Consider the following 55,606-nt stretch of genomic DNA (forward strand, 5'->3'; position numbering starts at 1 on the left):
ATGCAGCACACTCCGTCCAATGAAGGTCACGACGAGGGGCCACTACGAGGTCAGCGCGCGCGATCACGCGGCCAACCGTCAACTCATCGAGTTCAAATGAAAGACCGCTTCGAGCGCTTGCTGAAGCGGCGTATGATCCGGCGCGGTCTGCATGATGTCGGCCATGTAATCCCACCATTTGCGCATCACGTCGACTTGCGGCAACTGGTCCATCGTGTGATGCCGGGTCCGCGTCAGCACGGCGAAAAGATAGTTTGACTCCGGGTCGAAGAAAATCCGGTACTCCCGCACACCCGCGTTATGCAAGGCATCGACCAGTTCGGGCCAGATGTTCGCGTGACGTCGTTCGTATTCCTCGCGCATCCCGGGGTTGAGCACCATGCGCAAAGCGATTGTCTCCATTGCGGTCTGTCTCCCGTCGTATTGCGGCGCTTCCCTCGCACAGCGTGGAAGCGTTCTGATGCGACTATAATTCCTGCGTCGATAGCATCTCAATCCGTTGTTGGGATTGGGCGATCCACAAACCGAATCGCATCCGAGCCATGAGCCAACACGCTGCCGCCGTCGCACTCGTCAACCGGCTCAAGTTCAAGCATCTTGCGCTGCTCGTCGCGCTCGACGACACGCGCAATCTCCATCACGCCGCCGAAGCCGTCAACGTCGCGCAGCCAAGCGCGAGCCGCATGCTCGGCGACATCGAAGAAGCGTTCGGCTTCCTGCTGTTCGAGCGCAACGCGCGCGGTATGGCGCCCACACCGCTCGGCGTCGTCACGCTGGCCTACGCGCGGCGCGCGCTCGCCGAGCTGACACGCTTCGCCGAAGACCTCGACGTCAAACGACGCGGCGGTCACGGGCAACTGACCGTGGGCGCGATCATGGGCGCCGCACCCGACTTGCTGGCCATGTCGGTGGCCGCGCTGAAAACCGAAAGCCCGTTGCTCAACGTGCGCATCCTGGGGGAAACCAGTGACCAGGTCGTCCAGTTGTTGCACCGCCGCGAAGTGGATCTGGCGCTCGGCCGCCTGACGAGTCCGCTGCAACACAATGACTTCAGTTTCGAACCGCTCGCGCGCGAGACCCTGCTGCTGGTTGTGCGCTCGGTGCATCCGCTCGCGCAGCGAGCCCGCATTACGTTGCCCGAGCTGATCGACTGGCCGTGGGTCGCGCAACCCATCACGAGTCCCGCGCGCGTGCTGTTCGAGGAAGAGCTGGCGCGCGAGGGACTCGCGACGCCGGTAAACCTCACCGAATGCGCGTCGATCTTCGCGACGCTGCAATTGCTGGAGAACTACGATGCGGTCGCGATGCTGCCGGAGTCGGTGGTGCGCGATCACGTGCGCGGCAAGCTGCTGGTCGCGTTGCCGCTCGAGATCGGCAAGAGCCTGTCCGGCTTTGGCATTCTCACGCGCAAGCAGGAGGGGCTCGCGCAACCCGCGCTGCGTTTCATCGAGTTGCTGCGCGGGTTTTCGCGCAAACTCGCGCGAGACGACGCCGTGCCCGGCGCTTCGCCCGCGCCCGATACGCTCGTCGCGCAGGCTCCGGTGAATTGACATCGGCCTCGGCATCGCGCGTTATTGCAGATTGACGAACAGGCCGCCGTCCACCAGCAACGCGGCGCCTGTCACATAGCGCGCGCGCTCCGACGCGAGGAACACCACGCAGTCCGCAACGTCTTCCGGACGGCCCAGGCGGCCAAGCGGAATGCGCTTCTCGAAGTAAGCTTTCTTCGTTTCGTCGGCGAGGTCTCGTGCGTTCAGATCCGTCGCAATCGTGCCGGGCATCACCGAATTGCAGCGAATCCCGTACGGCCCCAATGCGATCGCGCACGACTGCATCAGCGAATGCACGCCAGCCTTGGTCGGCGTGTAGTGTGTCTGCATGCCGCCGCCCACCAATGCGCTGATCGAACTCGTGGCGACGATCGCACCGCCCGTGCCCTGCTGCTTCATCTGCTGCGCGGCGGCTTGCGTGACGTAGAACGCACCGTTCAGGTTGACCGCCACCGTCGACTCGAACACGTCCGGCGGCATGTCGAGGAACGCGTGGAACGGACAGATGCCGGCGTTGCTGGCGAGCACGTCGACTTTGCCGAACGCTTCGACGGTGCGGCGCACGAGTTCCTGTCCCGTGTCGCGTGCCGCGACGTTGCCTTCCACTGCGATGGCGCGCCGCCCGAGCGCTTCGATTTCGCCGACGACTTCGTCGACAGCGGAGCGGCGTCCATACGATGCGTCGTTATCGCCCCAGTAGTTGATCGCCACGTTCGCGCCTTCGGCGGCGCAGGCTACGGCTATCGCACGGCCGATACCGCGCGAGCCGCCTGTGACGATTACGACCTTGTCCTTGAGCAGCACGTCATCTTCTCCTTTGCTGGGTCATCGATCCGATCAACGCGGATACGGTCGCACCAACGCGCACTCCGGATTCAACCGCACCCCGAAACCCGGCGTGTCGGGCACCTTCATGCGTCCGTTGACCGGCACGGGCTCATCGAGCAGAAGCGGCGTGAACATCGGCACGACTTCGTCGGCCTTGGGCGCCATCATCAGGAACTCGGAGAACGGCGAGTTGTGCCGCGTCAGGACGAAGTGATAGCTATACACCGACGACCCATGCGGCACCACCATCACATTGTGTGCATCGGCGAGCGCGGAAATCTTGATGAGCTCCGTCATGCCGCCGCACCAGCCCACGTCGGGCTGGATCAGATCGCAGCATTGCATTTCGAGCAGCATGCGAAAACCCCAGCGCGTCGCCTCGTGCTCACCGGTGGACACCATCATGCCGCGTGGGACATTGCGGCGCAGTTCGGCGTAACCCCAGTAGTCGTCGGGCGACAGGCATTCTTCGATCCATTTCAGCCCGTATTCGTGCGCCCCTTGTGCGAGCCGCGTCGCGTACGATACATCGAGGCTCATCCAGCAGTCGTACATCAGCCAGAACTCGTCACCCACGCGCCCGCGCATCTCAGCGAGCTTCGCCAGGTTCTGCCGCAAGCCCGCTTCGCCTTCCGCGGGACCATGCAGCAACGGCAGCTTGCCGCCGATGAAGCCCATCTCTTTGGCGAGATCGGGCCGCGCGCCGGTCGCATAAAACACCAGTTCATCGCGCACCGGGCCGCCGAGTAACTGGTACACCGGCTCCTCGCGCACTTTCGCGAGCAGATCCCACAGCGCGAGGTCGACACCCGAGATCGTGTTAAGCACGACGCCTTTGCGTCCGTAGTACAGCGTCGCGAAGTACATCTGATCCCACATTTTTTCGATGTCGGTGACGCACTGCCCTTCGAGAAAGCGCGCGAGATGTTTCTCGACGATGAACGCGCCGATTTCGCCGCCCGTGGTCACTGCGAAGCCGACGGTGCCGTCGCTCGCTTCGATCTCCACGACCAGCGTGCCGAGCACGTTGATGCCGAACGACTGGCGGCTCTGGCGATACTCCGGATAGCGCGCCATCGGGGTGGCGACGTGATCGTCGATCCAGTGTCCGTCGGGCTGATCGTGATAATCCGCGCCGCCGCCGCGAACGATGAAGGCACGCACGTGCCGGATAGTAGGCATGGCCATGAAAGGAGCTCCGTTAGGGCCGCGTCGAACGTGCTGCCGACAGCGCGCGGCACCTCTGCGCTCGTGTGCCGCGGTGTTGTGAAGGTGTTTGCCTGGGTACCGCACGGATCGCATCAGGCGTTCAGTAAGTCGCGCGACCGCCTGAGAGATCGAACACCGAACCGGTGCTGAACGCGCAATCCTCGGACGACAGCCACAGGATCAGCGACGCCGCTTCTTCGGGCAGCAGGAAGCGGTTCATCGGAATCTTCGAGAGCATGTAATCGATGTGCTGTTGCGACATCGAATCGAAGATTTCGGTTTTGGCTGCGGCCGGCGTGACCGCGTTGACCAGAATGTTCTTCGTCGCCAGTTCCTTGCCGAGCGACTTGGTCAAGCCGATCAGACCCGCCTTCGACGCACTGTAGTGCGATGCATTCGGGTTGCCTTCTTTGCCGGCGACCGAGGCGATATTGACGATTCGTCCGTAGCCCTGCTTGAGCATTTGCGGCACGACCGCGCGACAGGTGAGATACGGGCCGATCAGGTTCACGTCGATCACGCGGCGCCACACGTCCGGCTGCAGTTCCCATGTCGCGCCATTGCCGCCGGTGATGCCCGCGCAATTGATCAGCACGTCCAGCGCGCCGTGTTCGGCAACGGTTTGCGCCACGGCCTGGGCGACAGCGGCTTCCTCGGTCAACTCGACGGTGATCGCGGTGACCTTGCCCAGTTCGCCGAGTTCGCTCCGGCTGCGCGCGAGGCGTTGGCCGTCGACGTCCCACAACGCAACCGACGCACCCGAGTTCAGCGCCCGCTGCGCGACCGCGTAGCCGATGCCACGCGCGCCGCCGGTAATGGCGACGACGCGCCCCTCCAGATCGAGTTTATTCATCGCTGTGCTCCTGTGGGCCGCCCTTTGGGGCATGCCGATTGTTGTCGTTGCGCTGCTGTCCGTGCGGATCTTTGTGCAAATATACGGGCGGCGCGATGCGTCAACAATTCGAGTATTAGAGACGGCGATAACAAAAGCGGATCGGGGTGAGGGAGTCCTTGGGGGCGCTGATTCTACGTCGGTCGAATCTGCTACGTCTGCTGGAAACGCACAGACTTACCTGGTTTATCGGATCTTGATGACCACCTTACTCTTTGTACGGACGGTTCCGACCTACGCCAAAGCCTCTCGCGTCGCTTGGAACGGGAAGACGAGCAAGGCGGACTGCGTCGGCGCACGCGGCTAATTGCAGTACTCAAGAGTGGCTGATTTCATGCCGAGGTCGTCGTCAAGCGCGTCTTTTTAGGGAAAACCGGTTGCGCTTGAAGCAGAAGCCTTCTCTGCGCAGGGCGACCGACAGGGTTTCCAGCGCGCACGGCATAGGCTCGCCATGCACGGCTTCGATGCGCTTCGCAATTTGTCCGAGCGTCATGGACTGCATGCGGGCAACCTCCGTTGCCGTGGCCAGCATCGATTCGGACAACGCACGAGGACGACCGCCACCATGGCCGGAAAGCAGACCACACAAGCCTTGATCCTTCCATAGTCGACACCAGTTGTAGATCGACTGCGCGCTGACATCCAGCGCGTCAGCCGCCTTCGGAGCACTCAATCCGTTGGCCAGCCGCAGGAGTCCTGCCGCACGCGTGCGGATGTCTCGATGTCGATGATTCACCGACATTTCCTGCAAGGTATGCCTCTCTGTTTCGCTCAGTTCGATCATGCACTTCATCATTTCGCCCGGACTCCTTAATAGTTGGTACTTCAGAAGGACCAATCCGCTTGCGTCGATCTCATCGCGGCGCCCCTCTCGCGCCTTTGTACTCCTGCGCGAAACAGTCATTGCATTTGCCCGTTACGATAAAGACGTCCTTGTCTTCGTAGGGCGGCTGGCGATGGCAGGCCGAGCAGCGCCATTCCAGTTGCACGCATAGAGCGCGCCATTGGCCCCTGACCTCGAGCTGTCTTTTTGCCGCTTTCTCCATGACCTGCCTCCAGTGAGGCTGCGCACCGTCAGGGGCGGAGCCAGAACTGTGAACCGGTAAAGCGCGCGACGTGCTTGCCGCGAGTTCCTGGGCAAAAATTCACGATGTCGACTGGCGATCACGCGACGCAATTTCATTCGCAAGCCCCGCGAGGACCGCGGTAATGGCGGCACCACAAAGGACCATTTCGCCGCTGACGTACCAGACGCGCCATCCCTGTTCCTGCGCGACGTAACGTACTGCCTGCTCGTAGATTCTCTGGCTATCCCGGTCCAACTGCACCGCGATCTTCTGATCCGGCCACGCGAAGTCGAAGCGCACTTCGCCGGCCGGCTTTCTCATACTGAGCGCCAGCACATATTCAAACTCGGGTTCGGGTAGCTTCGCCGCATGCACCTGCGACATGAACATCTGATGCTTTTCGCTAATCGTGCTCATTCCCGCCTCCGTCGTCGTAGGTGTGACATCACAACCTATATGTACGCCGCCCAGCGTGCAGTTCGTCCCCGATGGTCGGCCCGGAATCGGTGAGCTCGGCGCGGGCACCGTCGGCCTGCTGCCAACGGACGGCGATCGCCGTCGTGACGGTGACTGTCGCGCTCTGCAACGAACGCTCGGCACAGAATCGACGGCTTCATGATTGGCTCCGCAGATCGCTCAATAAGGTCTCCGAAACAGGTATCGGACTTTTGTCCTACTGGATCGCCCTACCTGGCCTCGGGTTTTCGATAGACTGGCTCTCTTTCCGTAAGGATTCAGGAGCCAGTTAACTCGCTAGGCAAAGTCACAAGTGCCGCGTGTAAGCGACTTTTTAGTTAGTGTTCCTAAATGCGATATCCCAATTCGAATGCCGTCTTAAGGGTTGAGTCCAGGTCTTCGAGCGCGCACGTTACAAGTGGGTAGATCGCCCGCATCGCCGGTCAAGCCATTGGCCTTTTTGGTGGCGCGGCCGCATAGGCGGCCGACCTGTTGCGAGGGAACGAACTCCCGGCTCTCCTTATGCTTACGGGCTCAGCAACTCGTAATGTACCTTTCGATAGCACCCTGTGACTGTACGAGGAAAGGATAAGAATTATTAAGACGGAATAAAGCCCCCTGTCAGGGGGGGGGGCGCGAGATCGTTCGGCGGGGGGGTGGTGGACACTGCCGTTTCCGTCGGCCTTTCCCGTTTCAACGGTGCCGAGGTATGCAGCGGAAGCCGCTCTGCTGAGCCGCGATCCAGTCCGGAGAAACTGGGGGAAAAAGCGGCGCGGCGGATGACGACGACTCCGGTTGTAAGATTTTGTATATCCGAACAGGCATCCCGATGCGCCCCGTGCGCGTGGCGTCAATCCGTTCGTTTTGCGCGCTGTGCAAGGAGATGTCCGTCGGGCCGTCGACGCTCCTACATCAAGCGCCAGTCGTTGAATCGGCCTTTATCAGACGGTCCCTGTCGGCGCATGTGAAAGTCGAACCTATCGAACGCGGATATCCGCTAGATACGTTTGGCTTCGCGGATGCTCCGCAGATTAGATGCAATCAACATTGATTGGTTGAACGAATCGATCACCCCGACCACCGAAACTAACGCAGTACCTTCTGCAAAGAGATAAAGGAATTGAGCACCGGAGGAATAATCTGTCGAGTCCCCTGCGGCACGATGACGGAACGCAGTGTCTGGAAGTGGGACAAACCCAGCGAACGGGACGCGGCAGTCTGGCTCGCGAACCGTTCTCCAGTTCTTCGCGTACGTCGTCGAAGAATGCCCTGGCGCTTGGCAGCGGGAAGTTATCGCAATTGACTTTGGTCCAGTCCGTATCTCCCAGCTTGTCGACAGCGACATCGATCTCGTCCAGCACGGCCGGAGGAAACACTTTGACCCATCGAGGGTTCGTCTGCATTGCGACACCATTCCACACACAGGCACCCTGCAGATAATCGCCTAAAGACATTGGCTCTCCAAAGAAACTGGGACTGGGACTCTCATCCAATTCGCGAGAACAAACCGCGAGCGCGCCAACCGGCGAGGTCTCCAGGGACCCGGCATCTGACGCGTTGTCCGGTTGTATATACAAGATCTTGACGATACCCGTGTTCTTTAGTCCATCAAGGAATTATCGCAAGGTTGCGGGCAAACACCTAGACGAGGTCGACAACAAGGGCCGGTGTGCGCCGGGCGGACGGCCGGGCCGTTCGGTTTGCGTCGGCTTCGTGGCCGAACTGCGCCCTCAACGGGAATGTACCGACTCATGCGCGCGCTTGTATATACAGACTGACCCGCTCGAAAGTTTCCGCAGCGGCTATCGACAACACGGCCGGGCCGGCGATTCGCGCACTCGTTGACCCCGTACAGTCCAAAACGACCTGCCATCGGCAGAGGTCAATTGCTGCACTGCCACCTGTGTTTGCGGTGACTTCGTATAACCTTCTATCAGCAAGCAATCATCTCCTGACTATTGCCGGGTACACCGCGCCGGTAAGCTGCCGATCACGGTGCGAACGGCAGCATCGTCAACGGAGCGGCACTCCGCTGTCAACGCGCCAGGCGATCCGGACCAAGACAAGCATGAACACCTCGCCAGACCATTCGCCCGACGTCGTCGACTACCTGCTGCGCCGACGCTTTCTCGTGACGCGCCGATGGCTTCGCGCAGTCCGGGAACAGATGGACATTGCTCCATCCGGCCGCGAAGGTACACGCCAACTCGTCAACCAGCTGCCCCACCTCTTCGACGAACTTTGTGCAATGCTTCGCGCCGGTTCGGACAGTGCTAACACGCGCGCCGACCGCGATGCGCGGGACCACGCGCTGGAACGCTGGCGCCAGGGTTACCGGCCCGATGAGCTCTACCTGGAATTCGACCTGCTGCAACAATGCGTGCACACGTGCATCCGCGAGTTCTATCTGGACACGTCGCTGCGTGCCACGCAGACTGCCGTGCATGAGACAGTCGAGCGGTTCTTCAGCCGGGTCATTCACGGTGCTATCCGCCAGTTACAAACGCAGCAGGATCGCCGGCTGCGCGACGCTTTGAAAGAGCGCGACCGCGCCGCAGCGGCGCATGAAAGCAGCCAACTGCGTGTGCGCATCGCGGCTGCCGCGGCGGGGCTGGGCATCTTCGAATGGAACATTCGGGAAAAGACTGCCGTCTGGGAAAACGAGCGCATGTACACGCTAACTGGGCAGCCCTTCGAAAATGGGCCGCTGAACGAGCAGCAGTTTTTCGGCGACGTGGTGCACCCGCAGGACGCCGCAGCTCTCAAGGACGCTTTCGAGGCGGCGAGCCGGTCGATGGAGCCTTTTCGTGCGGTCTTCCGGATTCGCAAGGTGCTCACGCGCGAGGAACGCACTGTGCAAGTGTCTGGAACGTTCCTGCCCGATACATCGGGATCGGCCACTGTCCTGGTCGCCATGATGGCCGACGTCACCACCCGTATTCGCGCCGAGGAAGCATTGAAGGATGCCGATCGCCAGAAGGATGTGTTCCTCGCGACGCTGGCGCACGAGCTCAGAAATCCGCTTGCGCCGATTCGCAACGCGGCACACCTGCTGCGGCAAAGCGGTGGCTCAGCCGAACGGCTGAACTGGATACAAGGCGTGCTGGAGCGGCAGTCGGCGCATTTATCGAGGCTGATCGACGATCTGCTCGATCTCTCGCGCATTGCAACCGGCAAGATCACGCTGCGCATCGAGGTCTTCGACATCCACATGGCCATCGACCGTGCCATAGAAATCAACGCGCCTGCGGCAGCGCAACGCGGCCATCGCATAGAAGTCGTCGACCCGGTGCCGCAGGGGCTTTTCGTTCGCGGCGATCTTACCCGGTTGACGCAAGTGGTAGCCAACCTGCTGGACAACGCCATCAAGTACACGCCCAACGGCGGTCATATCAGGCTGCATGTCACGGGCGACGACATGTGGGTCACAGTCTCCGTGGTGGACAACGGCATGGGTGTGGAGCCGGACGCCCTGCCCTTGCTGTTCGAAATCTTCGCCCAGGCGCCGGCTGAGCACAGCGCTAAGGCCGGACTTGGCATTGGCCTGTCGATTGCGCGCTCGCTCGTCACGATGCATGACGGCTCGATCGTTGCAACCAGCGACGGCCCGGGAAAAGGGTGCTGCTTCACGGTCCGGCTGCCGCTTTGCGATGCCGCGCATGTTGCCATCGAGCAGGCGGCACCGCGTACTGGCAGTGCCGGCAGGCCGCTTCGTATTCTGGTGGTGGACGACAATAGCGATGCAGCGCTGTCGCTCGCCATGATCCTCGATCAGCACGAAGTCCGCATCGCCGACACCGGTGGCAAAGCGCTCGACATGGCGCGCGAATTTCACCCTGAGGCCGTGATTCTCGATATCGGCCTGCCGGACATGACCGGCTACGAGGTCGCGCGGCGGCTTCAGCAAACCGGCGCGGCGCAATGCCCTTGCCTCATCGCACTGACCGGCTACGGCCAACCGGACGATCGCAAGCGAACCCTCGAAGCCGGTTTCGATCACCACCTCGTCAAACCCGCCAGGCCCGAACAGATCCTCACCCTGCTTCAGGACGTGCAATCGGCAACGGAGCGCGTCCGACAGCAGTCACCCCGTTGACGCCACTCGGCGATGCATTCGATCTGTTAGCACTACCGGTTATTCGACAAAGCTTGCGCGGGAAATCGCATAGTCGCAAGGCTGACGATCGGATCGCGCGAATGCCCTACTTTCAGAACCGGCTACGGTTCAAGCTTCACCTGGATCCAGCCCGGCTCGCGGCGGTCGAAAGCGCGGTAGGCCGCCAGCGCGTCGGTAATCGGTTCTCGTTGCGTGAGCACGGCTAGCGGATCGAACGAACCGTTACGCACCAGTTCGACAAGACGTGGCGTGATGGCGCGGTGATTGCAGTTGCCCATGCGCACGATGAGATTGCGGTTCATGGCCTCGCCGATCGGAAACACCCGGTCCGTTGGCGGATAAACGCCGATGATCGACAGCGTGCCCGCCTTGGCCACGGCCCGCACAGCCCAGGACAACACCTGCGACGGCCCGCTGCCCGGCTGCCAGTTCTCGCCGTCGGGGTTGGTTCTTGGCGCAACCTGCTTGACTAATCAGCACGCGGTCGCCGTTGCGAAGATTGCGTACTGACCGCCCTACCTCCTCGATGATCCCGACGCCTTCGTGGCCGAGTATCGTGCCCGGCACCATGCCGCCCAGCGTGCCGCGCACCATGTGAAGATCCGTGCCACAGATTGCGCTCGATGTCAGACGCACCAGCGCATCGGTCGGCTCTTTCATTTCGGGCTCCGGAACGTCATCGAGACGAATGTCGCCTATACCGTGAAATACCACTGCTTTCATCATCACCTCCTGCAGTTCGCGACGGTCGAGCGCGCTCAGCACGTCTTACAAGAACGCCCGCGCTTGTAGAAAGTACGATGTGTCCAGCACCGCAACGCCTGCTGCTGGGCCGGCAAAGAACGCAGCATCGCGCGTTCCACGGCCACGTGTTCTGCGCGACCGGTTGCGCGCGTTTGATCTCGATGACACGAGCACTATGCAAGCGCTCGCGCAGCAGGCCGATGCACATGTCGCCGCTGTGGTATAGCGCTTGCTCGGCTCAGCGTAGATTGTCGCCCTGAGAGGAAGCACGATGCCCACCCCTCCCCCTAATGATCCCGGCCCGTTTGACGGCGACAGCGTCAGCTCCGCCGGTTCGCCTGGCGGTTCTCCTGCCGGTTCCGGCGATGGAACCGTATTGTCGGGAACGGGCCAGCCCTCGCATTCCAAACCATTCGAACAGGCCCGGTCCGCGCCGTCGCCACGACCTCAAGAGGAGCCCGCCTCAACGCACGGAATGCGTATCACGTACCGCGGTGTTCTTCTCTCGGTGACTGCGAAGCGGAATGCGCGAGGCGCGTGGATACCGGAGATTGCCGCTCTCTTCGACGGCCGGCCGATGGATCTGCCCAACGTGCAACCCGTGACGCCGGAATGGCTCACCGAGGACGAAGCGCTACGCGCCGGCATCGAGCATGGCCGCTACCTGGTCGACCGGAGCTTGCCCAATCCGGCACAACGGGAGAAGCAGAGATGAGCAAGCTGACCGACATTTTGCGTCGCGCGATCGTGTCGGGCGGCGCGGCGGGCGGCGCGGCCGCCGTCACGGCGGCGGCCCGTGCGCCGCGTGACGGCAGTTCTCCTTATGCGCCGATCAACGCGGTCACGCATTGCTTGTGGCCCAGACAAGCGTTCAGCGAGACCGGCCCAAGCGCCCGTTTCACGCTAACAGGTCTTGCCATCCATCAGATGTCGGCTATTTTCTGGGGTCTGCTGTTCGAAGCATGGCTCGCGCGTAGAGCGCCGGCCGACAGCGTCGACAGCAAGCCGAGCGTCGCGGCCGTCGTGACCATTGCAGGAGCCACCAGCGCGATTGCCTATGCGGTCGACTATCACCTCGTGCCCAAGCGGCTCACGCCGGGCTTCGAGGCACATCTTTCGAATCGCTCGATGTTCTATGTTTATGCTGCCTTGGCAACCGGTTTTGCCGCAATCGCACTGAGCCGGCGCTGAACGCTCAGCCGCGCGCAGACTTGATTGTCTGAATGCGACGGCTAGCAACGAACATCGAGCACGCTTAGCGGCCTGTGCTCAGTTCCTGCTGTCGCCGCGCTCGCGCGTCTTCCTCGAGGCGTGTGTCTTCGAGTTCCTGCAGCACGCTATCGAGGTCCACGGGTCGCGTGTCGGCTTCGACGCGGCCCGTCAATTCCGCATCGACGTGCAGCAGCCCTGCTTCGAAGAGCGTCCAGATTTCCGTGCCATAACTCGCGGTGAGCAGTTGCGGCGCAAACCGTCCGAAGTAGGCCGCCAGGTTGTCCACGTCCCGCTTGAGCATCGCGGCGGCTTCGTTGTTGCCGGCCGCGTCGACGGCCTGTGGCAGATCGATGATGACCGGCCCGTCCGCTGCCAGCAGGATGTTGTATTCCGACAGGTCGCCGTGAATCAACCCTGCGCACAGCATGCGGACCACCTGGTTGAGCAGCAGCGCATGCAGTTCTAGGGCGCGCGCCTCGGTCAGATCGACGTCGTTCAACCGCGGGGCGACGTCGCCTGCTTCGTCCACCACCAGTTCCATCAGCAATACGCCGTCGGTACAGATATAGGGTTGCGGCACGCGCACACCTGCGCCGGCAAGCCGGAACAGCGCGTCGACTTCGGCGTTCTGCCATGACGCTTCCTGCATCTGACGGCCATAGCGCGTGCCTTTTTCCATGGCCCGCGCCTGGCGGCTGTTCTTGACCTTGCGACCGTCCCGATACGACGCGGCTTGCCGAAAACTGCGCTGCTTCGCGTCCTTGTAGACCTTCGCGCAACGCGTGGAGTCGCCGCTGCGCACCACATAGACGGTGGCCTCCTTGCCGCTCATCAACTGGCCGATGACTTCGTCGATGAGTCCTTCTTCGAGAAGCGGTGCAAGTCGTTTCGGTATTTTCATACGACCACCGCCCGGCGCGCCTGGAACGCGCATTTCACACGCGCGGTGTCTAAGCGGCGCGTCGGAGTCTGCGCGACCGGGGAAACGCTGAATCGGGCAGCCGGTACTGCCGGCCGTGAGCTTGCTGGGTGGGAGAAGGATCGGGTCATGCCGGATTATACGGGTGGCCGGCCGAGGGCCGATGCAAACGTCCCCGGAAGACCGCGCAGATGCATCGCACCGCACTTTGAGACAGCCCGCCAAACACCCCGACTTGCAGTTGCATCATGGCTCAGCTCTGCAGCGAGCCCAGTCGTCAGCCGCCCCTACTAAGGCAGAGGTCAACGCGTGAGCAAGTGCAGCACGGTCTTCAACACGCCGGCGACGGCCGCGACCGCGATCACCCCAAGCGCCCACAAGCCGGCGAACCATGCGAGACGCCGCCACATTTCAGTGATACCCCTCGCCCGGGCGCATCTTCCCTCTGAACACCGAGTACGCGTAAATCGTGTAGCCCAGAATCAGCGGAATGGTGATGCCGGCGCCGACCAGCAGGAAGACGAGGCTCGCATGAGGCGCCGCCGCTTCGCGAAACGAGATCGCGGGCGGTACGAGATACGGATAGATGCTGATCAGCAGGCCGAGGTAGCACAGCACAAAAATGCCGTATGCGAATAGCAGCGGTAGCAGATGGCGCCGCGCCGAGAGGCTGCGCCAGAAGCCTACCGCGAGCAGCACCAGAAGCACCGGCACGAGTGCGGTGAATGCGAGGCCCGGCCAGCGGAACCAGCGCTGCGCGAGCGAGCCTTGCAGCATCGGCGTCCAAAGCGTCACCACCACGATCAATGCGAGCACGGCGACCGCCATGGTTCTCGCGTGGCGGCGGCAGCGTTCATGCAGCGCGCCTTCGGTGCGCAAGATCAGCCAGCAGGAGCCTAGCAGCGCGTAGCCGGCGATCACCGCAATGCCGCACAGCACGGTGAAGCCGGTAAGCCAGTCCCACCAGCCACCCGCATACGAAGCGCCCTCGATGTGGATGCCTTGCAGCAAGCCGCCCAGAATGAGCCCCTGGCACAGCGCGGCCACGCTCGAGCCGCAAAAGAAGGCGACATCCCACCAGGCGCGTCCTTTGCCGATCGCGCGGAAACGGAATTCGAAGGCCACGCCGCGAAAGACCAGCGCAAGCAACATCGCGATGATCGGCGGATACAGCGCGGGCATGATGATGGCGTACGCGAGCGGAAACACCGCGAACAGTCCGCCGCCGCCGAGCACGAGCCATGTTTCATTGCCATCCCACACGGGCGCGATCGAGTTCACCATGACGTCGCGGTCCACACCGTTGTGCTCGACAGCGAACAGAATGCCTACACCCAGATCGAATCCGTCGAGCAGCACATAAGCGAGCACGGCAAACGCGAGGATCGCCGCCCACACGAGCGGCAAGTCGAACGTGAAGAAATTCATGACGAGCTCTCCTCGTTCCCGGAGCGCGATGTGCTCGGCTGTGAGGTGCGCGAGCCGGATTGCAATTGCGCGGGCCCCGGCGTGATGCCCGCGCTTCGCTGCGGCTTGTCCTTTGACGGGCCAGGCGTATCGAGCGTGGGTGGCGTGGCCATCAGCCTCAGCACGAACACCATCGCGGCGCCGAACACGATCAGATACACGACACCGAACGCAGCAAGCGAGGTCGCGACCCCGGGCGCGGCGATCGGCGACACGCTGTCCGCCGTGCGCAAATGCCCGTAGACGGTGAACGGTTGCCTTCCGACTTCCGTGACTATCCAGCCGCACAGCAATGCGATCAGGCCGACCGGTGCCATCGCGACCATGAGCCGGTGCATCCATCGGGCCCGATAGAGCGTGCCGCGTGCCCGGAGCACAGCGCTTGCGAATCCGGTCAGCGCCATCAGCACGCCGAGCCCGACCATGACGCGAAACGCCCAGAAAATCACCGGCGAAAACGGCCTGTCGGCGGGCGGAAAGTCCTTGAGACCCTGGATCGAACCGTTCCATGTATGCGTGAGAATCAGCGCGCCCAGGTGCGGAATCTCAATGGCGTGGTCGGTTCTCTCGGTTCGCATATTGGGCATGCCGAACAGGATGAGCGGCTGGCCCGGTCTCGACTCCCAATCGCCTTCGAGCGCGGCAATCTTCGCAGGTTGATGCTTGAGCGTGTTCACGCCGTGCGCGTCGCCGGCGACAATCTGGATCGGCGCGACGATGCACGCCATCCAGAGCGCCATCGAGGCCATCAGTCGCGCCGGCTGGTTGGCGGGATCGCGCAGCAGATGCCAGCCGCCGACCCCGCCCACGATGAACGCTACGCTCAGATAGGCGGCGAGCACCATATGCACGAGGCGGAAAGGAAACGATGGATTGAAAATAATGCTGGCCCAGTCGGCCGGGAAGAACCGGCCGTCGACCATCGTAAAACCTTGCGGCGTTTGCATCCACGAGTTGGCCGCGAGAATCCAGAACGCACTCATCAAGGTGCCGGTCATGACGAGCACGGTGGCGAGAAAGTGCAACTTCGGCCCGACGCGGTTCATGCCGAACAGCATGACGCCGAGAAAGCCCGATTCCAGAAAGAACGCCGTAAGTACTTCGTAGCCCATCAAGGGCCCGATGATCGGCCCCGCGCGATAGGAGAATTGCGCCCAGTTGGTGCCGAACTGGTACGACATGACGAGGCCGGAAACCACGCCCACGCCGAACACCACGGCGAAAATGGTCAGCCAATACCGGAACGTGGCGAGGTAGACCGGCTTTTTGGTCATGAGCCACGCGCCTTCCAGCACCGCGAGGTAGCTTGCCAGCCCGATCGACATCGCCGGAAAGATGATGTGAAAGGCAATGGTGAAGCCGAACTGCGCTCTGGCGAGCATTAGCGCATCAACCGCGATCGACATTGCGGCACCTCCAGGAGTTGGCGGAACCTGCGCGGGCAAGCATCCAGCGGGCGCCCGTTTCGGCAATGCTAAATAATGCGGCGAAACTACAGCGAAATTACAGCGAAGCTACGATGAAGCTACGGCCAAGCGGCTGCCAACTTTCGCGGCAGGCTTGCATCGTAATACGCCCAAACCGCGGAAGTAGCAATCGCGTTTCCCGCGGCCGCCAAAAGACCACGAAAGGCGAGTTGGCGCTTTCCGACCTTGATGCGAAAAGCAATGTGTGCGCGTGTCGCCCTTCGCAGGTACGCGCGTTGCGGCGCTCAAGCCCGAGGCAACGGTTATCGCGGCAATCCCGTAGCGGTATTCATCCACGCGGCCCGATCGGTACAAAAGCGCAATGCGCTTTGAAAGCGCAATGCGCTTTGGGGGGCCTTTGACGAGGGGAAGCACATGAATTCTCATTCCGGTTCGGACCAACGGGGCGCCCGGCGCCTGCCGCAACGGATGCCGCAGCCCGATTCCATCGCACGCGGACTGGGCTGGTTCAGCATTGCGCTCGGACTCGCGCAGATCGTCGCACCCCGCACGATGGCGCGCGCCGCGGGGGTGAGCACTGGAGCGGGCGTGATGCGCCTTTACGGACTGCGCGAGCTGGCGTGCGGCATCGGTGTGCTGGCATTGCGCAATCCCCGGCCATTCCTGTGGGCGAGGGTCGGCGGCGACGCGCTCGATCTGGGCACGCTCGCGTTGTCGCCCAGGCGCGATGCACGCGCCCGCGCGCGAGCGAAGCGGGGCGCCGTCAACGTCGCATGCATCGCGGCGCTCGACGTGTATGCCGCGAACTCGGCGACAGGCACGCCCAGTACCTCGCCTGTCGACTACAGCGACCGCTCCGGCTTCGCGCGATCGCCCGCCGACATGCGCGGCGCAGCGCTCGCGGACTTCGAGATGCCGCGAGACATGCGCATGCCCGATGCACTCGCGCCTTACACGCGGCAATAAACGCCCGTGCGACGCTGCTGCGTTTTGATCTGCGCCAGCCGCTAGCGCCTTACCGGCATCATGATCGTTCATCACTTGAACTGCATCTCGACCTGTCCGCTGGGCGGCCGGCTCATGGACGGGCACACCGGTAGCTTGTTGCAACGCGGGGTATTGACGTGCCACTGCCTGCTCGTCGAAACGAATGAGGGGCTGGTGCTGGTCGACACGGGCTTCGGACTTCGTGACGTCGCCAATCCGCGCTCGCGCATCAGTCGTTTCTTTCTCACCTTGGTGAGCCCCGATCTGCGGGAGGAAATGACTGCGATCCGGCAGATTCAAAGGCTCGGGTTCGATCCACGCGATGTCCGCCACATCGTGTTGAGCCATCTGGACTTCGACCATGCCGGTGGTCTCGACGACTTCCCGCACGCGACGATGCACCTCATGCGCATGGAACGCGACTACGCGTTCGAGCAGAGAACCTGGATGGACCGTCAACGGTTTCGTCCACAGCAGTGGTCGACTTCCGGCAACTGGCGGGTCTATCTGGCGGATGTCGGCGAGACGTGGCATGGTTTCGAGCGCGTTCAGCAACTCGACGGATTGCCGCCCGATCTGCTGATCATCCCATTGCGAGGCCATACCTTCGGGCATGTCGGCATTGCCGTGGACTCAGACCGGCACGGCTGGCTCTTCAATGCCGCCGACGCCTATTTCTACCACGCTGAAATGCACAGACAAGCGCATTGCACGCCGGGATTGCGTTTTTACCAGTGGATGCTCGAGAAGGACCGCACTGCGCGCCTGCAGAACCAGGCGAGACTTCGCGAGCTTGCATTGAGCAACAGCGCGGTCACCGTGTTTTGCAGTCACGACGTCGTTGAGTTCGAACGACTGTCGCAGCGACAGGCTCATCTTCCTGCGCAGGCGCCGGTGCGAGCGTAAGGTTGCGCGCGCAGCATTCGCCGATGGCGACTGCCGCAGGGGTCAAGCTGACGCCGCTCTCTGAACGCTCGCGATGGGCCGCACGAAGACGTCGACGGCGCGTGCGCAAGCGCACGACGCGCGGCTTACGCCCGCGCGCCGCCATTCTGTACGGCACGGCGCGCTCTCATGCGGCGTGCTCCTCGATGCATCGGCTTGCCGTCCACCGCTCGACCATGAAAGGCACCATCAGACCTGCGCCGAAGGCGACGTAGACCGCGGCGATGTACGCGGCGCTCAGATGGTATTCGAAGCCGGGCGTGAAACGCTTGGGCACGACAATGTAATCGCCGACGGCGGCGGCGACCGTCGTCGCCGCGGCGAGCGCGACCCGATGCGTGCGCTCGCGACTGCTCTTTTGACGCATGTCGTCATCCGTTCTCCCGTTATCGCGGACGTCGGTAGCGGCTGCGCCGGTCGCCGTCGAGACATCGCTGGCCGGGGCGCAGTTCGCGGCGCCGTCGCCGCGTTCCAGCGCCCGCCTGAGCGCCGCCAGCGCCAATGCATTGAACGCCGCCCAGGCAATCGACATGGTCTGATGTATCAGCAGCCCCGCGATCAGATGCCGCGCCTTCGGGCGCGCCGTGCGGCGCGCTTCTTGCGGCCAGAGCCAGTGGCTCACCGCGCTGACGGGCGCGCTCGCGCGCTTGCCGTGCAGCTTGCCGCACAGCGCAAGGGCCGCCGTCGACAGCAGCCCGGCTGCCACGCCGGATGCAAGGATGTCTTGTTTGGCTTTTATTCGGATGGTCATGGTCATCTTCCTCACAGGTGCAACCGGGCTCATCGGATCGGCCGTGGCGCGCAGGTTCCTCGCTCTGGGCCACACGGTCATATGCGGCGTACGCAATCCGGGTGCCGCGCGCGAACGGTTGCCGGGTTGCCGGGTCGTGCCGCTCGACTTTGCGCGCCTCGCGGATGCCGCGAGCAGTGCGCCGCCCCTCGACGGCGTCGATGCGCTGGTCAACGCGGTCGGCATTTTCGGCGATGCGTCGGGTCACGATTTCCAGCGGCTCCATACGGATGCCCCGGTGCATCTGTTTCGCGCCGCCGTGCACGCGGGCGTGCGACGCATCGTGCAGATCTCGGCGCTCGGCGCGGACGAGCACGCGCGCAGTGCCTACCACCTGACCAAGCGTGCGGCGGACGACGCGTTGCTCGCGTTGCCCGTCTCTTCGCTGATCCTGCAACCGTCGCTGGTGTTTGCGCCGCAAGGCCGCAGCACCCGCTTTCTGACGATGTGGGCGACGCTGCCGGTGGTGCCGCTGCCCGGCGCCGGCGACCAGCAGGTTCAGCCGGTCCATCTGGACGATCTCGTGGACGTGATCGCGACGGCGGCGGTGATGCGTCTTACCGAGGGCGCGCACGGCGGCGAACGCGTGGCTGTCGTCGGTCCTGAAGCGCTGACGTTGCGCGCGTATCTGGCGCTGCTGCGCCGGCTTGCCGGCGGTACCCCGCCGCTGTTTCTGCCCGTGCCTCGCGCATGCGTGCAATTCGCAGCACGGCTGGGCGAACACATGCCGGGCTCGCTGATCAGCACCGATGCAATCGACATGCTGGAGCGCGGCAACGTCGCGCCCGCCGATCAGGTGACGCGCTGGCTCGGCCGCGCGCCGCGTGCGCTGTCCAGCCTGCCGCCGGAGCGCGAGCAGTTCGGCGCTTCGGCACGGCTCGAATGGCTGCTGCCGCTGTTGCGCGTGTCGATTGCCGCGGTGTGGATCTGGACGGCGATCGTATCCGCTGGACTCTATCCGGTGCCAGCCAGCTATGCGCTGCTCGCGCGTGTCGGCGCCCCGTCCGGCTGGCGGCCGGCGTTGCTCTATAGTGCCGCGCTGTTCGACCTCGTGCTTGGCGTGCTGTCGCTGTGGTGGCCGGTGCGCTTAGGGCCGCGCGCGCGACTGTGGGCTTTCCAGATCGCGCTGATCGCGTTGTACACGCTGCTGATCAGTTGGCGCCTGCCCGAGTTCTGGCTGCACCCGTACGGGCCGCTGTCGAAAAACCTGCCGATGATCGCCGCCCTGATCTGCCTCATCGAGCTCGACTGGCGGGGCAAGCCGTGACATATCTCGTGATCAAGTGGCTTCACGTGCTGTCGTCGACGATCCTGTTCGGCACGGGCATCGGCTCGGCGTTCTACATGCTGACGACGAGTCTCGGCAACGACACGCGCACCGTCGCGCGTGTGGCTCGTCGCGTGGTGCTCGCCGACTGGCTGTTCACGACGCCCACGGCCATCGCGCAGCCGCTGACGGGCTTTGCGATGATCAAGCTGATGGCGATGCCCATCGCGAGTCCGTGGCTTGCGTGGTCGATTGCGCTCTATGCGGTGGCGATTGCGTGCTGGTTGCCGGTGGTGTGGCTACAGGTCCGGCTCGCCGCGATAGCCCGACTGTGCGACGAGGCGCACGCGCCGCTGGGCGCTGCGTACTGGCGCCTGTTCGGATGGTGGATCGCGCTTGGAGTCGTCGCCTTCTTCGCATTCGTGGCGATCTTCTGGTTCATGGTCACGAAGATCGTATGAGCCGTGCATTGCATTGGCTTGTCGATCCTGCAACTTCTGTTTCCTTGCGTGCGTTGCTTGCTACGCGCCAGTTACTTGTCAAGCGTCGTTGCGCTTGCCGTGCTCGAACCGTAGCATGGGTACGGTCGGGCCGCCTCTTTTTTGCGCGGGGCACGCTGCCCCCGCCGCTGCTGTACTGCACAAAACTTGATCCACGACCGCCTCGGTAGTAACCCCGATGCAAGAAAGTACCAATACGCGGTCGTATTATCAGTAGTGAAGTGTTCGCAACGACGCTATGTTGCTCTAATGGCGATGCGCCGCCTGGCGCAGACGAAGTTCGCGAAGCGAGTTGGACTCAGGAGGGACGGCTGATGCACACCGTTCGTGCTGTCGTGGCCGGCAAGCAAGCTCGCCGCGCCTACACCGGCCTGCCGGATCTGGAACGGCCGCGCCTCGATGGCGCGGGTGAATGCCTGAGCGCGTCAGCCAGGTTTGGCTGCTATCTGCTATCGGGCCGCCCGCAACAACCTCTCGAATCTCAATCGCCAATTGCTGTTGTTCAAGCAACACTTCTCTTTCCGACGGCGCACCTGCCGGCAACCGATGATTGCACCGCAAAGGTATGCGCGGGCGCCGCACACGCGTTGCAAACTTTCCGCCAGAGCGAGGTGGTGCGCGAAGCTGGACCCGCCTTTGCTCATTCTGGAGACCGTGCAAAGAAGCCTCAACCGCAGCCCGACCACGGCCCTCACGCGCCGCGGTTTTTCTAATAAACGGAGACACTCGATGACCCGACTTTCGAACCAATTCATCGGCGCGAGCGCGCTGAGCCTGAGCCTGTTGACCGGCACGCAGGCATTTGCCGCGCCCAGTGGCACGGTCGCCTTTCTGATGCCCGATCAGGCGTCGACCCGCTACGAACAGCACGATTTCCCCGGTTTCAAAGCGGCCATGGGCAAGCTCTGCCCCGCCTGCAAGGTGCTCTACCAGAACGCCAACGCGGACGTCGCGACCCAGCAGCAGCAGTTCAACTCGGTCATCGCGCAAGGCGCCAAGGTGATCGTCCTCGACCCGGTGGACTCGACGGCCGCCGCGTCGCTGGTCCATATGGCGCAGGGCCAGGGGATCAAGGTCATTGCCTACGACCGGCCCGTACCCTCGACGCCGGCCAACTACTACGTGTCGTTCGATAACGAAGGCATCGGCAAGGCCATCGCACAGTCGCTCGTCGAGCATATGAAAGCCACGAGCGTGCCGACCAGCAAGGGCGGCGTGCTGGAAGTCAACGGTTCGCCGACCGATGCGGCCGCGGGACTGATCAAGAAGGGGATTCACGCCGGCCTGCAAGGCAGCGGCTACAAGACGCTAGCCGAATACGACACGCCGGACTGGGCGCCGCCGAAAGCCCAGCAATGGGTCAGCGGCCAGGTCACGCGTTTCGGCCCGCAGATCGTCGGCGTGGTGGCGGCTAACGACGGCACGGCCGGCGGGGCGATCGCGGCTTTCAAGGCAGCCGGTGTCAATCCGGTGCCGCCCGTGACCGGCAACGACGCAACGCTCGCGGGACTGCAGTTGATCATTGCGGGTGACCAGTACAACACGATTCTGAAGCCGAGCGAGATCGTCGCGGCGGCAGCCGCGAAGGTGGCCGTCGGCTTCCTGTCCGGCGAGGCCCCGAAGGGCGAAACGACGCTCTTCAACACGCCGACTCAACTCTTCAAGCCCGCGGTCATCACGGCGACGAACCTCAAGGCGGAGGTTGTCGACAAGGGCTTCGCGAGCGGCAAGGAATTGTGCACCGGCCGCTATGCCGATGGATGCAAGAAGCTCGGGATTACTGAATGATCCGGTTCGAGCGCCGGACGGGCCGCGGCGCGCGCCGGGCCCGGCCACTTTTATGAGGTATCCGTCTCATGGCTGACAACCTTACTTCACGCTCCAGCAACGGCGAACTGGTGCTGAGTCTGCGCGGCGTGTCAAAGCACTTCGGAGCGGTGTCGGCCCTGACGGACATCGAACTCGACGTGCATGCCGGCGAAGTCGTCGCGCTGGTGGGCGACAACGGCGCCGGTAAATCGACCTTGGTCAAGGTGCTGGCCGGCGTGCATCAGCCCAGCACCGGCACCATCACTTTCGGCGGGCGGGAGGTCACCTTGCCCAATCCCGGCGCGGCGCTCGATCTCGGCATCGCCACGGTGTTCCAGGACCTCGCGCTCTGCGAAAACCTCGACGTCGTCGCGAACATCTATCTGGGGCGCGAGCTGAATCCGCTGCGCCTCGACGAGGTCGCCATGGAGGTGAAGGCGTGGACGCTCCTCAATGAGCTGTCGGCCCGCATTCCGAGCGTGCGCGACGTGGTGGCGTCGCTCTCGGGCGGGCAACGGCAGACCGTGGCGATCGCCCGCTCGCTGCTGCTGGACCCGAAGCTGATCATGCTCGACGAACCGACGGCGGCGCTCGGCGTGGCGCAGACTGCCGAGGTGCTGAACCTGATCGAGCGGGTGCGCGATCGGGGCCATGCAGTCATCATGATCAGCCACAACATGGAAGACGTTCGCGCGGTGGCGGACCGGATCGTGGTGCTGCGGCTCGGCCGCAACAACGGCGTTTTCTATCCTGACTCCTCGAATCAGGAACTGGTGGCCGCGATCACCGGCGCCACCGAGAACGCCGTTTCGCGCCGCGCCGGCCGGCGCCAGGCCGAACAGGGCGCGCAGACCCAGGAACCATCATGAACGATGAAAAGCAAGCGGCACCGCAGCGTCAACCCAACGGCGCGCCGCAGCCGTCCACGCTGCTCGACCGCAGCGACGTCCGGGTCAAGCATGCCACCGGCATCGGCGGCACGGTGTCGGCCTTCGTCGAACGGGTGCGCTCGGGCGATCTGGGATCGCTGCCGGTCGTTGCGGGGCTGATCATCATCTGGACCGTGTTCACCACCCTGAACCCGGTGTTCCTGTCGGCCGACAACCTGGTGAACCTGCTGTTCGACTGCTCGACGGTCGGCGTCATATCGCTTGGTATCGTCTGCGTACTGATGGTGGGGCAAATCGATCTGTCGGTCGGCTCGATGAGCGGCTTCGCCTCGGCTCTCGTCGGCACGCTCTGGGTCAATCACGGCTGGCCGGTGCTGCTCGCCATCGTTGCCGCGATCGCCGTCGGCGCGCTGGTCGGGGCGCTGTACGCAGTGCTGCTCAACCGGCTCGGCATGCCCAGCTTCGTCGCGACGCTGGCTGGCCTTCTCGCGATTCTCGGAATGCAGTTGTATGTGCTCGGCGCCACCGGATCCATCAATCTCCCGTACGGGTCGGCGATGGTGAATCTCGGGCAGCTCATCATCATCCCCGCAATCGTTTCGCACCTGCTCGCACTGATTCCAGGTGCCGTGATTCTGGTGGTCGGTCTTCGCACACGGGAGCGGCGCCGCGCGTCCAATCTGTCCGCGCAGTCCGTGGGCGGTCTGCTGGTACGCGCCGTCGCCATCACGATCCTGCTGGAAGTCGTGGTTGCTTACCTCAACCAGGGGCGCGGCGTCCCGCTGATGTTCGGCGTCTTCCTGGGCCTCGCGGTCGCGATGGACTACGCGCTCAAGAGGACCCGCTGGGGCCGCTCGATGCACGCGGTAGGCGGTAATCACGAGGCCGCGAGGCGGGCTGGCATCCGGGTCGACGCGATCTACACCAGTGCTTTCGTGCTGTGTGCAAGTCTTGCCGCACTCGGCGGCGTGCTCACGGCGGCGCGGCTCGCATCGGCCAGCCAGCAGGCCGGCAGCGGCGACGTGAACCTGAACGCGATCGCCGCAGCGGTGATCGGCGGCACCAGCCTGTTCGGCGGCCGCGGCAGTGCGTATTCGGCTGTTCTGGGCATCATCGTGATCCAGTCGATCGCCAGCGGCCTGACGTTGCTGAACCTGTCGTCCTCGCTACGTTTCATGATCACCGGCGCAGTGCTGGCCATCGCGGTGATCGTCGACTCGCTCGCCCGCCAATCGCGCGTGTCGCATGGTCGCGCGTAAATCCAGCAATGCAGGAGAACACCAGATGACTGAATCGATACAGGGAAAGGTTGCAGCGATCACCGGTGCGGCTTCGGGCATTGGTCTGGAGTGCGCGCGCACGCTCATCGCACAAGGCGTACGCGTCGTTCTGATCGACCGGGCGAAAGACAGGCTCGCGCAACTGTGCGCGCAACTGGGTCCCAACGCGTTGCCGCTGGTCGTGGATCTGCTGCAGCCGGCGGAAGTCTCGACGCTGCTGCCACGCATTCTGGACCTCGCGGGCGGCCTCGATATCTTCCATGCGAACGCCGGCGCCTACGTCGGCGGCGAGGTGGTCGACGGCAATCCGGACGAGTGGGACCGCGTGCTGAACCTGAACATCAATGCCGCGTTCCGCTCGGTCCACGCCGTGCTGCCGCATATGGTCGCGCAGAAGTCGGGCGACATCATTTTTACCAGCTCCATCGCCGGGATCGTGCCGGTTGTGTGGGAGCCGATTTATACCGCGTCCAAGTTCGCGGTGCAGGCCTTCGTCCACACGACCCGGCGCCAGCTCGCCAAGCATGGCGTTCGGGTCGGCGCAGTGGCGCCCGGTCCGGTCGTCACGGCCCTGCTCGATGACTGGCCGAAAGCAAAGATGGACGAGGCGCTCGCCTCGGGCAGCCTGATGCAGCCGCAAGAGGTCGCCGATGCAGTGCTATTCATGCTGACGCGGCCGCGCAACGTGACCATCCGCGATCTGGTGATCCTTCCGAATAACGTCGACCTTTGAGGCAAGTAACAGCGCGGTGCCGCTGTGGCGCGCGCCGCCGACCTCGGACGTAAGCGTTCCATCGAGATCTGATCTTGTCTGCCACTTGGGCGCGGCATCTCGCGTATCGGCCCGCGTAGGGACCCACGCAAATACTATGTCGAGGATATCGAAGAGAGGGAAGCTATGCTGAATGACCCGCTTTCCAGTTCCGCCATTCGACGAATGCTACTCGTGGCCGTTTATTTCCTGGCAGCGGCGGCATCGTTCAGCGGTTATTTCTCCAAGTGGCATTTTCGAGACGACATGCCGGAAGCATCGTTGCCGAAGATGCTTGACGGTACGGCGGAACGCCCGTACGTCTACCGGCAGTTGTTGCCCGCCATCGCAAACGGCATCGAGCGAGCGCTGCCGGCGCAATTAAAGCAGCGCGCGGACGCTCTGTTACTCGACAACGATCCGTCTCACCATCCGATCTCGCGGATGTACTCGAATACGCCAGACTCCCGCGATCCGCGCTACGCACTGCGCTACTACCTGATTTATGCAATGTCGTTCGCGTCGCTGCTGCTTGCGCTGTTCGCGCTGCGTACCGTTTGTCTGGACGTGCAGTCGGATGGCGTCGGCGCGACGCTCGCCCCGCTCGCGTTCGCGGCCGGCTTGCCACTGCTATTGACCGAAGGCGGCTATTTCTACGACATGTCTGAGCTTCTCTTCATGGCGCTCGCGGTGCATTTTGCGTTGAAGGGAAGAATGCTGCCACTAATCGTCTTGACGGCGCTCGCGACGTGGAACAAAGAGTCGTTTCTGTTCTTTACGCTCACGTTGTATCCGTTCTTGCGCGGCACGCTGTCGATCAAGTCGACCCTGCGCATCCAGGTGGTTTTGCTTGCCGTGGCCACGGGCGTCAACGTGTTGATTAAGCTCAAATACGCCCAGAATACTGGCGGGCTCGTCTACATTCATTTGATGGATAACCTGCGGTTCCTGGCCAATCCTGTCAGCTATCTACATTTCGAATACAACTACGGCGTGCCCACCCCGAAGGGTTTCAACGTTATCAACCTCGTGTTAATTGCAGTGCTCGTGAAGACGGCGTGGTCCCGCCTTGCGCCATCAGTGCGGCAGTCGCTGATGATCGGCGGCGTGGTCAATGTACCGTTGTTTCTCGCATTCTGCTTTCGTGATGAGTTGCGCAACTTCAGCTTGCTGTATGTCGGATTCGTGGTAATTCTATGCGCCAATATTGATGCCTATGTCGAAAGCCGCTATCGCCTGGGAAGGGTGGCGGTTCAAATTCCGGATGCGGGCCTTCACAGCGCACAGGCGCTCCCGGACAGCGCCCCTCGGACGGACCTCCCGAAAGATTCATTTGCGGGCTGCCGGCTGTTGCGAGCATCCATCGTTGCCAGATTCGCAGGCTACGCGCATGAGCGCGCAAAAGCCGCGCTCACGCCGCGAGCCGATGCTCGAAATACGGCCGCTGCCGATCGTCGAGAATAGCGTGCAGTGTTGCCGGGTCTGATGATTGCGGACTCAGCCACGCGTCAACGTTTTCGGGTTTGATGGGAATGATGCACCGGTCGTGGCCCGCTGCCGCGACCTCGGGCGGCGGCTCGTCGGTGATCGCGGCGAATGACAGCAGATCGGGCTCGCCGTCGAGCGACCAGCGCGACCATAGGCACGCGACGAGCATGTCCTGCGCAGGTTCTGGCCGGAATTCGAGGACCACATTCTCGTCTTTCTCGCCCTCGGCAAGCTGCCTGCCCTCCATCTTCGCCTTGCTCACATTCTCGTAAAAGGCGCTGACAACCAGAATGCCATGCGAGTAGCCGAAAAGCGGCTTCCAGAAACCTTCCAGGCTGTCGCGCCGCGCGTTGTACGTGCCGGGATATTTCACGTCGTAGGAAGCCGGCTTGCCGGCAATGCGGCACTGATAGCGCATCGGCATGACGACGCGCTGACCGTTTTCCATGACCAGCAGCGGCGCGTAGTGCCCTGGGAAGATGCGCGAATCGCTATCGCGCGGTTCAGTACGCTGAATATCGTCCAGCTTGCCTCGCGCCCATGCAATCTTGTCCGTGGCGATTCGCAGGCTTTCCGTGGCCGCCCTGGTGACTTTGGTTTGCAGCAAACGCTCGGCGTCGGCCAGCCGCTTTCGCTGTTTGAACAGCTCCTCCTCGAGCTTCGACGTCTGTTCAGCGTTGAACCTGTCGATGAGCGCCTTGATCTCGCGCTCGCCGTCAGACTGCGGATTCGTGAATGCGTCTTCCATTCCTTTGGGAATTTTGGCCTTGCTGCCCTCAGCGCGCTCGAAGAAGAGGCGCGCGAACTCGCGGATGTTCATCTGTGCACCGAACATCCGGACATATCGGCGATAGTCCGCCTGAATTTGGGCTGAATAGCACACCGGGGCCTCCGCGATGATCGATGGCTGTCGAGATGGCGACCGGCTCGCTGAACGCCAAACCGTAAGCGATCCTAACTACCAACTAGGCCCGCGCCCCTTAAGGCCGGCGGCTCGCCTGACGGCACCGCCTCCAGGAAGCCATGTCCCATCTCGCGCTCGAAGCGCGACGGACTTCCCTGCCAAATGATGCGCGCGTGTTCCAGCACATACACGCGGTCCGCGTGCGGCACCGCGAACGTGACGTTCTGCTCGCCGAGCAGCACGGTGATGGACGTCGACTTCTGCAGCGCTTCCAACGCCTTCGACAACTGCTCCAAGATCACGGGTGCAAGACCGAGTGTCGGTTCGTCGAGAATCAGCAGCTTGGGCTGCATCATCAGTGCGCGGCCGATCGCGAGCATCTGCTGTTCCCCGCCGGACAGCGTCTTCGCGGTCTGGCTCTGGCGCGATTTGAGTATCGGAAACAGATCGAAGAGCCAGGCGAGCTGGTCCGCGCGAACATTGTCGGCCAGATGGTAGCCGCCCAGGTCGAGGTTCTCCCGAACGCTCATATCGCTGAACAGTTCCCGGGTTTCCGGACATTGCACCACGCCCGCCCGCGCGATCGCCGCGCCGCTCATGCCCTTGAGTTCCTTTTCGCCGAAACGGATGGTGCCCTGGTAAGGCACGAGACCCGAGATGGCATTGAAAAGCGTGGTCTTGCCCGCGCCGTTCAGTCCCACGACCGACACGAATTCGCCTTCGCGCACATGCAGGCTGACGCCGTCGAGCGCCCTCGCCTTGTCGTAGTGCACGCCCAACTGGTCGACCTGCAGAACGAGCGGGCTGCTGTTGGCGTCGGCGGGCGCGCGCTCCCGCACTTCGAGCTTGCCGCCCAGATAGACGCGCCGCACCGTCTCGTTGCGCATCACCTCATCGGCGGTGCCTTCGGCGACGTACTCGCCGAGATACATCGCCAGCACGCGATCGACCAGCGCGGCCAGACTCTTCACGTTGTGATCCACCAGCAGCACCGCGCGGCCCTCGTCGCGAAAGCCGCGGATCAGCTCCGAGAATGCCGCCGACTCCGTCGCTGTCAGTCCGGCGAACGGCTCGTCGACCAGCACGACCCTCGGATCGCGCGCGACCGCCTTGGCCATCTCCATGCGGCGCAGGTCCGCAAAGGGCAACGTCGCCGGATGCCGGTGCATGACGGCGCCCAGACCCACACGTTCGGCGATTTCGCGCGCGCGCCCGTCCACGTGGGGATCGGCGGCGAGTTTCGTCAGCGAATCCGGCAGCAGCGCAAGCTTGATATGCTCCAGCACCGTCTGCCGATGCAGCGGCCGCGAATGCTGGAACACGATGCCCACCCCCGCACGTGCGATCCGGTGCGGCGCCCAGCCGGCCATCTCGACGCCGTCGATCTTGATCGATCCCGCATTGGGCCGTTCGATACCCATGATCAGCTTCATCACCGTCGACTTGCCGGAGCCGTTCGGTCCGATCAGACCGAGAATTTCGCCGGGCCGAACGTCGAAGCCGATGTCCTTCACGGCGACCAGTCCGCCAAAGCGCTTGGTGAGGCCGCGCACCGCCAGAAGGGGCGTGTCGTTCATGGCTTTTCCCTCACGCGCAGCAGGTTGCCGAGCAGCCCGTCCGGCAGGAACAGGATGACGGCCAGCGCCACCGCCGCCACCACGAAGGTATTGATCTGCCCGAGCGGTCGCAGAAACTCGCCCGCGACAATGAGGAAAATCGATCCGAGCACGGCGCCCAGGATCGTGCGGCGCCCGCCGAGCACCGCCGCGATGATGATCTGAACCCCGACGCCCAGATCGACGACCGTACTGACCGAAGCGGTGCCCTGATAGAACACCAGCATCGCACCCGCCACACCGGAGAACACGGCGCTGATGCAGAACGCCGCGAGCTTGTGCCGCGTGACATTGAAGCCGAGCGCCTGGGCGCCGATCGCGTCCTGGCCGCTCGCCTGCAGGATCAGACCGATTGCCGAACGCGACAGTCCGAAAAGCAGGATTGCGCAAACGATCAGAAACGCGAGGGCGATCCAGTAGTTATACCGGGCATCGACGGACATCACGTCCGGCACCATCATGCCGATCTCGCCGCCCGTCACCCCCGCGAAGATCACGATGGCGTTTTGCAGCAGCAACACGGCCACCAGCGTGACGAGACCGAAGTACGGGCCGCGCAGACGCAGCGCAGGCACCGCGAGCAGCAGCCCGCCGATCAGCGCGACCAGGCCGCCCACAACGATGCACACGGGTATCGGCGCGCCCCATCGCGCATCGAGGATCGCCGCCGAATAGGCGCCGAGCCCGATCAGGAACGTCGGGCCGAAGTTCACCTCGCCTGCGAAACCGAACAGCAGGTCCCACGACATGGCAAACACACCGAAATAGAATGCGACGGTCAGCACGCCGAGGATATAGCCCGACAACCACCAGGGCAGCGTAGTCGCCACCGCGGCGAGCAACACCGCGACCCCTATCGCGCGCGAACGAGGAAGAACGGTCATGAGGATGCGCTCCGCTAACGCCGCCCAAGAAAGCCTTGAGGCCGCACATATACGACGAGCACCAGCAGCAGCAACGCGGGAAGCGGGCGCAGCGTGGGCGCGACCAGATAGGCGGTGATGGTCTCCAGATACCCGACCACATACGCGGCCATCAGCGAGCCCGACACGCTGCCCAGTCCGCCCAGTACGACAATCGAGAACGCGCTCGCGGTGAGTTGACCGGCATTGTTCGTGCTCACACCGAGAAAGGACGCGAGCAGCACGCCCGCGATGCCCGCCAGCACGCCGTAAATGGTCCACGCGAGCAGATAGATGCGCGAGAGTTCGAAGCCGAGCAGCGTGAGTCCGCGCGGGTTCATCGACGCCGCGAGCAGCGCCTTGCCGAGCCGCGTGCGGTTCACGAACAGCCACAGCAGTCCGATCACCACCCAGCAGAGCACCGCGATCATGATCTCGTTGAACGGCACGCGCACCCCGCCGAGCGTCGCGACACCCTGGATCAGCGGACGCATCGTCACGGGGTTGTCGGAGAAGAGCCACGCCATCCCTTGCTGGATCATGATGCCCCACAGCAGCGTGCCCGTGAGCACGAAGATCTCTTTCTCCTCGCGCGGAATCGCGGCGGAACGCTGGATAGGCCGCACCACCATCAGATAGGTGATGTAGGCGGTGACCATACCGGCGAGCACGCCGAGCGGCGTGCCCAGATAGGTGCCGAGGCCCCCTTCGCCGGCGAGAAACCAGCCGGCCAATGCCGCCACCAGCATCACGCCGCCATGCGCGAGATTGAGCACGCCGGACACGCCGAATATCAGCGTGAAGCCAATCGCGCCCAGTGCGTAGAGGGAACTGATCGCAAAGCCGTCGATGAGAATCTGCAGTGGCAGCATGCCCGGCCCTTCATGTCGATGGGTGAATCGATGCATGGACTGTCTGAGCAGTCGCCGTAGTCCCGGCGGTGGCAGACAGTATCAGCCGCCGATGAGGGGTAACGCCCACGTCGGCGGCAGTGCACTCTCATTGCGTGCGCTAGTTCGATGCCGTCTGGTGCACCTTGACGAAAGTCGGGAATTTGACCGTGCCGTTCGCCACGGACTTCGGCCAGATCGCTACCTGCTTGCCACCCTGCCATTGCAGGTTGATGCCCGTGATGTAGCCGGGCCCGTACTTGAGCGCATGCGTGAACTGATCGTTCCTGCCATAGAACTGCCAGCGGCCGATCGTGCCGACATAGTCGGTCTTCTCGAGCGCATCGACCATCTGGTCCGGATCGGTCGAGCCTTTGTTGCGCTTGATCGCATCCGCGAGGATGTACACGAGGTCATAGCTCGTAAAGCCGCAATACGCGGGCGACACACCGAATTGCTTTTGATAGGCGTCGACGAAGGGCACGGTCTTCGGCGTCATGGCAACGCCCGGCGCGGCTGCGGACGCCGTGATCACGCCGTCCGTCGCGCCGTTCGTGTCCTTCCAGAAGCTCGTGGTAGTGGCTTGCGAACTCTGCCCCGAGAGCGGAATCGGCACCTGCTGGTCGTGCCATTGCACGGTGGGCTGCACGCCGACATGGCTGATGCCGGTCGTGATCGTATCGGGATGCTTCGCCTCGATCTGGTTGAAGATCGGCGTAAAGTCCGACGTGTCCGGGTTGAAGCGAATGTGATCGAGCACCTGCAGGCCCGCCTTGGGCAAACACTCCAGGAAGCGTTCGTCGAGCGGTTTGGTCCATGCGGCGTCTTCGCTCATGACGACGGTCGTTTTCATCTTGAACTGGCCGACCAGAATGTCGTGCGAGAAATCGCAGATCGATTGCGCGATGAAGGCCGACGTCATCCAGCCGTGGAACGTGTATTTGTAGTGATCGTAGTCGTCGTGGACGTGCTTCGAGATGTCGTTGCTCGCCGCGCCCGGCGTAACGAACGGCATCTTCAGCCGCGCTGACCAGGGCTCCATGGCGAGCGCCACTTCACTGATATAGCTGCCGATTATCGCGACCACCTTGTCCTGCGTCGCGGCCCGCTGGAATGCGCGAACGCCGTCGGACGCGGACGAATGATCGTCATACGCGATGATCTGGATGGGCCGGCCATCGACGCCGCCGTGCGCGTTGATCTCGTCCGCGGCCAGTTGCGCGGACTTGCTGATGGAGGCGCCCGCGACCGCGGACTCCTCGCTGATCACACCGATCCTGATCGGTTCCCCCGCTGCATATGCGCTGGCCGCGACGCCCAGCCCCGCGGCCACCGTACCCGTCGCGACGACGCGAAACAGGCCCCGCCATGTTCTGTTGCTGGCCATCATGTTCTCCGATTCTCTGCGATCGTTGGGGACATCTGCCGGGCACACCGCAGCTTTGAAGGGTGCGCACACAACAGTATCACTCGGATTTTGTGCACCACATCGGTAATAACGAGTAGCCGGTTCGCGCGCATTTCATCGTGCAGAGCAGCAAAATCGTGTTCGGCTCGTGCGTCGGATGCCGGCCGGAGAGGGGCTTGAAACGATCGCTCGCCGCAGAATTGCGACAGCCGTAATGCTTCTTCCGATTTTGCGATTCGGGTCTACCCTTTCCGAGCGGCGGATTCCCGGCTGACCGCGCGCACGTATTCATCGAAGGACGTGCGTCAGAGATTCCCAGAAGCGGACATCGCGTATCAGGCGGAATCGGAAGCGACCAGTCTTCAGCATTCAAAGCGCGATGCATCGGTATCCGCTCGTGCTCGAATTCGTCGGCAAGACGAGCTACGGAAACGACTATCTCGCCGACGTGCCCGTGACGATTTCCGACTCGCACGGCAAGGACCTGCTTAGCACGAACTCGGATGGGCCGTTCATGCTGGTGTCCTTGCCGCCCGGACGATACAACGTGAGCGCGACGTATAGCGGTAAAACCGAGCGTCGCGAGGTACGCATCTCCGATGCAACGCACGCTCGCACGATCTTCGAGTGGCCGACGTTGATGTAGGCCGGGGCGCGCGCCGTTGCGCGGGCACGCCGCAGTGACGGCTGCGACCGGTTTGTATCGACCCGCTATCGCACTTCGTGCGTCCTCGCAAGCGCTACCGCCGCAGCGATCAAAGGCACCCCTCTCATACCGCCTCGATAGCTTCGCTCGACGTTCGGAGCAGGAATGAACCATGCTAAGCGAAGCTAAAGAACGGCTATTGGAGAAGGCGAATTCCCATGACTATCGGCTGCCCAGAATGCGGAGCGCTGGCGGAAATCCCCCCGCTGACCGCGCGCACCCTCGCACGTTGCCGAGTCTGCCAATATCCGCTCGAACGCCGCAGCGGGCGCAATGTGAGCTCCGCATTGGCCTGCGCAGCGACGACCTTCGTCCTGCTCTTTCCAGCCAACCTGGCACCCCTGATGACTGTGCAGATGCTCGGCGCCGAGCGCGCCTCCGTGCTTTCGTCAGGCATCGTCGCAATGTGGAACGGGGGGTGGGTCATCCTCGCAGTACTGCTGGGTGCGTTCGGCATCGTTCTGCCGTTCGTGCGCTTCGGCGCGCTCACCCTCGTCCTCTGTGCAGTCCGGTTCGACCGGCGCTTCCGGGGCATGGGCGCGCTCTTTCGCTGGGCCTACCTGCTCGATGTCTGGGCAATGCCCGACGTGTATCTGGTCGGCTGTTTTGTCGGATACGCGCGTGTGACGCAAGATCTGACCGGCACGATCGGCGCGGGCGGCTATTGCTTCGTTGCCACAGCCTTGATGTCGATGATCACGCGCGCATCGCTCGACCGGCGCACGGTCTGGCGTGCAATCGGCCACGAACATGAACTCGCGCAAGACGAACCGGCGCTCTCGTGCACCGTGTGCGACCTCGTCGAGCCGGCCTCCCATGAAGGCAGACGGTGCCCACGCTGCGGACACAAGCTGCTGTGGCGCAAGCCCGACGCCATCGTGCGGGCGAGCGCCCTGTCGCTCGCGGCGATGGTGCTGACGCTGCCCGCGAACCTGTATCCGATGACTTTCTCGACTCAACTGGGCAAGGACGTATCGCATCGCATCGTCGATGGCGTGTACCAGCTGTTTCATGCGGGCCTGTGGCCCCTTGGCATTCTCATCTTCTGCACGAGCATCGTCATACCGGTAGCGAAACTCGTCGGCATGGGGTGGTTCATCGTCTCGGTCAAGCGCGGGTCGCGCAGGCATTTGCGTATGAAAGCGCATCTGTACCGATGGATCGACGAACTGGGACGATGGTCGAACGTCGACGTCTTTACGATCGCCGCGTTCATCCCTTTGATCCGTTTCGACGGTATCGCCACGGCAAGACCGGGAATCGGGGCAACGGCTTTCGCGCTCGTCGTATTTCTGACGATGGCGGCCTCGCGTGCGTTCGACCCGCGAATGATGTGGGACGCCGCTACGAGGAGACGGCCGTGAACGCGATGCGCTTGCGGCGCACGCAGGCCGAAGTCCGGCACAGCGCGTGGCCGGGCTGGATCTGGGCGGTTCCGATCGCGGCAATCGGCGTGGCGGGATGGCTCGGCATCCGTGCGCTCGTACACGGCGGCGAAACCGTCACGGTGACGTTCGACAACGCCTACGGGATGAAGCCCGACGATACCAAGGTCACGCTGCGCGGCCTCAACGTGGGCAGCGTCTCCGAGATCGCGCTCGCGCCCGACGGGCAGCACGTTGACGCCAAGCTCAAGATCGACAGTGCTGAAAAAAAATATCTGCTCGGCGGCACGAAGTTTTATCTGCGCGGTGCACAGCCTGACTTCAACGATCTGTCGTCGATCAAAGCGCTGGTGGCCGGACCGGAAATCGTGATGGAGCCCGGGCCGGGCAAGCCCACGGAACACTTCGTAGGCACCGATCGGCGACCGGCGCTCGCGCCACGGCATGGCCCGGTCGTCGCCTACATGGTGCGCTTCGACGGCGCGGTGGGCGATCTCGACGATGGCGCCGCCGTGGAGTTGCGCGGTTTTCATGTGGGGACCGTGGTGAGTGTGCACCTGAGCTACGACGCCACTACGGGCGCGCTCAGCACGCCGGTGCGCATCGCACTCGATCCGTCGGCGCTCGGTATCGTCGGCGCTCCGCCGCCGGCCAACGGCGACTGGCGACCCGTCGTTGACGGCATGCTCGCGCGACTCGTCGCGCAGGGACTGCGCGCGCGTCTCGCGCAGAATCCGCCGCTCGTCGGGCCGCGCCTCGTCAGCCTCGACTTCGTGAGCGACGCGTCGAGCGCAGCGCTCACTGCGCAAAACGGTACGCCGGTGATTCCCAGCGTCGCGTCCTCCGACATGGACGCAATCGCGTCACGGGCAGATCAGGTCATCAAGAAGATCAACAGTCTTCCGATCAAGGAAACCGGAGAACAGGTGCGCAGCATCGCAGCACACGTGAACGCGCTGACTGCCTCGCCGCAGATCAAGGACAGCATCACGCACATCGACCGGGCCGTGACGGAGGTCGATCGCACGCTACAGCAGGTATCGCCGCAAATCGGACCGCTCGTCGCGCAACTGCGCGAGACGGCGAACTCGGCCGATCAGGCCGTCGCTGCCGCGAATCACACGCTGGGAGGCGACGCGGCGAGCCAAAACGACCTGCCCGCCGCGTTGCGTGAGCTCACCGATACGGCACGCTCGATCCGTGCGCTGGCCGACTATCTCGATCGCCATCCGGAAGCGCTGGTTCGGGGCAGGCAGGAGGAACGACCATGACGCGCAGACCCGCGCACCCGTCCCGCCGGCCGTGGGCTGCACACAGGACCGCGCCTGTAGCGCTCGCAGCGATAGCGGTCGCGCTGACCAGTACGACCATGGCGGGATGCGGGCACAGCCCGCCGACGCGCTATGTGACGCTAAACGCGTCGCCCGCTGCCGCGCCGCTGGCAACGGTCCAACTTCAGCCCATTCAGCTGACTGCGGTCCACATTCCCGCCGAGCTCGATCGGCCGGAAGTCGTCACGCAAGTCTCACCGAACCGGCTGGCGGTCGACGAAACAGACCGGTGGGGCGCACCGCTCGCGCAAATGATGCGCCGGACCCTGGCGCAGAATCTGATGACGCGCTTGCCCGCAGGCTCTTTCATCCTGCCGGACGCGCCGGCGCCGGCCGACACCCGCACGCTGGTCGTCACCGTGCTGAATTCCGAAGCCGATGCAAGCGGGAAGTTGACTTTACAGGCGGCCTGGACGCTGTTGGCGGGACATCCTTCCCGCACGACATTGACGCGCGAGACAACGCTCAGCTCAACGATGTCGGAGCGCGACGCGGCGGGCCAGGCTGCTGCACTCAGCGATGTTTTGGGACAACTGGCCGACCAGATCGCGAGGTCGATCGCGGGGCAATGACTGGTGTCGAAAGCATCGAAAGCAGGCGATAAAACCCGGCGCGCAGGGTGATCGGGGAGTCGCCAGAGTCAGCCAGGGCACCGCATAGCCGGTACGTTCCCGAACCGTCTCTAGCGCGAGGCCGGTCGGCCACCGGGTCGCTGATTCTGCTCTGCGCTGTCAGCCAGTCTCTCGTCGTCGAGACGCTCGCCCGAGTTAAACTACCCGCCAATAAATTTCAGATTCAGGCGGGGTGGCTGGCATGAGCGCGGCGGATTCTCATTCTTGGCCCTGGCAGGCGGTTTTTGGCGCGCATCGGGAGAATCCCGAGAAGGAGCAAGCGGTCCTGCGTATGTCGCTCGGCACCCTCGTGCTTCTTGCGTACCTCGCTGCCGCGTTTGTTTTCCGCTCGAGAAACGCTTTTGCGACGCTCGCGGTAGTCGCGTTCTATGTGACGTTCGGAGTGGCCACGTTCGTGGCCGTCAGCCGGGCGCCGGTGCGCTCGCGTCTGCGCTTGACGCTGACCACGCTGGTCGACCAGGCCACGGTGATAACGGCTCTGGCGGTTGGCGGCCAGGCCACGCTCCCGCTACTGTGGGTCATATTCTGGTTCCTGGTGGGCGCCGGCTGTCGCTATGGGCAACGCATGCTGGGCTTGTCGTGTGCGGTCGCGCTCGCAGGTTTCGCGGGCCTCACCCTCTGGCAACCGTGGTGGCGCAATAACATCACGCTGGGTTTGGGCGTGGCCTCCAGCGTGGCGGCCACCTCGCTCTATTTGGCGGTGCTGGTGCACCGACTGACAAAGCAGGCTGCTACCGACCCGTTGACAGGACTGGGCAATCGCGTCCGGCTCGAACAGGCCATTGGGCGCACGCTCGCCGCTCGCGATGGCGAGGCGAGTCGAACCGCGTTGCTTCTGATCGACCTGGACGGCTTCAAGGAAGTCAACGACACCCACGGACACACGGTGGGGGACGAATTGCTTCGGAGCTTCGCCACGGCCCTGATGAACCGCATGCGGCGTGGCGACACGCTCGCTCGCCTCGGCGGCGACGAATTCGTGGTGCTGGCCCACCACGTCCATGACAAGCAAGGCGCGCTCAGCATTGCCGACAGCATTCACGCGATTCTCGGCAATGTGCGGACCGCCGGCGGCCATCCTGTCGCCGTGTCCGGCAGCATTGGCGTGTGCATGCTCGCGAAAGCGACCGGTGCCGCGCCTCTCGATGCCCGCAGCGCGATGCGCGCTGCCGACAGCGCGATGTACCGCGCGAAGACGCGCGGAGACGGCCAGACCGCGTTCGCCGACGCAGCCGACATGCGACCGGGCGGCTGAGCGGGCGCGGCAGCGGCTGCCGCACCGGCAGATCGTCTGGCGTACGGCGGCGACCCGGCAGAACGCCGCCGCTCGGCCGCGTCGCTGGCCCTGTCTAGCCCGCTTCGCCCACGTCCTTCGGGTCCGGCAGTTCGTGGCCGCGACCCGGTTTGGGCGGAGCGGGTTCGTTCGTCAGCGAATCTTTCTGTTGCTCGCTCAGACGTCTGTCCCCTGCGGTTGGATCGGTTTCGGTTTGACGCGGCGGCGTCGGGCGTGCGGATTCGGTAGGCATGTGAACTCCATGTCAGTGTGAACATTCGCGAGGGCGCAGGAAACGTGCCGTGGCGCAGCGCCGGGATGAGGCGCGCATATGGCTCGCCCTTCCAGCCCACGCTCCACCCTCACATCGCGCGGCATGCTTCCGCGCAGACTCGGCAGGCATCGCTACACGCGCGGCAATGATCGGCGGGATGGCGTCCGCATTCGTCTGCGCACGCATCGCAAATGCGGGCGCACAGATCGCAGAAATCGCGCATGAATTGCGTCTCACGCGCGAGCGCCTCCGACGTGAAGCGGCACAGCGCCGAGCAGTCCAGATCTAGGCGGATGCACTTTTCCATGTCGGGAAGCTGCCCTTCGGCAATGCACGCGGACGCGCATTGGGCGCACGCCGCCGCGCAGCGGTCGAGCGCGCTGATCGTATCGATGAATTCGCTCATATCCAGTTCCTCGTTATGGAAAGACTGGCGGGATAGCTTCTGCGAGCCAGCAATGACTATTCCTGTGCCGAGCTGCGACGCCATCTCTTGCCACATCCGCGAGCATTTGCGCCGCTTCGGTCGACTTCAGGTTGCGGCCTTCATGCGTGAACAGCGCGCGGTGTAACCCTGGTCGAGCGAATGCAGCGCCCGGTGCACGCTGACCGTGCTCACGTTCGGCGCCTCGGCCGCTTTTGACAGATTTCCGGTCAACCTGTGCAAGACCCCGTGACTTCTGTCACCGGGTCCCTGTGCTCGCCAGATCCAGCGATCTCCTGATCGCCGATGAGAACAATTTAGGTTTTACCGGTTGCCATCGACGCACTAGTTGCGATGTTTTCGTTCAGCACGAGAAAGCGCCCGACGCGTGCCCGCCCCGTTAGAATGAATGCCGAACGCCTATCATCGCGCCGAGCTGCCCGACCCCCGCCGCCGGTGTCGTGCCCCCCCCCGCCCGCGCTGACGGAAAAGCGCGCATGTGCGCTGTTCCACAGATACGCAACGTTGCCGTACACGGCGGTTCGCTTCGACAGGAAGTACGTGGCACGCAGGCTCGTCATCGTGGCGCGTGCGTCCTGCTGCGGCACCACGACGCGATAGGCTTCGCCGTCGACGGCGAACGTGGGCGTCACATAGTACTGTGCGCCGAGGTAAAACAGATTGGAGCGCACGTCACCGTCCGCCTGGTTCGATTGCACGCGGCGCCCGATCCACCCGCCGCCGAGCTTCACGCCAGCGAAATTCACGTACCCGTTGGCCTGCAGACGCGCATCCTTGTCGCCGCTGCCGCCGATTCCAATCGGCGCCACGCCATTGAAGAAGTTCGCCGCCGCGTTTTTCTTGCCGCGTTGCACGTCGTAAGCCGTGGCAACGCCGAAGTAAGTGCCGTCGTATTTGAGCATTGCGCTCCATTCGCGGCATTGGTTGACGTCGCCGGGCACCTGGCCTGCGCAGGTGCCTTGCCCGGGGGAATTGCCCGTGCCCGTGCTATCGCGTCCGAACGACCAGGAAGCGCCCGCCGTGAAGCCATAGAACTTGCCTTTATATAATTTTCTATGGACGTCGCTATACGCGGGACATATCGACTGATGCGCATGCGATTTGCGCCGGCACTATCCTGGGAGAGCGCCCACATGAAATCGATTCAAGCGAGGTTTGAACGGTTCGGCGCGGATTGAACAATGGAGTCGCGTGCACACCACCGCCGACTGATCGAAGTTAAAACAGGCTTTTGGGCGCGAGCGCTCGCGCTCGCCGTATGCTGATCGTGCGACCCCAAAGACAAGATGCCGTTTCGTTTCAAGGTGCAGCGTCGATCCGAGGCTCGCCGCAATTGCGCCAAACCTCAGTCATTCACCGCTAGTGCGCGAGCGATTCGGCATCCGGAACTTCGGACGCGTTTGCGCTCGAACCCGTCGCCTGCTTGATCAGTAGCGCGACGCACGCCACAGCGCCCGACATCGCGACCACTGTAAATATGCCCGGCAGACTGACGTGCTGCCGCGACAACTGAGCGACGAGAAACGAGCCCGCAATACCGCCAAAGCGCCCGACGCCCAACATCCACGCCACACCTGTGCCTCGCCCCGCCGTTGGATAGAACGCGGCAGCGAGTGCGGGCATCGACGCCTGCGCCGTATTCACCAGCACGCCCGCGACGAACACCGCGCCCATCAGCAGGCCCATGTTGCCGGTGGCCTGACCGATCGCATACACGCTGATCGCGCCCAACGCATACGCGGCAGCCACCACACGATTCGGATTGAAGCGATCCATCAGCATGCCGCATAGCACCGTCCCCACGCCGCCCAGCGGAAATAGCGCGGAAACGAGTGCCGCGCGCTGCGTAGTCAATCCCGCCTCCTTGAGAAGGACCGGCATCCAGTTGACGAGTCCATAGAAGATGACCAGACCCATGAAGTAGCACAGCCACAACATCACAGAACCGAGAATGAACGTGCGCGACAACACCACACGTATGCCGCCGCTGCCCGGCACATGCCTGACGGATTCGTGCATCACGAAAGCATCGGCAAGCCGCGCGTGCTCAGTGATGCGAACCAGCACGTTGCGGATCTTCTCCACCGGCTGCTGCCGCGCGACCATATAACGGATCGACTCGGGCAAGCGCAACACCAGCAGCACAGTCAGCAGCAACGGCACCGCGCCGCCGAAAAGCAGAACACTGCGCCAGCCGAACTGCGGAATCACCCACGCCGCGATGAATCCGCCGAACGCGGCGCCCAACGGAAAGCCGCAGAACATCAGATTGACGATCGTGGCGCGTCGGCTGTCCGGACAGAACTCACTCATCAGCGTCACGGCGTTTGGCATCGCAGCGCCGAGTCCGATGCCCGTAATAAACCGCAGCGTGGTCAACTCCGCCAGATCGCGGGCGTAGGCCGAAGCGAAACACGCTACGCCGAACAGCAGCACGGACAAGGTCAACACGAGGCGTCGCCCGCATCGGTCCGACAGCGGTCCTGACAGCAAGGCGCCGCACGCAAGCCCGAACAGCGCGGCACTGAGCACAGGCACGAGCGCCGCCTTGCCGATATGCCATTCCGACAGCAGCGAAGGCGCGATAAAGCCGATCGCTGCCGTGTCGAAGCCATCCATCAGCACGATGACGAAGCACATTGCAAACACGAGCCATTGAAAGCGCGAGAAAGGGTGCTCGTTGACGAGCGCTTGTATATCGACAGTCCGGGTCTCTTCCATTGCATCCTCACTGATGGGATTGAACTGTCGGCGTCGTCACGCCAGCAGTTTGCTGGGTGCCTCGCCGATCTATAGGCGGCCACGATAAGAGCGCCAAATATGGCCAACAACCCGGTGAAGCACGCAAGCGGCGCGCAATCGCGCAGCGCGCCGCGTCGCAAGCGTCGCGCGATGTACCTGGTTGAATCAAGAAGACCTGCGTTTCAGGCCGTTTCGACGACGTTGGCGAGACTGCGCGCCCATCCAGGCGCACAGTGAATTGTTTGCATAGCGATCGTGAACGGACCGGATCAGTAGCAGCGGACCTGTCGCGCGACATCGGCAAGCTGTTGCCGCAGCCATTGCAGCGCGGGGTCCGCGTCGTTGCGCTCGTGCCAGACCACGCGCACGGCGACGTTGGGGCAGTCGTAAGGCGTCGCGCACATTTTCAGTTCGCCATGGCGCTGCATTTCACGGCCAAGCGGCGAGGGCACCAACGCGAGCATGTCGCTATGACGAAGCAGCGCCGGAATGGCGAGCGAATGCGCAACCGACATGCGCATGCGCGGCATATCCGCTGAATCCGCAAATGCGCGGTTCAGCGCATCGCGGTTAAACATCTCGGACTGCCGCGCCAGTCCGCGCTCGACGATGAAGCCGCTCACCGCACCCTCTTCCTCGCCGCCCTGCGAGATCGCGACGAGCGGATAAGTGAGCAGATCGCTGCGCGTGATCGCGCGCTCGGCGATGGGGTGATCGCGCTGAAGCAGCACCACATCGGTTTGTTCCCACAGCGTGGCCGAGCGCAGGCGCGTGGGCAGTTCCGCGAATATGCCGAGCGCCACATCGATCCGGCCGACGTCGATCTGTCCCGCGAGATCGAGACGCGTCGCCGGCCGGACCACCAGATCGACCAGCGGCGCCTCGGCGGACAATCGCTGACTGAGACGGCCAAGCACCAACGACGTGATGTAGTCGTTCGCCGCGACGACGAACTTGCGTCGTGCCACACGCGGATCGAACGCATCCACGCCGAGCGCGGACCGGATCTGCTGAAGCGCGCCGCGCACGTGGGCGGCCATGCCGATGGCGCGCACGGTCGGCTCCATGCCCTTGCCCGTGCGCACGAACAGGTCGTCGCCGAGCACCTGGCGCATGCGTCCAAGCGCGTGGCTGATCGCGGATTGGCTCAGGTGCAGGCGTTTGCCTGCAAGCGCGAGATTGCGGTCTTCGAAGACTGCGTCGAACACGCGCAACAGGTTAAGGTCGATGCGGTCCACTGACATGATGCTAAGCCTCATGAGGTACGGTCGAAAGCTGCGTCGCACGGCGGTATCGGCGGCAACTCTCGCCAAACGCTTCGAAGATCGAACGCGACAGCGCATCGTCATTCGCCATCACTTCCGGGTGCCACTGCACGCCAAGCGCAAATTCGTGTCCGTCCACGCGGCAGGCTTCGATCAACCCATCCGGTGCGCGAGCTTCCACGACAAGGCGTGACGCGAGCATGGCGACACCCTGTCGATGCAGAGAATTGACGCGTACGTGTCGAGCGTTTGCGAGCGCGGACAACATGCCTGCGGGCGTGAGTTCGACTTCGTGGCGGTATCGATAGCGCGTGGGGAGATCTTCGGCGAGGTCTTCCAGATGGTCCTCGGCGTGACCGGCAGCGTAAATGTCCGTGTGAAGCGTACCGCCCAAAGCGACATTCATTTCCTGAAAGCCGCGGCAGATGGCGAGAACGGGCATCCCCCGCGCCGCCGCGCCGCGCATCAGGGCAAGCGCGACGTGATCGCGGTCGGGATCGACCAGCATGTCGCGATTTGCGTTGCCGCCGTACCTGTGCGCTTCCACGTTCGATGCGCCGCCCGGAAGCAACAGTCCGCTCACGCTGTCGAGATAGTCATCGACCGATTGCATGTCACGCGATGCCGGAATCAGCACGGGGTTGACGTTCGCAGCTGACATCAGCGCACGGACATAGCTGTGCTTCGCCCCGTGCAAATCATGTTCGCCGAGAAAGAAGCGGTCGCACACCACTCCAACGAGGGGACGGCCGCGTTGTGAAACGCTCATGGCGCGACTCCTCGAGCCGCATGCGCGACCGGACTGGCGAGGCGCTTGAGGTCGAATGCGGGGTCGCGCACGTCTTCCGGCGTCACGGATGAGCCGTTCGCGAGCAGTTTGCGCGCGAGCATGTGGTCCTGTGGCCGGTTGATGCTGTCCACCGCGATCAGCTGGGCGTCGCGGAAGTAGAACAGCGAGAACTTCCTGTCCTCGACGATGCCGTGCATCGCGTAATCGGTAAAGCCGGCGTTCACGCCCGCCATCTGCAGCTTCAGGTCGTACTGATCGGACCAGAACCACGGCACCGCGCGATAGGCTTCCGGTCTTCCGAGAACCGATGCCGCTGCCGTTTTGGCCATATCGTTCGCATTCTGTACCGATTCGATGCGGCATGCGCGCGTGCCGGGCGGCGCCCAATGCGGGACGAAAGAAGCGCAATCGCCGGCGGCGACGATCGACGCGTCGCTGGTGCGCGCGCTTTCGTCCACCAGGATGCCCCCTGCCACCTGCAACCCGCAGTCTGCGGCGAGCTCGGTATTGGGAATGACGCCAATGCCGACCACGACGATATCGCAGGGCAAGCGTGCGCCGTCGTCGAGTTCCACGCAGACGCCGCCACGCGTCTCGTGCAGCGCCACGACCTTGCGGCCGAATTCAAAGGCGACGCCATGATCGACGTGAACCTGCACCATGAAGTCCGACATCCACGGCGACGCGACACGCGCAAGCAGACGCGCTTCAGTCTCGACGACGCTTACTTCGACGCCCTGCTGACGCAGCGATGCTGCCGCCTCGAGACCGATATAGCCGCCGCCGATCACGACCGCGCGCCGCGCCGTGCGCGCCGCCTGCGCGAGCCGCCTCGCGTCGCGCAGATCGCGAAGATAGTGCACGACATCGAGTGCGGCGCCCGGGCAATCGAGCTTGCGCACGCGCGCGCCCGTCGTCAGCGCGAGATGGTCGTATGCGATCCGTGAACCGTCCTGCAGTTCGATCTCGCGCTGCCGGCGGTCGATATATGTTGCGCGCGTCGACGGCATCCATTCAATGCGCGCCTCGTCAAAAAACGCCTGCGAGCGCAGCGGCAAACGGCTCTCTGCATAGCTGCCCGTCAGAAAGCCCTTGGACAGCGGCGGACGTTGGTAAGGCGCATCCGGCTCGTCGCCGAGCAGCACGATACGGCCATCGAAGCCGAGTTCGCGCGCTGACGCGGCGAGCTGCACCCCCGCGTATGACGCGCCGACGATCACCAGCGTGCGTTTCATGATGTCACCCTTGCTTCGGGGGAATCTGCACGACCAGTCCATTCATTCCGGCCGGCATGACGAGCTGGCAACTCAGACGGCTCTCGGGTCGACGCTCGGCGGCAACGCCGTCGAGCAGTTCCAGTTCGGATTCGTCCGGCAATGCAAGCTCTGCCGTCGACGAGGCGTGGATATACACGTGACAGGTCGCGCACGACAAACACCCGCCGCATTCCGCATCGATGCCGCGCACGTTGTTGTGAATGGCGGCTTCCATTACGCTGGTGCCGGCTGGCACGTCGATGTCGCGGCGTTCGCCGTCGCGCAGAATGTAAGTGACAATAGGCATGACATCTCTCCTTGATGGGCAACCCGTCAGAACGTTTCGAAATACTCCCGGTGTTCCCACTCGGTCACTTCGAGATTGAATCGATTGATCTCCGCTTCTTTCAGCTTGCAGAAGTAGTCGATGAACGCACTGCCGAATCCTTCGCGCAGACACTCATCGGTACGCAGCGCGGCGATGGCATCACCCAGCGTGCGCGGCAGTGCATTGGCCTCGGTTTCGTAGGGCGTGTCCGCGGACGGCGGCAACTCGAGCGCGCGCCGCAGGCCATCCAATCCCGAGAGCACCTGCGATCCGAAGTACAGGTACGGATTCGCAGTGGGTTCCCCCACGCGGTTCTCGACCCGCGTGGCGGGATCGTTCTGGCCGCCTAGTACGCGCAGCATCACGCCGCGGTTGTCGCATCCCCAGTTCGCGCGATCGGGCGCATTCGAATAAGGCCGATAACGGCGATAGCCGTTGATGGTCGGTGTCGACAACGCCGTGGCGCCCGGCGCGTGCCCGAGCACGCCCGCGAGATATCGTTGCCCGATTGCCGAGAGCGGCGCGTCGGCATTCGTCGGCATGAACGCGTTGATGCCATCGGCGATATGCACGAGCGACTGGTGCAGATGCCATCCGCTCGACACGACATTGGGAATGCGCGGGCGGCACATGAAGGTGGCGTGATAACCGTTGCGCTGGCAGATCTGCTTGACGGCGCTGCGAAACAGAATCATGTCGTCGGCGCTCCTGATGCCTTTGGTCGGCGCAAACGTGAACTCGAACTGACTCGGACCGTATTCGACTTCGAGCGACCGGACAGGCAATTCGAGCCCCGCGATGCCGTGCCTGAGCATTTCCATCACATGATCGACGGCGTCGTAACGCAACTCCGTCAGATACTGATAACCGTGCGATAGCAGTTCGACATCGGGCGGGGTGCCCGGCTGACCCGAGTGCTCCGGCTTCATGTTGGGATCGGTGACCTTGAAGACATGAAACTCGACTTCGAGGCCGGACACGAATTCGAAGCCGCGATTGCCGAGCTGTTCGAGCGCGCGGCGAAACAGATGCCGCGTCGCGAAAGGCACGGGACTGCCGCTCGCGAAGTGAAGGTCGCACAGCACCCAGCCCGTATGCGGCGCCCACGGCAGAACGCGGAAGGTTTCGGGATCGGCGACCATCAGCGTGTCGCACGCGCCCTGCATTTCGGGCATGTCGAAGCCGCCGCCTGCGGTGAACACGGGAAACACCGTGCGGTGCGACGTATCTTTGGCGAGCAGTGTGCTCGTCAGCGTGACGCCGGACTTGAATGCCCGAATCGCTTCTTCGACGACGAGCGTCTTGCCGCGCAGCAGTCCGTGCTGATCGGGAAACGAGAAGCGGACCACTTGCACGTCGTGCTTTTTCAGGCGTTCCAGCAGTTCGGCGTAGGCGGCATGCTGGGCGGGCGTCCACAAACCATGGTTTTCGACGAAAGACATTGTGCTTCGCGCGGCAGTTTAGCGGCCACGCGCTCCATTCTGGTTGCGGGATACGTCCTCAGGCTTTCGGCGCTGGCCAGGGCGCGGCATCCCGACGCTTGGCGTCGGAGGCCTTCCAGTAGTCGTCCCAGCCGTCGGTGGGCCCGATGCCGTCGATCGATGCCGGTCCGGTCAGGCGAGCCGCCTGCTGTTCGTCGATCATCATCAGCGTCTTCGCGCCGGCCTGGCTCTTCTCGATCGCATCGACGAGCAGACGCCGGAACGCGATGATGCCCTTGTCGGTCGTACCCAGATGCTCGCGTGTGCGGTCCTGGATCACGCCCTGCGATTCCACGGCCCACTGGTCGTGGACGTTGATGTCAAAGCCCATTCCCGTGTAGGTCTGGCTCTGCTGCTCGTCGATATCGAAGCCGTAGTTATTGCGTTTGTTCTTGCGCGACGTGTAATCGGGCAGTTCGTACAGTTCGAGCCGTTGCTCGCGCATCTGCGCCTTGTTGGTCGGCGCGCCGAAGCTCATGAAAATGGCGTACCAGTAGCAGTTCTCGTCATCCACCGGCACGTGCCATTGCGTGATCGTCATCTCCGCACTCATCGGAATGACGAACGCCTGCGGAAACACCACGTTGGTCACGCGAACATGCGTCTGCGTTTCGTTGAGCGGACGCTTCGCGATCAGGCGAAGCCCATAGTCTGCAGGACTAACCAGAATCTCGGGGGATTCGTATTCGCGCAGCACTTTGGTGATCGGCATATCCGAGTCCGCCGACGCGCCGCGGAACTGCTTGCCATAGCTTTCGCTCACGTCTTCGTCTTCGAAAAAGCGATGCAGGAACGATGCGTGGGCGGGATCGATGCCGACTTCCAGGGCCTGCAGCCAGTTGCACTCGAAGAGACCCTTGAACGCGAACGTGTATTCGCTGGGCGCGGCGAAGCAGTCGAAGTTCGGAAACGCAGGCGGTTCGCCGCTTCCGATGTACGCGAACAGGATGCCGCTGCGCTCGACCACCGGATACGCGCTTTGCCTGACCTTCTTGCACAGCGTGCTGCCGACGGGCTCGCCGGGCGTCGACAGGCAGCTTCCGTTGACATCGAAGAGCCAGCCGTGAAATGCGCAGCGCAGACCGCCCGCTTCGAGACGTCCCGCGGCAAGGTCCGCGCCGCGATGCGGGCAGTCGCGATCGAGCATGCCGTAGCGGCCCTGCTCGTCCTTGAACACGACAAAGTCCTGGCCCATCAGCCGTACTGCGCGGACTGGCCGCTGCGTGGGCAACTCCTCCACTAATGCGACCGGCTGCCAGTAATTGCGCAACAGCTTGCCGGCTGGCGTGCCTTGGGCGACGCGGGTGATCGTCTCGTTTTGCTGGGAACTCATCATGGCTTGTCTCCAGGTGGTCTGGATGCGAGAAGGGACTCGCTGTATGCAAATCGGCTTCCGATGACTGCGAAGAGTAGACTATCGAATTCATCGATTCAAGTTCTGTATGCAAGCTGACCGCTACGCGACGAAACACGTGCACCCAAAATGAGCCATCGCCACGCGATAATACATTGATTTTATGGGTTAAACATCATAACATAGGGACTTTCCCTAGGAGGAATCGCCGTTCGTCATTTCTCATCGCCGCGCGTCATTGCATACATTAAAGAACATCGCGCCACGCCAATCGAAACATTCGCACCCGATTTCGTCCCACATGTCCTACAATCGGGCATGCGACGGCCGCGGGCGTCTCGCCCCGCAACAGCGCACCGGAGAACCCAATGGAATCCCAGCAAGAACGCGTGTTGGTCTATCTGCGCGATCTGATCCTCAAAGGTGAATTCGCACCCGGCGAACGTCTGGGCGAAGTCGCGCTCGCCGAGCGGCTGAAGGCGTCGCGCACGCCCGTTCGGCTGGCCCTCACCACGCTCGAACAGGAAGGTCTCGTCGAGCCGTCGCCGTCGGGCGGCTACGTCATGCGGCGCATCACCGCCGCGGAAATCGCGGATGCGATCGCGGTGCGCGGGCATCTGGAAGGCATGGCGGCGCGGCTCGTGGCCGAGCATGGCGTGCCGCGCCAGCTATCCAACGGACTGAATGAGTGCCTGCGCGCCGGCGACCGCTTGCTCGCGAAGTCCGAGCTCGATCTCGACGACTACGCCGCCTACACTGACATGAACAACCGGTTCCACAAGCTGATCGTCGAAGGCTCGGGCAACGCGGCGCTCATCCGTGCAATCGAAATGAACAACCGCCTGCCGTTTGCCGCGGCAAGCGCGATGCTACCGATGCAGTCCGCCATCGAAGAAGGCCGGCAATGGCTTTTCATGGCGCATCAGCAGCACCACAGCCTCGTGCAGGCGATGGAACGCGGCGAAGGCACACGCGCGCAGTGGCTGGCGACGGAGCACGTGCAGATCGCGCAACGCAATCTGACCTATGCGCTCGATCGCCCCGAGGTCTATATGAAGCTTGCGCCTGCGTTGCAGCTGGTCGCGGAAGCGGTCTTGTAAGGGCGATCCCGGCCTCACACAATCCCCTCTGAATGCCGGCCAATACGAAGTTCTGCAAGTCCATCTTGCAGATTCTTCAGCGCCGGCCGCGCTTCGGGTATGGCATGATCGGCTCAATGTTTTTCCAAGCCGTGGAGACCGGCCCTAAATGAATTCGGACACCTATATTGTCGACTCGGTTATTCGATCGAGGCGAGCCGTGCGGGTCTTTCGCCCGGACCCGATTTCGAAAGCGGACGTCATCGAAATCCTCGATGTGGCGCGAACCGCGCCCAGCAATTCGAACACGCAGCCTTGGCGCGTCTATGTACTGGGTGGCCGCTCGAAACAGCAGCTCAGCGATGCACTAACGCGTGCTCACGAGTCCGAGTCTCATCCGCCGCTGCATCACATGCCGCAGCCTTTGCCTGACCCGCTGCGCCCGAGGCAGGAAGAATTCGGAGTGCGATATTACGGCGCACTGGGCATCGACAAGACCGATATGGAAGCGCGGTCCCGTGCGACCGGCAGGAATTTCGATTTTTTCGGAGCCCCGATCGGGATGATTTTCACGATCGATGCCCGCATGAAGAAATACAGTTGGCTCGACTATGGGTTGTTTCTTCAGACCATCATGATTGCGGCTCGCTCCCGCGGTTTCGATACGTGCCCGCAGGTCTCCTTTGCGCGTTACCAGACAGTCATCGCAAACCATCTTGAGATCGAACCGGGCCACGAAGTCGTCTGCGGGATGTCTCTTGGTTACGCGGATGACGACTGCGTCGTGAATCGGCTCCAGATGCCGCGTGAACCGGTTGACCGGTTCGCAAGATTTGCGGGGCTCGACGAATAAAGGCGACACCCGCAGTCGCTCGTTGCAGGCTTGGGCCCTGCGCAAGAGCCGCCTCACATCACGCGAGCGGACCGGCGCAACGTGGCAACGCATGCGGCACAGAGGTTGCGCAGTTCCGCTGCCGGAGCGAGCTACCGCGTCCTCCTTGCGCCGTCGAGCCCAATGCTCCGCGCAAGCAGGTCATCGTCCCGGTCGCGGACGAGGAGCCAACGCATGCGAGCTGCAACCGATGTCGACCCGAGCCGCGCTGGACGTGTGCGCCGGCGCCGGCAATCGCGCGAAATCTCGAGATATGCGGGCAAGCCCGTCCGCCTGCTTTGGCGCTATGTCGGCCGGCGCAAGCTGGCCCATGCCGTCGTGCTCGCAAGTGTCGTGGTCGCCGTGGCTTGCGCACTGGGATCGCAATATGGCATCAAGAATCTTGTCGATGCATTGCCTGCAGGACGCGCCCATCCGGGCACGGTCATACGCGCCTTCGCGATCCTGGTCGTGCTGATTCTGGCCGACAATCTGTTCTGGCGAATCGGCGGCTGGATGGCCGCGCGCGCGTTCGTCGCCGTGACCGGCGATATAAGAAACGAAATGTTCGCCTATCTGCTGGCACATGCCCCGGTATTTTTCGCGGACAAGCACCCCGGCGTCCTGTCGAGCCGCGTCTCTGCGATGGCGAATGCGGTGTACACCATCGAAAACACCATTGCATGGACCGCACTGCCACCGTCTCTCACGCTGGCAGGCTCGATTGCGTTGGTCGGCCTGGTGAGCGTCCCGATGAGCGTTGCGCTCGTCGCGATCTCTGGAGGGCTCGCCTGGTGGTTGTTCCGGCTCGCGAAGAAGGGAACCGCACGGCACGAGGCGTTTGCCGGGCAGGCCGCTTTCGTGGATGGCGAACTGGTGGACGTGATCGGCAATATGAACCTCGTGCGGGCTTTCTGTGCGCTGTCGTTCGAGCGCCGACGCCTCGACGCGACGCTGCGCTCCGAAGGCTCGGCGCGCACACGAAGCCTGCTGTTCCTCGAAAAGCTGCGGCTGCTGCACTCCATCGCCACCACCCTCTTTTCCGCAGGACTTCTGGGCTGGACCTTGTGGCTATGGACCCAGGACCGTGCGACGACGGGCGACGTGGTGCTTATCAGTTCACTGGGATTTGCGATCCTTCACGGAACGCGTGATCTGGCCGTGGCGCTGGTCGAGCTTACGCAACACCTCGCGCGTCTGAGCGAGGCAACGCAGACGCTGCTGGCGCCGCACGAGATAGTCGAACGCGGCAATACGCAGCCGCTACGAATCGAACAGGCGACGGTGGATTTCGACAAGGTGTCGTTTTCCTATTCCGGGCGCCGGCCCGTGCTCAAAGAACTAGACCTGCACATTCGCGCCGGCGAACGGGTCGGCCTGGTTGGTCCTTCTGGCGCCGGCAAATCCACGCTCTTCGCTTTGCTGCAGCGCTTTTACGAACCGCAGAGCGGCTGCGTGCGCGTTTCCGGACACGATATCTCGCGCGTGACGCTCGATAGTTTGCAGGCCGCCATCTCGATCGTGCCGCAGGACGCCTCACTGTTTCACCGATCCTTGCTGGATAACATCCGCTATGGGGTACCTGATGCCACCGAGGCCGACGTTCGCCGTGCGTGCGAAGACGCGCACTGCATGGACTTCCTTGCTGCGCTGCCTGGTGGACTGAACACCATTGCCGGCGACCGCGGCACGAAATTGTCAGGCGGCCAACGCCAACGAATCGCCATCGCGCGCGCCATTCTGAAAGACTCGCCAATCCTGCTTCTCGACGAAGCGACTTCGGCGCTCGATACCGCTTCCGAGCTCGCCATTCAGTTGGCACTTGAACGGTTGATGCGAAATCGCACGGTCATTGCCATTGCGCATCGACTCTCCACATTGGAGACGTTCGATCGCATTGTCGTCATCAATCGGGGCCGTGTGGCCCAGGACGGCTCGCCCGCAGCATTGGCGGCAGTGCCAGGCATCTATCAGGACACGCTTGCCCGCCAGCGAAAACGGATCGCCGCGCGGGAGGTATCTTGACACGGGTCTCAAGCGATTGCAGATCGCCAGTCGTGGAAGAGAACGTGCGAATGCTGCGCGCTCGGGCAGAAGCGCTGCGTTTCCCATGTAAGCCGGATCGGCCGGTCAGTATGCCGCGGTGATCGTGGTGCGCGCCGCCGCGGCAGTAGTGCGCTTTCTGGCCTCAGCGAATGCCTTCGCCCTGGCGTCGTTTGCGCCTGCGAGTACCCCCAGATGCTAAGGCGGTGCCTTTCTTCACTGTGCCGCCGACGCCGCAGTGTCCGACGCACCCTTCGCGTGCGGCGCTTTCTGAGGCATACGCGTGGGCGACTTCGACATTGTCGATCCAGTGGAACTGGAATTCGTGCCGGTCGCCCCCGTGCCGTTGGGCGTGCCCATACCCGCGCCGCCCTGTCCACTCGAGCCGCCGCCAGCCCCGCCTCCGCCGCCGCCTCCTGATCCCTGTGCAAATGCGCCGCCGGCGAACGCCAGCAGCATTGCGGAACACACGACTGCTTTACCTATGCCTCTCATGATTGCCTCCCTGGATGACGCCAGGCTGGATTTAACGTGCAGCCCGGCTGCGCACGAACGGACTCGTGTCCCGATGTCAGTGGGGCGCGACTCATCGGCGCCCCGCGGAGCTGACCGTCGTGTCGTACCCGGTTCCTTGGCTTCAGTCGTCGCGACCTGACAGAAGCGCGCGGCAGCAGGCCCAGCGCCAGAAAGTTTTATCGTCGCTGCTGGGACTGACGTCGCCCAAGACAGCGTATATGTCGGAGGCGGCTTTGCAGATTCCCATGCCAGCAAATCGCGCGCCTCATTGTTCCGTGCGGATTCTTTGATGCAAACGGGGCCGTGCCGCGGCGCTCATTACCAGTATCGCGGTCGTGATCATTCGGTTCTCTCCAACCGGATCACATGCTCGGCCCGGGCACCGTTGAACTGCTGCTCGTACACGGTGCCCGCAATACCGACGTGAAAACCGCTGCGGGGCAAAATGTCGGGCATGTTGCCGGTCGGCCTGCTATCAATGCCGCCCAATCCGTCCGCGGGCGCCGGTACATTGTTCTCCAGGGTCGCGTTCGACGTAATGATGTTGTCATGCCATACCGACAGGTCGCGTTTCGCTTCGAGCGATTTACCATCTGTGTCGACCGTATCGTCGGTTGCATCCATTCCCGCACTATCAACGGAGACAATGCGGCTATTCGCTCGCTGCACGCGGGTCGCGCCATTGCGCGTTAGGTTGTCGATTTTTATGGAAGGCGACGGGTCCGCGTTTTTGACGTCGGGCGCTTCGGCCGATCCAACGTGAGACGTTCGTCCGAATCGCACCGCCTGAGTCGCCGCATCCGGGGAACTGGTTCCCGTAGCCGGCGTTTTCGCGGGACTCTTTGCGGCCATGCGGTTCTGTTGTGCCTGGGATGGGTTGCCTTCGGCGTTCTGCATGTTTCACACTCCCTTTTCCAAGAAGGTATCGAACCCAGAAGTAGTATCGCGGTGACCGGGCCGTCTGCAGCAGCGCATCGCGCTTACTGCGTCAGGCGATGAGCATCGCAAATGTCGCGCTCACGTGGTCATCGAACACGACACGTGCGCAATGACGCCAATACCGTTGCATCGGAGTCTGTCGGCAGCCCGAGAATCACGCAGTCTTCAGGACCCCTTGGCGAATGCCTGGACCGGCGCTGACGTGCGATTTTCGCAGCCGCGATTGCGGATGTTCGAGGCCTGCACCAACGGCGCGAACTGCCGAAGACATTCGCGCGCGCTCACGCGCCAACCCGCGCAACGTCGGCCTCGAGCGTGAAGAATCGCAACGCCGGTCTGCCGTAACGCAATGCTCGCTCGAGCAGTTCACCAGCCGTTTAAACCCGCAAGTCCTGCCGACGCTCGGCGACGGGCCTTGCTTCAGTCACGGCCAGATACCGATCGGCAATCTCGCGCGCCTGGCGCGCGGCGAAGTCCAGGGCGTCTCCCAACGTCACGCGACCGCATCGGCCTCTTCGCTCGAGAACCATGCGATGCTCCGGGCCGCGGTCCTCGACCTTGACCACCCAGAGAAAACCGCCGTCTGAGTCGCGGACCGCCGAGCAAGCAATGGTAATGTCGGCCAGATCGATCGTTCTCACTCGCATGTCCGCCTCCTGTCTCTCGCCCGTGGATATGCGCATCGGTCGTGCCCAACACAGGGCACCGTGGCGGCCATCGCGCGGGGAAAGCATCGCGTGTCGAAGCCTCTGGTAAAGGCCACGAATAGCCCGCTGCAACGGCCTCGACGACTTCCGCCAAGGGCCAGGTGATGAGCGGCCACGCCACTGAAGGAAAGCACCGGTGCACCACAATTCCCACTTGTCTCGCACCTGTCGCGCTCCGCGTCGTTCACTTGTGCTCGCGCGTGACAGCGCCTGGCAAGATTGTCGGGGCGTGCATTCCATTGCCATTCCATTGGCTACAAAGAGCCGCAGTTAGAGTTGCGCGAAGCGTTGTCGAATTTCATGGCGGGTGCCGGGCAAGTTCTGCCGAATTATCCCGAAGGCACCCTGTCGCGTTGCGCGCTGTGCCGTCACAACGAGAGAGCCAACGGTAAAAACGGCGTCCTTAAAAAACGCCTGCCCAGACGACGGCAAACGTTTTTTGTTCATCCCGGATTGGACTAACGGGACGACCCCGCCCGATACACCTGCAAAGTTGCAAGCGCGACATAGACGCTGAAACAGCACCGCGACGAACCGTGAGCGCGCGTGCCCCCATTGCAGTGCGCAGCGTGATGTTGCGCGTTGCAGTAATTACGCGTCAGCGGTGTAGCCACTACACTGCGGATGCGTCTCGTTCACGTCGTCAGTCCACCAGGGAATACCCGCTGGCGAGGATCGTCTGTACTGACTCGATGACCGGCGTCTTGATCGGCAACATCGTCGCGCGTTGCGGGGCCAGTGCCAGTCTCAACTCCTCCGAAGGCGCGCCGCAATCGAGCGAGCGCCCCTAGTCCGCGTGCGCATGCCATTCGAAAGCCGACGCGCGACTCCGAGCCGCCCATCTGCGCAAAGATGCTGACGTACCGTGCATTGAGCGGAATACTTTTCCCGGGATCTGGGCGCGGGCAGCGATCTTTACCATTACATTTGCCTAATGCAAACCATAAAATGTTTTAACTTTGATTTATCGGGTATCGCGCGCAGCATCTCTTCTCATATGGAGCGCATGCAGCAGCTTCCGACTCCACTGTTGTGCGGACAACGAGCCACAGTTCTCGCTAGTGCAGTTCTTCTGGCCAACCATTGGCACTTTTTGGCCTCAGGCACAACCAGCGGTCAAGCGAGTCGATCACGCAGGTCCAACGCGCCGGTTGAGCGCGACGGAATAGAAAGGAGACGGAGACATGGCACTTTCCACTGTATCGGACAGCGTGCGCGCACCCTTCTGGCATCACCGGTGGATGCAACTCGCGATCGGCATCGTGTGCATGGGACTCGTGGCCAATCTTCAGTACGCCTGGACCCTTTTCGTCGTACCGATGGACAACGCCCACCATTGGGGCCAAGCAGCGATCCAGACGGCGTTCACGGTATTCATCGTGACCGAAACCTGGCTCGTACCGGTCGAAGGCTGGCTCGTCGACAAATTCGGGCCACGCCCGGTCGTGATCGGCGGCGCGCTGTGCGCGGCGCTCGGCTGGATCATCAACGCACATGCGACCAGTCTTTCCATGCTGTACGTCGCGGCGGTCATCGCGGGTATCGGAGCAGGCTGTGTGTATGGCACCTGCGTCGGCATGGCGCTTAAATGGTTTCCGGACAAACGCGGCCTCGCAGCGGGTTTGACCGCGGCGGGTTTCGGCGCCGGCGCGGCCGTCACGGTCATACCGATTGCCAACATGATCCAGCGTTCGGGCTACGAGCACACGTTCATGTTCTTCGGCATTTTTCAGGGTCTTTGCATCCTGCTGCTCGCCACCATGCTCGTGCGGCCCAAGCCGCCCGCTTCCGCGATCCCGGCTAAACGAATCGTCGCAAGCAAAATCGACTACACGTCCGGCGAGATGATCCGATCGCCGCTCTTTTGGGTGCTG

At 63.1% G+C, this 55,606-nt stretch carries 52 protein-coding genes and 3 pseudogenes (2 of these 55 running past the window's edge); 23 read left to right on the forward strand and 32 right to left on the reverse strand.

Annotation, left to right across the window (positions count from 1 at the left end):
* Together ABQJ48_RS26025 and rhaM are read right to left on the reverse strand one after the other, a co-directional pair.
* Positions 1–2: a 2-nt sliver of an amidohydrolase family protein gene (locus ABQJ48_RS26025; RefSeq protein WP_367840839.1), read on the reverse strand. Its footprint begins 892 nt before the window's first position; only 2 of the gene's 894 nt are visible here; its start codon straddles the left edge of the window (only 2 of its three bases are visible, at positions 1–2); its stop codon lies off the left edge, out of view.
* A gap of 76 nt (positions 3–78) precedes the next feature.
* A complete protein-coding gene (gene rhaM, locus ABQJ48_RS26030; protein WP_367840840.1) occupies positions 79–402 on the reverse strand; it encodes an L-rhamnose mutarotase in 324 nt (107 codons plus the stop codon).
* A 140-nt stretch (positions 403–542) separates the two neighbouring features.
* Between rhaM and ABQJ48_RS26035 the strand changes: the two genes are divergently transcribed.
* Positions 543–1,550, forward strand: a complete 1,008-nt coding sequence (locus ABQJ48_RS26035; protein WP_367840841.1) for a LysR family transcriptional regulator — start codon at positions 543–545, stop codon at positions 1,548–1,550.
* A gap of 21 nt (positions 1,551–1,571) precedes the next feature.
* Here ABQJ48_RS26035 and ABQJ48_RS26040 read toward each other — a convergent pair whose 3' ends face one another.
* From ABQJ48_RS26040 to ABQJ48_RS26060, 5 genes are all read right to left on the reverse strand, one after another.
* Positions 1,572–2,354 (reverse strand): L-rhamnose 1-dehydrogenase Lra1, encoded by a 783-nt coding sequence (locus tag ABQJ48_RS26040; RefSeq protein WP_367840842.1) that lies wholly within the window; start codon positions 2,352–2,354, stop codon positions 1,572–1,574.
* A 33-nt stretch (positions 2,355–2,387) separates the two neighbouring features.
* Complete coding sequence (rhmD, locus tag ABQJ48_RS26045) at positions 2,388–3,566, reverse strand: L-rhamnonate dehydratase (RefSeq protein ID WP_367840843.1); 1,179 nt, start codon at positions 3,564–3,566, stop codon at positions 2,388–2,390.
* Between the two features lie 121 nt (positions 3,567–3,687).
* A complete protein-coding gene (locus ABQJ48_RS26050; protein ID WP_367840844.1) occupies positions 3,688–4,440 on the reverse strand; it encodes an SDR family NAD(P)-dependent oxidoreductase in 753 nt (250 codons plus the stop codon).
* Positions 4,441–4,828: 388 nt separating this feature from the next.
* Positions 4,829–5,263 (reverse strand): helix-turn-helix domain-containing protein, encoded by a 435-nt coding sequence (locus tag ABQJ48_RS26055; protein WP_367840845.1) that lies wholly within the window; start codon positions 5,261–5,263, stop codon positions 4,829–4,831.
* A gap of 361 nt (positions 5,264–5,624) precedes the next feature.
* A complete protein-coding gene (locus ABQJ48_RS26060; RefSeq protein ID WP_367840846.1) occupies positions 5,625–5,963 on the reverse strand; it encodes a hypothetical protein in 339 nt (112 codons plus the stop codon).
* Positions 5,964–8,070: 2,107 nt separating this feature from the next.
* Between ABQJ48_RS26060 and ABQJ48_RS26065 the strand changes: the two genes are divergently transcribed.
* Positions 8,071–10,098, forward strand: a complete 2,028-nt coding sequence (locus ABQJ48_RS26065) for a hybrid sensor histidine kinase/response regulator (RefSeq protein WP_367840847.1) — start codon at positions 8,071–8,073, stop codon at positions 10,096–10,098.
* 122 nt (positions 10,099–10,220) lie between these two features.
* On the opposite strand, the gene ABQJ48_RS37895 is transcribed toward ABQJ48_RS26065, so the two are convergent.
* Both ABQJ48_RS37895 and ABQJ48_RS37900 read right to left on the reverse strand, forming a co-directional pair.
* A complete protein-coding gene (locus ABQJ48_RS37895) occupies positions 10,221–10,520 on the reverse strand; it encodes an MDR/zinc-dependent alcohol dehydrogenase-like family protein (RefSeq protein ID WP_473094191.1) in 300 nt (99 codons plus the stop codon).
* A gap of 46 nt (positions 10,521–10,566) precedes the next feature.
* Positions 10,567–10,845 (reverse strand): annotated as a pseudogene (locus tag ABQJ48_RS37900) (alcohol dehydrogenase catalytic domain-containing protein); the annotation flags it as partial.
* Between the two features lie 493 nt (positions 10,846–11,338).
* Here ABQJ48_RS37900 and ABQJ48_RS26075 point away from each other — a divergent pair.
* Together ABQJ48_RS26075 and ABQJ48_RS26080 are read left to right on the forward strand one after the other, a co-directional pair.
* Positions 11,339–11,578 (forward strand): DUF6566 family protein, encoded by a 240-nt coding sequence (locus tag ABQJ48_RS26075; RefSeq protein WP_367840848.1) that lies wholly within the window; start codon positions 11,339–11,341, stop codon positions 11,576–11,578.
* Positions 11,575–12,054: a hypothetical protein gene (locus ABQJ48_RS26080; protein WP_367840849.1), complete on the forward strand. Its 480-nt coding sequence runs from the start codon at positions 11,575–11,577 to the stop codon at positions 12,052–12,054. Before ABQJ48_RS26075 ends, ABQJ48_RS26080 begins: the two co-directional genes overlap by 4 nt.
* Before the next feature lie 64 nt (positions 12,055–12,118).
* Here ABQJ48_RS26080 and ABQJ48_RS26085 read toward each other — a convergent pair whose 3' ends face one another.
* From ABQJ48_RS26085 to ABQJ48_RS26095, 3 genes are all read right to left on the reverse strand, one after another.
* A complete protein-coding gene (locus ABQJ48_RS26085) occupies positions 12,119–12,976 on the reverse strand; it encodes a PA4780 family RIO1-like protein kinase (RefSeq protein ID WP_367840850.1) in 858 nt (285 codons plus the stop codon).
* A gap of 429 nt (positions 12,977–13,405) precedes the next feature.
* Entirely contained in the window at positions 13,406–14,422 is a 1,017-nt protein-coding gene (gene cydB, locus ABQJ48_RS26090; RefSeq protein WP_367840851.1) for a cytochrome d ubiquinol oxidase subunit II, read from the reverse strand.
* Positions 14,419–15,867 (reverse strand): cytochrome ubiquinol oxidase subunit I, encoded by a 1,449-nt coding sequence (locus ABQJ48_RS26095; RefSeq protein WP_367840852.1) that lies wholly within the window; start codon positions 15,865–15,867, stop codon positions 14,419–14,421. The genes cydB and ABQJ48_RS26095 overlap by 4 nt, the downstream gene beginning before the upstream one ends.
* 435 nt (positions 15,868–16,302) lie before the next feature.
* Here ABQJ48_RS26095 and ABQJ48_RS26100 point away from each other — a divergent pair, with 435 nt between their 5' ends.
* Together ABQJ48_RS26100 and ABQJ48_RS26105 are read left to right on the forward strand one after the other, a co-directional pair.
* Positions 16,303–16,854: a hypothetical protein gene (locus ABQJ48_RS26100; RefSeq protein ID WP_367840853.1), complete on the forward strand. Its 552-nt coding sequence runs from the start codon at positions 16,303–16,305 to the stop codon at positions 16,852–16,854.
* Positions 16,855–16,914: 60 nt separating this feature from the next.
* The gene (locus ABQJ48_RS26105; RefSeq protein WP_367840854.1) at positions 16,915–17,781 is read left to right on the forward strand and encodes an MBL fold metallo-hydrolase; all 867 of its coding nucleotides are present in this window, start codon (positions 16,915–16,917) and stop codon (positions 17,779–17,781) included.
* A gap of 166 nt (positions 17,782–17,947) precedes the next feature.
* Here the strand turns inward: ABQJ48_RS26105 and ABQJ48_RS26110 are convergent, their stop codons facing one another.
* Complete coding sequence (locus ABQJ48_RS26110; RefSeq protein WP_367840855.1) at positions 17,948–18,571, reverse strand: hypothetical protein; 624 nt, start codon at positions 18,569–18,571, stop codon at positions 17,948–17,950.
* Here ABQJ48_RS26110 and ABQJ48_RS26115 point away from each other — a divergent pair.
* The 8 genes from ABQJ48_RS26115 (at position 18,570) to ABQJ48_RS26150 (ending at position 26,571) form a co-directional block, all read left to right on the forward strand.
* On the forward strand, positions 18,570–19,877 hold the full coding sequence (locus tag ABQJ48_RS26115; protein ID WP_367840856.1) for an SDR family oxidoreductase: 1,308 nt from the start codon (positions 18,570–18,572) through the stop codon (positions 19,875–19,877). The two genes, ABQJ48_RS26110 and ABQJ48_RS26115, sit on opposite strands and share 2 nt — an antisense overlap.
* Positions 19,874–20,338, forward strand: coding sequence for a DUF2269 family protein (locus ABQJ48_RS26120; protein WP_367840857.1), 465 nt, complete (start codon positions 19,874–19,876; stop codon positions 20,336–20,338). Before ABQJ48_RS26115 ends, ABQJ48_RS26120 begins: the two co-directional genes overlap by 4 nt.
* Before the next feature lie 353 nt (positions 20,339–20,691).
* Positions 20,692–21,090, forward strand: a complete 399-nt coding sequence (locus tag ABQJ48_RS26125) for a hypothetical protein (RefSeq protein WP_367840858.1) — start codon at positions 20,692–20,694, stop codon at positions 21,088–21,090.
* A gap of 16 nt (positions 21,091–21,106) precedes the next feature.
* A complete protein-coding gene (locus ABQJ48_RS26130; protein WP_367840859.1) occupies positions 21,107–22,165 on the forward strand; it encodes an ABC transporter substrate-binding protein in 1,059 nt (352 codons plus the stop codon).
* Between the two features lie 68 nt (positions 22,166–22,233).
* Positions 22,234–23,055 carry an ATP-binding cassette domain-containing protein gene (locus ABQJ48_RS26135; RefSeq protein ID WP_367840860.1) on the forward strand — a complete coding sequence of 274 codons (822 nt, stop codon included), beginning with the start codon at positions 22,234–22,236 and terminating at the stop codon, positions 23,053–23,055.
* Complete coding sequence (locus tag ABQJ48_RS26140; RefSeq protein WP_367840861.1) at positions 23,052–24,335, forward strand: sugar ABC transporter permease; 1,284 nt, start codon at positions 23,052–23,054, stop codon at positions 24,333–24,335. Before ABQJ48_RS26135 ends, ABQJ48_RS26140 begins: the two co-directional genes overlap by 4 nt.
* A 25-nt stretch (positions 24,336–24,360) precedes the next feature.
* Positions 24,361–25,089 (forward strand): SDR family oxidoreductase, encoded by a 729-nt coding sequence (locus ABQJ48_RS26145; protein WP_367840862.1) that lies wholly within the window; start codon positions 24,361–24,363, stop codon positions 25,087–25,089.
* Between the two features lie 165 nt (positions 25,090–25,254).
* Positions 25,255–26,571 (forward strand): hypothetical protein, encoded by a 1,317-nt coding sequence (locus ABQJ48_RS26150; RefSeq protein WP_367840863.1) that lies wholly within the window; start codon positions 25,255–25,257, stop codon positions 26,569–26,571.
* Here ABQJ48_RS26150 and ABQJ48_RS26155 read toward each other — a convergent pair.
* The 5 genes from ABQJ48_RS26155 to ABQJ48_RS26175 form a co-directional block, all read right to left on the reverse strand.
* Positions 26,519–27,478, reverse strand: a complete 960-nt coding sequence (locus ABQJ48_RS26155) for an SOS response-associated peptidase family protein (protein WP_367840864.1) — start codon at positions 27,476–27,478, stop codon at positions 26,519–26,521. The genes ABQJ48_RS26150 and ABQJ48_RS26155 overlap by 53 nt on opposite strands.
* A 71-nt stretch (positions 27,479–27,549) precedes the next feature.
* Positions 27,550–29,076 (reverse strand): ATP-binding cassette domain-containing protein, encoded by a 1,527-nt coding sequence (locus ABQJ48_RS26160; protein ID WP_367840865.1) that lies wholly within the window; start codon positions 29,074–29,076, stop codon positions 27,550–27,552.
* Positions 29,073–29,999: a branched-chain amino acid ABC transporter permease gene (locus ABQJ48_RS26165; protein WP_367840866.1), complete on the reverse strand. Its 927-nt coding sequence runs from the start codon at positions 29,997–29,999 to the stop codon at positions 29,073–29,075. The genes ABQJ48_RS26160 and ABQJ48_RS26165 overlap by 4 nt, the downstream gene beginning before the upstream one ends.
* A 14-nt stretch (positions 30,000–30,013) precedes the next feature.
* On the reverse strand, positions 30,014–30,889 hold the full coding sequence (locus ABQJ48_RS26170; RefSeq protein ID WP_367840867.1) for a branched-chain amino acid ABC transporter permease: 876 nt from the start codon (positions 30,887–30,889) through the stop codon (positions 30,014–30,016).
* Between the two features lie 139 nt (positions 30,890–31,028).
* The gene (locus ABQJ48_RS26175; RefSeq protein ID WP_367840868.1) at positions 31,029–32,294 is read right to left on the reverse strand and encodes an ABC transporter substrate-binding protein; all 1,266 of its coding nucleotides are present in this window, start codon (positions 32,292–32,294) and stop codon (positions 31,029–31,031) included.
* A gap of 400 nt (positions 32,295–32,694) precedes the next feature.
* Here ABQJ48_RS26175 and ABQJ48_RS26180 point away from each other — a divergent pair, with 400 nt between their 5' ends.
* The 5 genes from ABQJ48_RS26180 (at position 32,695) to ABQJ48_RS26200 (ending at position 37,624) form a co-directional block, all read left to right on the forward strand.
* Positions 32,695–32,961, forward strand: coding sequence for a carboxypeptidase-like regulatory domain-containing protein (locus tag ABQJ48_RS26180; RefSeq protein ID WP_367840869.1), 267 nt, complete (start codon positions 32,695–32,697; stop codon positions 32,959–32,961).
* Positions 32,962–33,179: 218 nt separating this feature from the next.
* Positions 33,180–34,385, forward strand: a complete 1,206-nt coding sequence (locus ABQJ48_RS26185) for a paraquat-inducible protein A (protein WP_367840870.1) — start codon at positions 33,180–33,182, stop codon at positions 34,383–34,385.
* Positions 34,386–34,390: 5 nt separating this feature from the next.
* Positions 34,391–35,677, forward strand: a complete 1,287-nt coding sequence (locus ABQJ48_RS26190; RefSeq protein ID WP_473094190.1) for an MlaD family protein — start codon at positions 34,391–34,393, stop codon at positions 35,675–35,677.
* Positions 35,674–36,309 (forward strand): PqiC family protein, encoded by a 636-nt coding sequence (locus tag ABQJ48_RS26195; protein WP_473094188.1) that lies wholly within the window; start codon positions 35,674–35,676, stop codon positions 36,307–36,309. Before ABQJ48_RS26190 ends, ABQJ48_RS26195 begins: the two co-directional genes overlap by 4 nt.
* 331 nt (positions 36,310–36,640) lie before the next feature.
* Complete coding sequence (locus ABQJ48_RS26200) at positions 36,641–37,624, forward strand: diguanylate cyclase domain-containing protein (protein ID WP_367840872.1); 984 nt, start codon at positions 36,641–36,643, stop codon at positions 37,622–37,624.
* 94 nt (positions 37,625–37,718) lie between these two features.
* Here the strand turns inward: ABQJ48_RS26200 and ABQJ48_RS26205 are convergent, their stop codons facing one another.
* The 11 genes and pseudogenes from ABQJ48_RS26205 to ABQJ48_RS26255 all read right to left on the reverse strand — a co-directional run bounded on the left by ABQJ48_RS26205 (position 37,719) and on the right by ABQJ48_RS26255 (position 47,559).
* Positions 37,719–37,895 (reverse strand): hypothetical protein, encoded by a 177-nt coding sequence (locus ABQJ48_RS26205; protein ID WP_367840873.1) that lies wholly within the window; start codon positions 37,893–37,895, stop codon positions 37,719–37,721.
* A 109-nt stretch (positions 37,896–38,004) separates the two neighbouring features.
* Positions 38,005–38,322: a four-helix bundle copper-binding protein gene (locus tag ABQJ48_RS26210; RefSeq protein ID WP_367840874.1), complete on the reverse strand. Its 318-nt coding sequence runs from the start codon at positions 38,320–38,322 to the stop codon at positions 38,005–38,007.
* Positions 38,323–38,404: 82 nt separating this feature from the next.
* Positions 38,405–38,571, reverse strand: a pseudogene (locus ABQJ48_RS26215) (helix-turn-helix domain-containing protein); the annotation flags it as partial.
* Positions 38,572–38,740: 169 nt separating this feature from the next.
* Positions 38,741–39,407: pseudogene (locus ABQJ48_RS26220) on the reverse strand (porin); the annotation flags it as partial.
* Between the two features lie 313 nt (positions 39,408–39,720).
* Positions 39,721–41,082, reverse strand: a complete 1,362-nt coding sequence (locus tag ABQJ48_RS26225; protein WP_367840875.1) for an MFS transporter — start codon at positions 41,080–41,082, stop codon at positions 39,721–39,723.
* 290 nt (positions 41,083–41,372) lie between these two features.
* The gene (locus tag ABQJ48_RS26230; protein WP_367840876.1) at positions 41,373–42,347 is read right to left on the reverse strand and encodes a LysR family transcriptional regulator; all 975 of its coding nucleotides are present in this window, start codon (positions 42,345–42,347) and stop codon (positions 41,373–41,375) included.
* 4 nt (positions 42,348–42,351) lie between these two features.
* Positions 42,352–43,137 carry a gamma-glutamyl-gamma-aminobutyrate hydrolase family protein gene (locus tag ABQJ48_RS26235; RefSeq protein ID WP_367840877.1) on the reverse strand — a complete coding sequence of 262 codons (786 nt, stop codon included), beginning with the start codon at positions 43,135–43,137 and terminating at the stop codon, positions 42,352–42,354.
* Positions 43,134–44,393: an NAD(P)/FAD-dependent oxidoreductase gene (locus tag ABQJ48_RS26240; RefSeq protein ID WP_367840878.1), complete on the reverse strand. Its 1,260-nt coding sequence runs from the start codon at positions 44,391–44,393 to the stop codon at positions 43,134–43,136. Before ABQJ48_RS26240 ends, ABQJ48_RS26235 begins: the two co-directional genes overlap by 4 nt.
* A gap of 4 nt (positions 44,394–44,397) precedes the next feature.
* Positions 44,398–44,721, reverse strand: a complete 324-nt coding sequence (locus ABQJ48_RS26245; RefSeq protein ID WP_367840879.1) for a 2Fe-2S iron-sulfur cluster-binding protein — start codon at positions 44,719–44,721, stop codon at positions 44,398–44,400.
* A 26-nt stretch (positions 44,722–44,747) separates the two neighbouring features.
* A complete protein-coding gene (locus ABQJ48_RS26250) occupies positions 44,748–46,184 on the reverse strand; it encodes a glutamine synthetase family protein (RefSeq protein WP_367840880.1) in 1,437 nt (478 codons plus the stop codon).
* 58 nt (positions 46,185–46,242) lie between these two features.
* A complete protein-coding gene (locus tag ABQJ48_RS26255; RefSeq protein WP_367840881.1) occupies positions 46,243–47,559 on the reverse strand; it encodes a Rieske 2Fe-2S domain-containing protein in 1,317 nt (438 codons plus the stop codon).
* Positions 47,560–47,945: 386 nt separating this feature from the next.
* On the opposite strand from ABQJ48_RS26255, the gene ABQJ48_RS26260 reads away from it, so the two are divergent.
* The 3 genes from ABQJ48_RS26260 (at position 47,946) to ABQJ48_RS26270 (ending at position 51,552) form a co-directional block, all read left to right on the forward strand.
* Complete coding sequence (locus ABQJ48_RS26260) at positions 47,946–48,677, forward strand: GntR family transcriptional regulator (protein ID WP_367840882.1); 732 nt, start codon at positions 47,946–47,948, stop codon at positions 48,675–48,677.
* 148 nt (positions 48,678–48,825) lie between these two features.
* The gene (locus ABQJ48_RS26265; protein WP_367840883.1) at positions 48,826–49,509 is read left to right on the forward strand and encodes a nitroreductase; all 684 of its coding nucleotides are present in this window, start codon (positions 48,826–48,828) and stop codon (positions 49,507–49,509) included.
* A gap of 213 nt (positions 49,510–49,722) precedes the next feature.
* Complete coding sequence (locus ABQJ48_RS26270) at positions 49,723–51,552, forward strand: ABC transporter ATP-binding protein (RefSeq protein ID WP_367840884.1); 1,830 nt, start codon at positions 49,723–49,725, stop codon at positions 51,550–51,552.
* A gap of 234 nt (positions 51,553–51,786) precedes the next feature.
* Here the strand turns inward: ABQJ48_RS26270 and ABQJ48_RS26275 are convergent, their stop codons facing one another.
* The 3 genes from ABQJ48_RS26275 to ABQJ48_RS26285 form a co-directional block, all read right to left on the reverse strand.
* The gene (locus ABQJ48_RS26275; RefSeq protein ID WP_367840885.1) at positions 51,787–52,065 is read right to left on the reverse strand and encodes a hypothetical protein; all 279 of its coding nucleotides are present in this window, start codon (positions 52,063–52,065) and stop codon (positions 51,787–51,789) included.
* Between the two features lie 360 nt (positions 52,066–52,425).
* Positions 52,426–52,983, reverse strand: a complete 558-nt coding sequence (locus ABQJ48_RS26280) for a DUF3005 domain-containing protein (protein ID WP_367840886.1) — start codon at positions 52,981–52,983, stop codon at positions 52,426–52,428.
* Between the two features lie 419 nt (positions 52,984–53,402).
* Positions 53,403–53,672 carry a hypothetical protein gene (locus ABQJ48_RS26285; RefSeq protein ID WP_367840887.1) on the reverse strand — a complete coding sequence of 90 codons (270 nt, stop codon included), beginning with the start codon at positions 53,670–53,672 and terminating at the stop codon, positions 53,403–53,405.
* A gap of 1,244 nt (positions 53,673–54,916) precedes the next feature.
* Between ABQJ48_RS26285 and oxlT the strand changes: the two genes are divergently transcribed.
* On the forward strand, positions 54,917–55,606 hold the 5' portion of the coding sequence (oxlT, locus tag ABQJ48_RS26290) for an oxalate/formate MFS antiporter (protein ID WP_367840888.1). The gene runs 642 nt beyond the window's last position; 690 of the gene's 1,332 nt are visible here — the first part of the coding sequence; its start codon is at positions 54,917–54,919; its stop codon lies beyond the right edge, outside the window.

Source organism: Paraburkholderia suaedae, assembly GCF_040812055.1.
Lineage (GTDB): Bacteria > Pseudomonadota > Gammaproteobacteria > Burkholderiales > Burkholderiaceae > Paraburkholderia.

Excerpts from the sequence above, each read along its gene's own strand:
- ABQJ48_RS26050 (WP_367840844.1), bottom strand. The coding sequence starts at position 4,440 with ATGAATAAACTCGATCTGGAGGGGCGCGTCGTCGCCATTACCGGCGGC.
- ABQJ48_RS26260 (WP_367840882.1), top strand. The coding sequence starts at position 47,946 with ATGGAATCCCAGCAAGAACGCGTGTTGGTCTATCTGCGCGATCTGATC.
- ABQJ48_RS26210 (WP_367840874.1), bottom strand. The coding sequence starts at position 38,322 with ATGAGCGAATTCATCGATACGATCAGCGCGCTCGACCGCTGCGCGGCG.
- rhmD (WP_367840843.1), bottom strand. The coding sequence starts at position 3,566 with ATGGCCATGCCTACTATCCGGCACGTGCGTGCCTTCATCGTTCGCGGC.
- ABQJ48_RS26230 (WP_367840876.1), bottom strand. The coding sequence starts at position 42,347 with ATGTCAGTGGACCGCATCGACCTTAACCTGTTGCGCGTGTTCGACGCA.
- ABQJ48_RS26250 (WP_367840880.1), bottom strand. The coding sequence starts at position 46,184 with ATGTCTTTCGTCGAAAACCATGGTTTGTGGACGCCCGCCCAGCATGCC.
- ABQJ48_RS26100 (WP_367840853.1), top strand. The coding sequence starts at position 16,303 with ATGAATTCTCATTCCGGTTCGGACCAACGGGGCGCCCGGCGCCTGCCG.
- ABQJ48_RS26055 (WP_367840845.1), bottom strand. The coding sequence starts at position 5,263 with ATGATCGAACTGAGCGAAACAGAGAGGCATACCTTGCAGGAAATGTCG.
- ABQJ48_RS26135 (WP_367840860.1), top strand. The coding sequence starts at position 22,234 with ATGGCTGACAACCTTACTTCACGCTCCAGCAACGGCGAACTGGTGCTG.
- ABQJ48_RS26125 (WP_367840858.1), top strand. The coding sequence starts at position 20,692 with ATGCACACCGTTCGTGCTGTCGTGGCCGGCAAGCAAGCTCGCCGCGCC.
- ABQJ48_RS26165 (WP_367840866.1), bottom strand. The coding sequence starts at position 29,999 with ATGACCGTTCTTCCTCGTTCGCGCGCGATAGGGGTCGCGGTGTTGCTC.
- ABQJ48_RS26240 (WP_367840878.1), bottom strand. The coding sequence starts at position 44,393 with ATGAAACGCACGCTGGTGATCGTCGGCGCGTCATACGCGGGGGTGCAG.
- ABQJ48_RS26035 (WP_367840841.1), top strand. The coding sequence starts at position 543 with ATGAGCCAACACGCTGCCGCCGTCGCACTCGTCAACCGGCTCAAGTTC.
- ABQJ48_RS26255 (WP_367840881.1), bottom strand. The coding sequence starts at position 47,559 with ATGATGAGTTCCCAGCAAAACGAGACGATCACCCGCGTCGCCCAAGGC.
- ABQJ48_RS26105 (WP_367840854.1), top strand. The coding sequence starts at position 16,915 with ATGATCGTTCATCACTTGAACTGCATCTCGACCTGTCCGCTGGGCGGC.
- cydB (WP_367840851.1), bottom strand. The coding sequence starts at position 14,422 with ATGAATTTCTTCACGTTCGACTTGCCGCTCGTGTGGGCGGCGATCCTC.
- ABQJ48_RS26285 (WP_367840887.1), bottom strand. The coding sequence starts at position 53,672 with ATGCGAGTGAGAACGATCGATCTGGCCGACATTACCATTGCTTGCTCG.
- ABQJ48_RS26145 (WP_367840862.1), top strand. The coding sequence starts at position 24,361 with ATGACTGAATCGATACAGGGAAAGGTTGCAGCGATCACCGGTGCGGCT.
- ABQJ48_RS26115 (WP_367840856.1), top strand. The coding sequence starts at position 18,570 with ATGGTCATCTTCCTCACAGGTGCAACCGGGCTCATCGGATCGGCCGTG.
- ABQJ48_RS26225 (WP_367840875.1), bottom strand. The coding sequence starts at position 41,082 with ATGGAAGAGACCCGGACTGTCGATATACAAGCGCTCGTCAACGAGCAC.
- ABQJ48_RS26075 (WP_367840848.1), top strand. The coding sequence starts at position 11,339 with ATGCGTATCACGTACCGCGGTGTTCTTCTCTCGGTGACTGCGAAGCGG.
- ABQJ48_RS26140 (WP_367840861.1), top strand. The coding sequence starts at position 23,052 with ATGAACGATGAAAAGCAAGCGGCACCGCAGCGTCAACCCAACGGCGCG.
- ABQJ48_RS26200 (WP_367840872.1), top strand. The coding sequence starts at position 36,641 with ATGTCGCTCGGCACCCTCGTGCTTCTTGCGTACCTCGCTGCCGCGTTT.
- ABQJ48_RS26160 (WP_367840865.1), bottom strand. The coding sequence starts at position 29,076 with ATGAACGACACGCCCCTTCTGGCGGTGCGCGGCCTCACCAAGCGCTTT.
- ABQJ48_RS26085 (WP_367840850.1), bottom strand. The coding sequence starts at position 12,976 with ATGAAAATACCGAAACGACTTGCACCGCTTCTCGAAGAAGGACTCATC.
- ABQJ48_RS26185 (WP_367840870.1), top strand. The coding sequence starts at position 33,180 with ATGACTATCGGCTGCCCAGAATGCGGAGCGCTGGCGGAAATCCCCCCG.
- ABQJ48_RS26195 (WP_473094188.1), top strand. The coding sequence starts at position 35,674 with ATGACGCGCAGACCCGCGCACCCGTCCCGCCGGCCGTGGGCTGCACAC.
- ABQJ48_RS26265 (WP_367840883.1), top strand. The coding sequence starts at position 48,826 with ATGAATTCGGACACCTATATTGTCGACTCGGTTATTCGATCGAGGCGA.
- ABQJ48_RS26175 (WP_367840868.1), bottom strand. The coding sequence starts at position 32,294 with ATGGCCAGCAACAGAACATGGCGGGGCCTGTTTCGCGTCGTCGCGACG.
- ABQJ48_RS26060 (WP_367840846.1), bottom strand. The coding sequence starts at position 5,963 with ATGAGCACGATTAGCGAAAAGCATCAGATGTTCATGTCGCAGGTGCAT.
- ABQJ48_RS26205 (WP_367840873.1), bottom strand. The coding sequence starts at position 37,895 with ATGCCTACCGAATCCGCACGCCCGACGCCGCCGCGTCAAACCGAAACC.
- ABQJ48_RS26110 (WP_367840855.1), bottom strand. The coding sequence starts at position 18,571 with ATGACCATCCGAATAAAAGCCAAACAAGACATCCTTGCATCCGGCGTG.
- ABQJ48_RS26170 (WP_367840867.1), bottom strand. The coding sequence starts at position 30,889 with ATGCTGCCACTGCAGATTCTCATCGACGGCTTTGCGATCAGTTCCCTC.
- ABQJ48_RS26080 (WP_367840849.1), top strand. The coding sequence starts at position 11,575 with ATGAGCAAGCTGACCGACATTTTGCGTCGCGCGATCGTGTCGGGCGGC.
- ABQJ48_RS26245 (WP_367840879.1), bottom strand. The coding sequence starts at position 44,721 with ATGCCTATTGTCACTTACATTCTGCGCGACGGCGAACGCCGCGACATC.
- ABQJ48_RS26150 (WP_367840863.1), top strand. The coding sequence starts at position 25,255 with ATGCTGAATGACCCGCTTTCCAGTTCCGCCATTCGACGAATGCTACTC.
- ABQJ48_RS26275 (WP_367840885.1), bottom strand. The coding sequence starts at position 52,065 with ATGAGAGGCATAGGTAAAGCAGTCGTGTGTTCCGCAATGCTGCTGGCG.
- ABQJ48_RS26180 (WP_367840869.1), top strand. The coding sequence starts at position 32,695 with ATGCATCGGTATCCGCTCGTGCTCGAATTCGTCGGCAAGACGAGCTAC.
- ABQJ48_RS26130 (WP_367840859.1), top strand. The coding sequence starts at position 21,107 with ATGACCCGACTTTCGAACCAATTCATCGGCGCGAGCGCGCTGAGCCTG.
- ABQJ48_RS26190 (WP_473094190.1), top strand. The coding sequence starts at position 34,391 with ATGCGCTTGCGGCGCACGCAGGCCGAAGTCCGGCACAGCGCGTGGCCG.
- ABQJ48_RS26280 (WP_367840886.1), bottom strand. The coding sequence starts at position 52,983 with ATGCAGAACGCCGAAGGCAACCCATCCCAGGCACAACAGAACCGCATG.
- ABQJ48_RS26095 (WP_367840852.1), bottom strand. The coding sequence starts at position 15,867 with ATGTCGATCGCGGTTGATGCGCTAATGCTCGCCAGAGCGCAGTTCGGC.
- ABQJ48_RS26065 (WP_367840847.1), top strand. The coding sequence starts at position 8,071 with ATGAACACCTCGCCAGACCATTCGCCCGACGTCGTCGACTACCTGCTG.
- rhaM (WP_367840840.1), bottom strand. The coding sequence starts at position 402 with ATGGAGACAATCGCTTTGCGCATGGTGCTCAACCCCGGGATGCGCGAG.
- ABQJ48_RS26235 (WP_367840877.1), bottom strand. The coding sequence starts at position 43,137 with ATGAGCGTTTCACAACGCGGCCGTCCCCTCGTTGGAGTGGTGTGCGAC.
- ABQJ48_RS26270 (WP_367840884.1), top strand. The coding sequence starts at position 49,723 with ATGCGAGCTGCAACCGATGTCGACCCGAGCCGCGCTGGACGTGTGCGC.